Source organism: Streptomyces sp. NPDC051452 (genome assembly GCF_044454765.1).
Taxonomy (GTDB): domain Bacteria; phylum Actinomycetota; class Actinomycetes; order Streptomycetales; family Streptomycetaceae; genus Streptomyces.
The window spans coordinates 193,233-248,836 of the sequence record NZ_JBITEB010000008.1 but is presented as its reverse complement, the minus strand read 5'-3'; the positions used below and the strand labels follow the sequence as shown (position 1 = coordinate 248,836).

53 protein-coding genes and 5 tRNA genes (2 of these 58 cut by a window edge) are annotated in these 55,604 nt (G+C 72.7%); 37 read left to right on the top strand and 21 right to left on the bottom strand.

The annotated features are described in order from the left end of the window. Positions 1–1,186, top strand: partial view of a transcriptional regulator gene (locus ACIBA9_RS20960; protein ID WP_399364958.1) — the 3' portion only. Its footprint begins 155 nt before the window's first position; the window shows 1,186 of its 1,341 coding nt (coding positions 156–1,341); its start codon lies beyond the left edge, outside the window; it ends in the stop codon at positions 1,184–1,186. A gap of 66 nt (positions 1,187–1,252) precedes the next feature. After that, positions 1,253–1,789, top strand: coding sequence for an NUDIX hydrolase (locus ACIBA9_RS20955; RefSeq protein WP_399364956.1), 537 nt, complete (start codon positions 1,253–1,255; stop codon positions 1,787–1,789). On the opposite strand, the gene ACIBA9_RS20950 is transcribed toward ACIBA9_RS20955, so the two are convergent. Both ACIBA9_RS20950 and ACIBA9_RS20945 read right to left on the bottom strand, forming a co-directional pair. Beyond that, complete coding sequence (locus ACIBA9_RS20950; protein WP_362160100.1) at positions 1,786–2,046, bottom strand: hypothetical protein; 261 nt, start codon at positions 2,044–2,046, stop codon at positions 1,786–1,788. The genes ACIBA9_RS20955 and ACIBA9_RS20950 overlap by 4 nt on opposite strands. Positions 2,047–2,240: 194 nt before the next feature. Then, the gene (locus tag ACIBA9_RS20945) at positions 2,241–3,101 is read right to left on the bottom strand and encodes a 3-hydroxybutyryl-CoA dehydrogenase (protein WP_362160098.1); all 861 of its coding nucleotides are present in this window, start codon (positions 3,099–3,101) and stop codon (positions 2,241–2,243) included. A 180-nt stretch (positions 3,102–3,281) separates the two neighbouring features. On the opposite strand from ACIBA9_RS20945, the gene ACIBA9_RS20940 reads away from it, so the two are divergent. Further along, entirely contained in the window at positions 3,282–4,490 is a 1,209-nt protein-coding gene (locus ACIBA9_RS20940) for a glycoside hydrolase family 10 protein (protein ID WP_399364954.1), read from the top strand. Between the two features lie 36 nt (positions 4,491–4,526). Here the strand turns inward: ACIBA9_RS20940 and ACIBA9_RS20935 are convergent, their stop codons facing one another. Together ACIBA9_RS20935 and ACIBA9_RS20930 are read right to left on the bottom strand one after the other, a co-directional pair. Then, positions 4,527–4,727: a DUF1918 domain-containing protein gene (locus tag ACIBA9_RS20935; protein WP_362160093.1), complete on the bottom strand. Its 201-nt coding sequence runs from the start codon at positions 4,725–4,727 to the stop codon at positions 4,527–4,529. Positions 4,728–4,746: 19 nt separating this feature from the next. Beyond that, the gene (locus ACIBA9_RS20930) at positions 4,747–5,658 is read right to left on the bottom strand and encodes a DMT family transporter (protein ID WP_399364950.1); all 912 of its coding nucleotides are present in this window, start codon (positions 5,656–5,658) and stop codon (positions 4,747–4,749) included. Between ACIBA9_RS20930 and ACIBA9_RS20925 the strand changes: the two genes are divergently transcribed. From ACIBA9_RS20925 to ACIBA9_RS20915, 3 genes are all read left to right on the top strand, one after another. After that, positions 5,657–7,120, top strand: a complete 1,464-nt coding sequence (locus tag ACIBA9_RS20925; RefSeq protein WP_399364948.1) for a PLP-dependent aminotransferase family protein — start codon at positions 5,657–5,659, stop codon at positions 7,118–7,120. The two genes, ACIBA9_RS20930 and ACIBA9_RS20925, sit on opposite strands and share 2 nt — an antisense overlap. A 103-nt stretch (positions 7,121–7,223) precedes the next feature. Beyond that, a complete protein-coding gene (locus ACIBA9_RS20920) occupies positions 7,224–7,661 on the top strand; it encodes a GNAT family N-acetyltransferase (RefSeq protein ID WP_399364945.1) in 438 nt (145 codons plus the stop codon). Between the two features lie 73 nt (positions 7,662–7,734). Next, positions 7,735–8,328 carry a histidine phosphatase family protein gene (locus tag ACIBA9_RS20915; RefSeq protein ID WP_399364944.1) on the top strand — a complete coding sequence of 198 codons (594 nt, stop codon included), beginning with the start codon at positions 7,735–7,737 and terminating at the stop codon, positions 8,326–8,328. On the opposite strand, the gene ACIBA9_RS20910 is transcribed toward ACIBA9_RS20915, so the two are convergent. Next, the gene (locus ACIBA9_RS20910) at positions 8,310–8,774 is read right to left on the bottom strand and encodes a DUF6314 family protein (protein ID WP_399364941.1); all 465 of its coding nucleotides are present in this window, start codon (positions 8,772–8,774) and stop codon (positions 8,310–8,312) included. The two genes, ACIBA9_RS20915 and ACIBA9_RS20910, sit on opposite strands and share 19 nt — an antisense overlap. A 245-nt stretch (positions 8,775–9,019) precedes the next feature. Between ACIBA9_RS20910 and ACIBA9_RS20905 the strand changes: the two genes are divergently transcribed. The 10 genes from ACIBA9_RS20905 (at position 9,020) to ACIBA9_RS20860 (ending at position 19,371) form a co-directional block, all read left to right on the top strand. Then, entirely contained in the window at positions 9,020–11,590 is a 2,571-nt protein-coding gene (locus ACIBA9_RS20905) for a YfhO family protein (RefSeq protein WP_399364939.1), read from the top strand. 21 nt (positions 11,591–11,611) lie between these two features. Further along, positions 11,612–12,562, top strand: a complete 951-nt coding sequence (locus ACIBA9_RS20900) for a glycosyltransferase family 2 protein (protein WP_399364937.1) — start codon at positions 11,612–11,614, stop codon at positions 12,560–12,562. Then, positions 12,562–12,981 carry a GtrA family protein gene (locus tag ACIBA9_RS20895; RefSeq protein ID WP_399364934.1) on the top strand — a complete coding sequence of 140 codons (420 nt, stop codon included), beginning with the start codon at positions 12,562–12,564 and terminating at the stop codon, positions 12,979–12,981. Before ACIBA9_RS20900 ends, ACIBA9_RS20895 begins: the two co-directional genes overlap by 1 nt. Before the next feature lie 65 nt (positions 12,982–13,046). Further along, positions 13,047–14,075, top strand: a complete 1,029-nt coding sequence (argC, locus tag ACIBA9_RS20890; RefSeq protein WP_362160069.1) for an N-acetyl-gamma-glutamyl-phosphate reductase — start codon at positions 13,047–13,049, stop codon at positions 14,073–14,075. After that, the gene (argJ, locus tag ACIBA9_RS20885; RefSeq protein ID WP_399364932.1) at positions 14,072–15,223 is read left to right on the top strand and encodes a bifunctional glutamate N-acetyltransferase/amino-acid acetyltransferase ArgJ; all 1,152 of its coding nucleotides are present in this window, start codon (positions 14,072–14,074) and stop codon (positions 15,221–15,223) included. Before argC ends, argJ begins: the two co-directional genes overlap by 4 nt. Then, positions 15,220–16,146 (top strand): acetylglutamate kinase, encoded by a 927-nt coding sequence (argB, locus tag ACIBA9_RS20880; protein ID WP_399364930.1) that lies wholly within the window; start codon positions 15,220–15,222, stop codon positions 16,144–16,146. Before argJ ends, argB begins: the two co-directional genes overlap by 4 nt. Further along, positions 16,143–17,360, top strand: coding sequence for an acetylornithine transaminase (locus tag ACIBA9_RS20875; RefSeq protein ID WP_399364928.1), 1,218 nt, complete (start codon positions 16,143–16,145; stop codon positions 17,358–17,360). The genes argB and ACIBA9_RS20875 overlap by 4 nt, the downstream gene beginning before the upstream one ends. A gap of 7 nt (positions 17,361–17,367) precedes the next feature. Continuing rightward, complete coding sequence (locus ACIBA9_RS20870) at positions 17,368–17,910, top strand: arginine repressor (RefSeq protein ID WP_362160057.1); 543 nt, start codon at positions 17,368–17,370, stop codon at positions 17,908–17,910. A gap of 110 nt (positions 17,911–18,020) precedes the next feature. Further along, the gene (locus ACIBA9_RS20865; protein WP_399364925.1) at positions 18,021–18,608 is read left to right on the top strand and encodes an RNA polymerase sigma factor; all 588 of its coding nucleotides are present in this window, start codon (positions 18,021–18,023) and stop codon (positions 18,606–18,608) included. Next, entirely contained in the window at positions 18,598–19,371 is a 774-nt protein-coding gene (locus ACIBA9_RS20860; protein WP_399364923.1) for a hypothetical protein, read from the top strand. The genes ACIBA9_RS20865 and ACIBA9_RS20860 overlap by 11 nt, the downstream gene beginning before the upstream one ends. A gap of 31 nt (positions 19,372–19,402) precedes the next feature. On the opposite strand, the gene ACIBA9_RS20855 is transcribed toward ACIBA9_RS20860, so the two are convergent. From ACIBA9_RS20855 to ACIBA9_RS20830, 6 genes are all read right to left on the bottom strand, one after another. Then, a complete protein-coding gene (locus ACIBA9_RS20855; RefSeq protein WP_399364921.1) occupies positions 19,403–21,217 on the bottom strand; it encodes an ABC transporter ATP-binding protein in 1,815 nt (604 codons plus the stop codon). Between the two features lie 75 nt (positions 21,218–21,292). After that, a complete protein-coding gene (locus ACIBA9_RS20850; RefSeq protein ID WP_399364919.1) occupies positions 21,293–21,472 on the bottom strand; it encodes a hypothetical protein in 180 nt (59 codons plus the stop codon). A 94-nt stretch (positions 21,473–21,566) separates the two neighbouring features. Beyond that, positions 21,567–22,358, bottom strand: coding sequence for an FAD:protein FMN transferase (locus ACIBA9_RS20845; RefSeq protein WP_362160045.1), 792 nt, complete (start codon positions 22,356–22,358; stop codon positions 21,567–21,569). Beyond that, positions 22,351–23,109, bottom strand: a complete 759-nt coding sequence (locus ACIBA9_RS20840; protein ID WP_399364917.1) for an FMN-binding protein — start codon at positions 23,107–23,109, stop codon at positions 22,351–22,353. Before ACIBA9_RS20840 ends, ACIBA9_RS20845 begins: the two co-directional genes overlap by 8 nt. A gap of 36 nt (positions 23,110–23,145) precedes the next feature. Next, on the bottom strand, positions 23,146–24,528 hold the full coding sequence (locus ACIBA9_RS20835; RefSeq protein WP_399364915.1) for a ferric reductase-like transmembrane domain-containing protein: 1,383 nt from the start codon (positions 24,526–24,528) through the stop codon (positions 23,146–23,148). A gap of 67 nt (positions 24,529–24,595) precedes the next feature. Further along, complete coding sequence (locus ACIBA9_RS20830) at positions 24,596–25,300, bottom strand: L,D-transpeptidase (protein WP_399364913.1); 705 nt, start codon at positions 25,298–25,300, stop codon at positions 24,596–24,598. Positions 25,301–25,434: 134 nt separating this feature from the next. Between ACIBA9_RS20830 and ACIBA9_RS20825 the strand changes: the two genes are divergently transcribed. From ACIBA9_RS20825 to ACIBA9_RS20805, 5 genes are all read left to right on the top strand, one after another. Further along, on the top strand, positions 25,435–26,631 hold the full coding sequence (locus ACIBA9_RS20825; protein WP_362160034.1) for an argininosuccinate synthase: 1,197 nt from the start codon (positions 25,435–25,437) through the stop codon (positions 26,629–26,631). A 121-nt stretch (positions 26,632–26,752) separates the two neighbouring features. After that, on the top strand, positions 26,753–28,186 hold the full coding sequence (argH, locus tag ACIBA9_RS20820) for an argininosuccinate lyase (RefSeq protein WP_399364910.1): 1,434 nt from the start codon (positions 26,753–26,755) through the stop codon (positions 28,184–28,186). 89 nt (positions 28,187–28,275) lie between these two features. Next, positions 28,276–29,247 carry an aldo/keto reductase gene (locus ACIBA9_RS20815; RefSeq protein ID WP_399364908.1) on the top strand — a complete coding sequence of 324 codons (972 nt, stop codon included), beginning with the start codon at positions 28,276–28,278 and terminating at the stop codon, positions 29,245–29,247. An 83-nt stretch (positions 29,248–29,330) separates the two neighbouring features. Next, the gene (locus ACIBA9_RS20810) at positions 29,331–29,879 is read left to right on the top strand and encodes a TetR/AcrR family transcriptional regulator (RefSeq protein ID WP_399364906.1); all 549 of its coding nucleotides are present in this window, start codon (positions 29,331–29,333) and stop codon (positions 29,877–29,879) included. A gap of 49 nt (positions 29,880–29,928) precedes the next feature. Then, on the top strand, positions 29,929–31,452 hold the full coding sequence (locus ACIBA9_RS20805; protein ID WP_399364904.1) for an MFS transporter: 1,524 nt from the start codon (positions 29,929–29,931) through the stop codon (positions 31,450–31,452). A 32-nt stretch (positions 31,453–31,484) separates the two neighbouring features. Here the strand turns inward: ACIBA9_RS20805 and ACIBA9_RS20800 are convergent, their stop codons facing one another. After that, positions 31,485–33,125: a multicopper oxidase family protein gene (locus tag ACIBA9_RS20800; protein WP_399364902.1), complete on the bottom strand. Its 1,641-nt coding sequence runs from the start codon at positions 33,123–33,125 to the stop codon at positions 31,485–31,487. Positions 33,126–33,254: 129 nt separating this feature from the next. After that, positions 33,255–33,926 (bottom strand): lysophospholipid acyltransferase family protein, encoded by a 672-nt coding sequence (locus ACIBA9_RS20795; protein WP_362160019.1) that lies wholly within the window; start codon positions 33,924–33,926, stop codon positions 33,255–33,257. Positions 33,927–34,318: 392 nt separating this feature from the next. Between ACIBA9_RS20795 and ACIBA9_RS20790 the strand changes: the two genes are divergently transcribed. From ACIBA9_RS20790 to ACIBA9_RS20780, 3 genes are all read left to right on the top strand, one after another. Further along, positions 34,319–35,497, top strand: a complete 1,179-nt coding sequence (locus tag ACIBA9_RS20790) for a glycerophosphodiester phosphodiesterase (protein ID WP_399364900.1) — start codon at positions 34,319–34,321, stop codon at positions 35,495–35,497. Positions 35,498–35,623: 126 nt separating this feature from the next. Continuing rightward, entirely contained in the window at positions 35,624–36,130 is a 507-nt protein-coding gene (locus ACIBA9_RS20785) for a sigma-70 family RNA polymerase sigma factor (RefSeq protein ID WP_399364898.1), read from the top strand. 45 nt (positions 36,131–36,175) lie between these two features. Continuing rightward, positions 36,176–36,673: a GNAT family N-acetyltransferase gene (locus tag ACIBA9_RS20780; RefSeq protein WP_362160255.1), complete on the top strand. Its 498-nt coding sequence runs from the start codon at positions 36,176–36,178 to the stop codon at positions 36,671–36,673. Here ACIBA9_RS20780 and ACIBA9_RS20775 read toward each other — a convergent pair. Further along, the gene (locus ACIBA9_RS20775; RefSeq protein ID WP_362160012.1) at positions 36,663–37,082 is read right to left on the bottom strand and encodes a hypothetical protein; all 420 of its coding nucleotides are present in this window, start codon (positions 37,080–37,082) and stop codon (positions 36,663–36,665) included. The two genes, ACIBA9_RS20780 and ACIBA9_RS20775, sit on opposite strands and share 11 nt — an antisense overlap. 1 nt (position 37,083) lies before the next feature. Further along, positions 37,084–37,443, bottom strand: coding sequence for a hypothetical protein (locus ACIBA9_RS20770; RefSeq protein WP_362160009.1), 360 nt, complete (start codon positions 37,441–37,443; stop codon positions 37,084–37,086). A 69-nt stretch (positions 37,444–37,512) separates the two neighbouring features. On the opposite strand from ACIBA9_RS20770, the gene ACIBA9_RS20765 reads away from it, so the two are divergent. The 9 genes from ACIBA9_RS20765 (at position 37,513) to ACIBA9_RS20725 (ending at position 50,012) form a co-directional block, all read left to right on the top strand. Beyond that, complete coding sequence (locus ACIBA9_RS20765) at positions 37,513–38,160, top strand: HAD family hydrolase (RefSeq protein WP_399364895.1); 648 nt, start codon at positions 37,513–37,515, stop codon at positions 38,158–38,160. A 382-nt stretch (positions 38,161–38,542) separates the two neighbouring features. Beyond that, the gene (locus ACIBA9_RS20760) at positions 38,543–39,586 is read left to right on the top strand and encodes a methionine ABC transporter ATP-binding protein (RefSeq protein ID WP_399364893.1); all 1,044 of its coding nucleotides are present in this window, start codon (positions 38,543–38,545) and stop codon (positions 39,584–39,586) included. Then, on the top strand, positions 39,583–40,320 hold the full coding sequence (locus ACIBA9_RS20755) for a methionine ABC transporter permease (protein ID WP_399364891.1): 738 nt from the start codon (positions 39,583–39,585) through the stop codon (positions 40,318–40,320). Before ACIBA9_RS20760 ends, ACIBA9_RS20755 begins: the two co-directional genes overlap by 4 nt. 75 nt (positions 40,321–40,395) lie before the next feature. After that, on the top strand, positions 40,396–41,226 hold the full coding sequence (locus tag ACIBA9_RS20750; RefSeq protein WP_362159998.1) for a MetQ/NlpA family ABC transporter substrate-binding protein: 831 nt from the start codon (positions 40,396–40,398) through the stop codon (positions 41,224–41,226). 161 nt (positions 41,227–41,387) lie between these two features. Beyond that, on the top strand, positions 41,388–42,026 hold the full coding sequence (locus tag ACIBA9_RS20745; RefSeq protein ID WP_399364888.1) for a GNAT family N-acetyltransferase: 639 nt from the start codon (positions 41,388–41,390) through the stop codon (positions 42,024–42,026). 121 nt (positions 42,027–42,147) lie between these two features. Then, complete coding sequence (gene cbiE / locus ACIBA9_RS20740; RefSeq protein WP_393899001.1) at positions 42,148–43,359, top strand: precorrin-6y C5,15-methyltransferase (decarboxylating) subunit CbiE; 1,212 nt, start codon at positions 42,148–42,150, stop codon at positions 43,357–43,359. Between the two features lie 345 nt (positions 43,360–43,704). Further along, positions 43,705–47,730, top strand: coding sequence for a nicotinate-nucleotide--dimethylbenzimidazole phosphoribosyltransferase (cobT, locus tag ACIBA9_RS20735; RefSeq protein ID WP_399364886.1), 4,026 nt, complete (start codon positions 43,705–43,707; stop codon positions 47,728–47,730). A 139-nt stretch (positions 47,731–47,869) separates the two neighbouring features. Beyond that, positions 47,870–49,102, top strand: a complete 1,233-nt coding sequence (gene cobA / locus ACIBA9_RS20730) for a uroporphyrinogen-III C-methyltransferase (RefSeq protein WP_399364884.1) — start codon at positions 47,870–47,872, stop codon at positions 49,100–49,102. A 91-nt stretch (positions 49,103–49,193) separates the two neighbouring features. Continuing rightward, positions 49,194–50,012 carry an RNA methyltransferase gene (locus ACIBA9_RS20725; protein WP_362159985.1) on the top strand — a complete coding sequence of 273 codons (819 nt, stop codon included), beginning with the start codon at positions 49,194–49,196 and terminating at the stop codon, positions 50,010–50,012. A 16-nt stretch (positions 50,013–50,028) separates the two neighbouring features. On the opposite strand, the gene ACIBA9_RS20720 is transcribed toward ACIBA9_RS20725, so the two are convergent. Further along, positions 50,029–51,435 carry a protein kinase gene (locus ACIBA9_RS20720; RefSeq protein WP_399364881.1) on the bottom strand — a complete coding sequence of 469 codons (1,407 nt, stop codon included), beginning with the start codon at positions 51,433–51,435 and terminating at the stop codon, positions 50,029–50,031. A 604-nt stretch (positions 51,436–52,039) separates the two neighbouring features. Here ACIBA9_RS20720 and ACIBA9_RS20715 point away from each other — a divergent pair. From ACIBA9_RS20715 to ACIBA9_RS20705, 3 genes are all read left to right on the top strand, one after another. Then, positions 52,040–52,216, top strand: coding sequence for a hypothetical protein (locus ACIBA9_RS20715; protein WP_399364879.1), 177 nt, complete (start codon positions 52,040–52,042; stop codon positions 52,214–52,216). Positions 52,217–52,510: 294 nt separating this feature from the next. Continuing rightward, positions 52,511–53,548 (top strand): phosphotransferase family protein, encoded by a 1,038-nt coding sequence (locus ACIBA9_RS20710; RefSeq protein ID WP_399364877.1) that lies wholly within the window; start codon positions 52,511–52,513, stop codon positions 53,546–53,548. 80 nt (positions 53,549–53,628) lie between these two features. Further along, a complete protein-coding gene (locus ACIBA9_RS20705) occupies positions 53,629–53,925 on the top strand; it encodes a zf-TFIIB domain-containing protein (protein WP_399364875.1) in 297 nt (98 codons plus the stop codon). 57 nt (positions 53,926–53,982) lie between these two features. On the opposite strand, the gene ACIBA9_RS20700 is transcribed toward ACIBA9_RS20705, so the two are convergent. The 5 genes from ACIBA9_RS20700 to ACIBA9_RS20680 form a co-directional block, all read right to left on the bottom strand. After that, positions 53,983–54,054: transfer RNA gene (locus ACIBA9_RS20700), tRNA-Val, on the bottom strand. A gap of 29 nt (positions 54,055–54,083) precedes the next feature. Continuing rightward, positions 54,084–54,155: transfer RNA gene (locus tag ACIBA9_RS20695), tRNA-Val, on the bottom strand. Positions 54,156–54,202: 47 nt separating this feature from the next. After that, a tRNA-Val gene (locus ACIBA9_RS20690) sits at positions 54,203–54,274 on the bottom strand. 1 nt (position 54,275) lies between these two features. Continuing rightward, positions 54,276–54,349: transfer RNA gene (locus ACIBA9_RS20685), tRNA-Cys, on the bottom strand. A gap of 38 nt (positions 54,350–54,387) precedes the next feature. Continuing rightward, a tRNA-Gly gene (locus ACIBA9_RS20680) sits at positions 54,388–54,460 on the bottom strand. A gap of 178 nt (positions 54,461–54,638) precedes the next feature. Between ACIBA9_RS20680 and ACIBA9_RS20675 the strand changes: the two genes are divergently transcribed. Next, positions 54,639–55,604: the 5' portion of a chorismate-binding protein gene (locus tag ACIBA9_RS20675; RefSeq protein WP_399364873.1), read on the top strand. It continues 99 nt past the right edge of the window; 966 of the gene's 1,065 nt are visible here — the first part of the coding sequence; it begins with the start codon at positions 54,639–54,641; its stop codon lies beyond the right edge, outside the window.

Below are 55,604 nucleotides of genomic sequence, written 5' to 3'. Positions count from 1 at the left end.
GCGCGGCCAGGTGCCCGACCTGATCTGCGAGGTGCTGGCCGGGCGGCTGCACCGGCCGGTGACCCTGGACGACATCGGTCTCGGGGTGCCGGGCGAGCCGAGCACCGCGCACGCCGGCTCCCTGGGCGGATTCGTGGAGCGGGCCACCGCCCTGTGGCGCTCCGACGAACAGCAGCGGCCCCATGTGCTCGGGGCCCCGGCCGTCACCGGGACACCCGCCGTCATGCCCGTGTGGGAGTGGGAGAACCCACCGGAGGACGTCGACGTCTCACGGGGCGGCCGGCACCAGGTCACCGCCGCCGACGTCGAGATGCTGCGCGCCGCCCGGGCGCACTACGAGCAGATGTACCGCAAGGCCGGTGGCATCGCGACCCGGACGCGGATCATCGGATTCCTCAACGCCGAGGCCGCGCCGCTGCTGCGCGGCAGCTACGCCGACGCCACCGGCCGCCAACTGCACCGGGCCACCGGCGGGTTGGTGGCCGTCGCGGGCATCTGCGCGTACGACTCCGACGCCCACGGCCTCGCCCAGCGCTACTTCCACCAGGCGCTGCGGCTGGCGAAGGCGAGCGGCGACCGGGGGCTCGGGGCGTATGTGATAGCGCTGCTGGTCAACCAGGCGCTGTTCATGCGGGAGTACCGGCAGGCCGTGGCCTTCGCCGAGGCCGCGCTGCGCGCCGCCGGCCGGCACATCACCCCGGCGCTCGCCTCCGACCTGTACGCGATGCAGGCCAAGGCGTACGCGCATCTCGGCGACGCGAGCAGTGCCCTGTCCTGCATCCGGCGCGCGGAGACGGCCGCCGACCGCATCCGGCGCGGGCACGAGCCCGACGAGACCGGTTACGTCCAGCCGGGGCTGGTCAATGTGCAGGTGGCGGAGGCGCTGCTCAGCCTCGGGGAGCTGGCGGCCGCCCGGGAGCACGCGGCGGCGGCCGTGGACAACCCGGCGCACGACCGGGGGCGGGTGCACCGGCTCGCCATGCTCAGCACCGTCGAACTACGCCAGGGCAATGCCGACAAGGCGGTGGTCACCGCCGTGCGGATGGCCGAGCAGGCGCGCGGGATGGAGTCCCAGCGGCTGCGCGACAGGCTGCGCGCGGTACGCGAACATCTGGTGCGCTGCGGCTCGGCCGGGACCGCCGAGGCCGCCGAACTCATCGACGGCGCGCTGCGCGTACCGCTGTAGGCCCACTGTAGGTCGCACCGTTTCTGCTGCCATATTGCCACTTACTCGGCGGAAGGTGGCAGAACCGTGCAGTGGACGAAACAGAACGAACAAACTGTGTATGCAAACCGCTGGTTCAGCGTCAATCTCGCAGATGTCGAGCTGCCGAACGGCCGGCACCTCGACCACTTCCTCATCCGGCTGCGGCCCGTCGCCATCGCCACGGTCGTCAACGAGGCCAACGAGGTGCTGCTCCTGTGGCGCCACCGCTTCATCACCGACAGCTGGGGATGGGAGCTGGCGGCGGGCGTCGTCGAGGACGGCGAGGACATCGCGAGCGCGGCCGCCAGGGAACTGGAGGAGGAGACCGGCTGGCGGCCGGGGCCCCTGCACCACCTCATGAGCGTGGAGCCGTCCAACGGCCTCACCGACGCCCGGCACCACGTCTACTGGTCCGACCGGGGCGAGTACACCGGACACCCCGTGGACGACTTCGAGTCCGACCGCCGGGAATGGGTCCCGCTCAAACTCGTCCCCGACCTGATCGCCCGCGGGGAGGTCCCGGCCGCCAACATGGCGGCCGCGTTACTCCTGTTGCACCACCTCAGGCTCGCGGAAGGCTAACGGGCCGACAGCGCCTGCCAGACCGTCACGACGAGCGCGCCCAGCGCCGTGAGCGCGGCGAGCGAGGGCAGCGGCCAGCGGCTGTGTTCCAGCGAGACCATGCGAGTGTGCAGCTCGTCCAGTTCCTTCGCGGTCTCCTCGGTGCGGTGACTGAGCAGGGCCAGCCCTCCCTCGACCCGGGCGTAGGCCACGTCGAGGCGGCGCCGTAACTCTGCGAGTTCTCCATGGATCACGGGATGCTCCGGTTCGGCGGTCACGGGTCCGTTCCTTTCGGTAGTCGGTATGGATGGTTCCGCATCCCTTGCATGCGCATGATGAGTCAACTCGCCTGGTGGGCGCGCGGGGAGCGTGTGTGTGGGGCATATGCGTGCCCGGCGCGCACACGGTGTGTGAAACAGATGGGCCCGGCACCGAATGCGGTGCCGGGCCCATGCGAGGTCGCTCTGGGTAGTCAGCCGTAGGTGTAGAACCCCGAGCCGGTCTTCCGGCCCAGCCGGCCGGCCTCCACCATGCGCTGGAGCAGCGGGGGAGCGGCGTACAGCGGCTCCTTGTACTCGCCGTACATGGAGTTGGCGATGGAGACGATGGTGTCCAGACCGATCAGGTCGGAGAGCCGCAGCGGGCCCATCGGGTGGGCGCAGCCCATCTCCATGCCGTTGTCGATGTCCTCACGGCTCGCGATGCCCGACTCGAACATCCGGATCGCCGACAGCAGGTAGGGCACGAGCAGCGCATTGACGACGAACCCGGAGCGGTCCTGGGCGCGGATGGCGTGCTTGCCGAGCACCTTCTCGGCGAAGACCTGGGCGCGGCTGAGGGTGCCCTCGGAGGTGGTGAGCGCCGGGATCAGCTCCACCAGCTGCTGCACCGGGGCCGGGTTGAAGAAGTGGATGCCGACGACGTGGTCGGGGCGGGAGGTGGTGACGGCAAGCTTCACCAGCGGGATCGAGGAGGTGTTGGAGGCCAGGATCGCGTCCGGGCGGGTCACCACCTGGTCGAGGACCTGGAAGATCTCCGTCTTGACCTGCTCGTTCTCCACGACGGCCTCGATCACGAGGTCCCGGTCGGCGAACTCGCCGAGGTCGGTGGTGAAGCTCAGGCGCGCCTGGGTGGCGTCCCGCTCCTCCTCGGTGATCTTGCCGCGCTCGGCGGCCTTGGCCAGGGAGCTGAACAGCCGGGTACGGCCGAACTCCAGGGCCTCGCCGGTGGTCTCGGCGACCTTCACGTCCAGTCCCGCGCGGGCGCACACCTCGGCGATGCCCGCGCCCATCTGGCCGCAGCCCACGACTCCGACGCGCTCGATGTCGGTCACATCGTTCCCTTCGCTGGATTCTCCGGCTCGCTGGCAGACCTCCGGATGCGGCGCCTGCTCCGATCGTGCACGTTACCGCCAAGTATCGATGATCGATCGCGCGGGTCGAGGCATCCTGGGGCGCGAAACGATCCGTGACGGAGCGGGTCCACAGCGTACGGGGGTGTGCGGATGGTGCCCATGTCACGGCGGGCCTTCACGCTGGCGGCGCTGTCGACGCCGGCCGGGGCCGCCCTCGGGGGCCGGCGGGTGCCGCGCACGGGCGCCGAGATGCGCGGGGTGTGGCTCTCCACCGTCCTCAACCGGGACTGGCCCTCGCGGCCGGGTCTCCCGGCGGCCGCCCAGCGCGCGGAGCTGATCGCCCACCTCGACAAGGCGGTCCGCGAGCGGCTGAACACCGTGATCCTCCAGGTCCGCCCCTGCGCCGACGCCCTGTGGCCCTCGCCGTACGAGCCCTGGTCCGCCTATCTCACCGGCACCCAGGGCAGGGATCCGGGCTGGGACCCGCTCGGCACCGCCGTGCGCGAGGCCCACGCCCGGGGTCTGGCCCTGCACGCCTGGTTCAACCCCTACCGCGTCGCCGTCCACGCCGACCCCGGCCGGCTGACCGCCTCCCACCCGGCGCGCAAGCACCCCGGCTGGGTGGTGCCCTACGGCGGCAGGCTCTACTACAACCCGGGCCTGCCCGAGGTCCGGGCCTTCATCCAGCGGGCGATGCTCGACGCGGTGGCCCGCTATCCGGTCGACGCCGTCCACTTCGACGACTACTTCTACCCCTATCCGGTCGCCGGGCAGATCTTCGACGACGAGGACGCCTACGACCGCCACGGTGGCGCGTTCACCAGCCGGGCCGCCTGGCGGCGGGACAACGTGGACAGGCTGGTGCGGGAGACGGCCGCCGGCATCGCCCGGGTCAGGCCCGGAACCCGGTTCGGGATCAGCCCCTTCGGGGTGTGGCGCAACGCCTCCACCGACTCCCGCGGCTCCGAGACGCGGGCGGCCGTCCAGAGCTACGACGACCTGCACGCGGACAGCCGCGGCTGGGTCGCGAAAGGCTGGATCGACTACGTCGTCCCACAGCTGTACTGGCACATCGGCTTCGGCGCCGCCGACTACGCGGAGCTGGTCGCCTGGTGGGCGCGGGTCGCCCAGGGCGGCCGGACCCGGCTCTACCTCGGCGAGGCCCTGTACAAGGCGGGCGCCGCAGGGCAGCCCTCCGCCTGGCAGGACCCCGTCGAGCTGTCCCGGCACCTCACCCTCGCCGCCCGCTACCCGCAGGTGCGTGGTCATGTCTTCTTCGCCGCCCAGGAGGTCGCGGCGGACCCGATCGGGGCGATGGCCCGCGTGGTCTCCGACCACTACCGGCAGCCGGCGCGACCTCCGCGCTGAACCGTCCCCATCAAGCCCGCCGAGCCGCGCCCGGCGCTACCCGGGTGTCTGCTCCTGGCCGTGCCGGACCTCGCAGTCGGGGCCCGGGGACATCACTGCTTCGCGTCCGTCCTCGAAGCGGACCCGGTAGGGCGGATTGCCCTCCTGGCCCATCACCTCGACGACTTCCGTGACCTGGTCGTGCTGGCCAACCACCCTGCCGTGCTGGACAAGACGGTCGCCCTTGGCTGCGTGCATCTGCCGGCCCTCCTCACGATCACGACCGCTGGGTGACGGCGATGCACACGAGCACGGCGACGGCCGTCACGGGAGCGGCCGCCGTGAAGTGCTCGCCCAGCAGCAGCGCCGACCACACCAGTGTGAGCAGGGGTTGAGCCAACTGCAACTGGCTGGCGCGGGGGATGCCGATGGCCGCCATCCCCCGGTACCAGACGACCAGTCCGAGGAACTGCGAGCCCACCGCCACCCACAGCAGGCCCACGACGCCGTGCCCGGTGAGCCGGACGGGCTCGTGGGCCAGCGCCACCACGGCGGCGGGCACGCCGACCGGCAGGCACAGCACCAGCGCCCAGGCGATGACCTGCCAGCCCGGCATCCGACGGGCCAGCCGGCCGCCCTCGGTGTAGCCGGCCGCGCACACCAGCAGGGCCGCGAAAAGATAGCCGTCGGCGGCGGTGAGCGCGCCGCCGCTCTGGCCGATCGTGAAGGCGAGCACGGCCGCGGCGCCCGCCACGGCGGCCAGCCAGAACCGGCGCGAGGGCCGGTGGCCGGTGCGCAGCGCCGAGCACACGGCGGTGGTCAGCGGCAGCAGCCCCACCACCACGGCGGCGTGCGCGGTGGTGGAGGTCCGCAGGGCCAGCGTGGTCAGCATCGGGAAGCCGAGCACCACGCCGAGGCCGACGACGGCCAGAGCGGGCAGATGGCGCCGCTCGGGCAGCCGTACCCGGAGGGCCAGCAGACAGCCTCCCGCCACGAGCGCGGCCACGACGCTGCGCACGGCCACCAGGGACCAGGCGCCGAAGCTCTCCAGGCCCCAGGCGGTGGCCGGGAAGGTCAGGGAGAAGGAGGCGACGCCGAGGGCGGCCATCCCGGTGCCGAGGGCCCGCTGGTCGCGCTGGGCGATGACCGCTATCGGAGCCGAGCCAGTAGCGCTACTCTGTGTTCTCATGCATGAGCGTAGCAGCGTCGATGAACTGGCAGAACAGCTCCGGCGCGAGCTCGACCGCTACTCACCTGGTGGAAAGCTGCCGTCCAGTCGAGCCCTGGTGGAGCGGTTCCGGGTGAGCCCCGTGACCGTGTCGCGGGCCCTCGCCCAGCTCTCGGCGCAGGGGCTGGTGGTCACCCGGCCCGGCGCCGGCGCCTTCCGGGCCCACCCGCGCGCGAGCGAGAGCCCGGCCGGGGACACCTCCTGGCAGGAGGTCGCGCTGAGCGCCGACGGCACCGCCGACCTCGTACCGCGCACGGTGGACGCCTCGGGGGTCACGGTGTCGCTGGCCGCGCCGCCGCCCGGGGTGCTGGAGTTCAACGGCGGCTACCCGCACCCCTCCCTCCAGCCCGAGCGGGCCATGGCGGCCGCGCTGGCCCGGGCCGGCCGGCGGCCGGGTGCCTGGGGGAGGCCGCCGCTGGACGGGCTGACGGAACTGCGGGAGTGGTTCGCGCGCGGGATCGGCGGAACCGTCACGGCGGCCGACGTGCTGATCGCGGCGGGCGGACAGGCCGCGCTGGCCACCGCCCTGCGCGCGCTCGCCCCGCCCGGCGCCCCGGTCCTCGTCGAGTCGCCGACCTACCCGGGCATGCTGGCCCTCGCCCGCGCCGCCGGCCTGCGCCCCGTCCCCGTCCCCGTGGACCCCGACGGAGTGCGTCCCGACCTGCTCGCCGACGCGTTCCGGGCCAGCGGCGCCCGGGTGTTCGTGTGCCAGCCGCTGTTCCAGAACCCGACGGGCGCCGTGCTGGCCCCCGGGCGGCGGGCCGAGGTGCTGCGCATCGCCCGGGAGGCCGGCGCGTTCGTCGTCGAGGACGACTTCGTCCGGCGCCTGGCGCACGCCGACGCCGGCCCGCTGCCCCGCCCGCTGGCCGCCGACGACCCGGACGGCGTCGTCGTCCACGTCGGCTCGCTCACCAAGGCGACCTCGCCCAGCTTCCGGGTGGCCGCCCTGGCCGCGCACGGCCCGGTGCTGGAACGGCTGCGCGCCATCCAGGTCGTGGACAGCTTCTTCGTCCCCCGGCCGCTGCAGGAGGCCGCCCTCGAACTCGTCGGCTCCCCGGCCTGGCCGCGCCATCTGCACGCCCTCGCCGCCGAGCTGAAGGCCCGCCGCGACGTCATGACGAGCGCGCTCGCCCGGCAGCTGCCCGAACTGTCCCTGCCCCACGTCCCGTCCGGCGGCTACCACCTCTGGCTGCGCCTGCCCGACGGCGCCGGGGACACCTCCCGGGCCCTCGGCCCCGGCGGAGAGGCCGCGCTGACCGCCGCCGCCCTGCGCGCGGGCGTCGCCCTCACCCCCGGCCGCCCCTACTTCAGCGCCGAACCCCCGGCCGGGCACCTCCGGCTGAGCTTCGCTGCGGTCGCCGGGACCGCGGAGATCACGCAGGGGATACGACGGTTGCGGGCGGCCTGCGACGAGGTGCTGTAGCGGCCCGGCGTGGCACACGCCGCCGTGGAAGACCGGGGAAGACCAGGGGAGACCGGGGCATATCCGGTGGCCGGGGCCGCACCTGGCCTGCGATCATCGCGCGATGAACGACATACCCGGCCTGCCCGACGGCTACGAGTTCTCCGCCGATACCGCCCGCGTCGACGTCGACCGCGTCCACGGCTGGCTGGCGAGCGACACCTACTGGGCGCGGGACCGCCCGCGCGACCGGCACGAGCGCGCGATGGCGTCCTCGATGAACTTCGGCGTGTACGCCACGGCGACCGGGGAGCAGGTGGCGTACGCGCGCGTGGTCACCGACCGGGCGCTGTTCGCCTGGCTCGCCGATGTGTACGTCGACCCCTCGGTGCGCGGCAAGGGCGTGGGCACGGCCTTCCTCGGGCGCGTCCGCGACCACCTCGAACCGTACGGGCTGTCCCGTGTCGTGCTCGCCACGCGGGACGCGCACGGCGTCTACGAGAAGCTCGGCTTCCGGCCTCTGGACCGCCCCGAGCAGTGGATGATCCACACCTCCGCGTAAGCGTACGCACACCCTGCGTGACGCGGCGGTGGTGGCCCTTGACCGGCGCGTCTTCGCGGCTCACCATCACCGCATGCCACTGAGGGTGACGTTCGTCGCCGCCGCGCGCAGCTCCCCCCTGCTCGCGGAGCGCTTCGAGGACGACCGGCCGCTGGATCCGGACGGCTGGGAAGAGGTGCGACGCGTCACCGGGGATCTGCTGCCGCTCGCCGCCGCCGAGCTGCGCTACTGCTCCCCGACCCCGCGCAGCCGGTCCACCGGGGACGCGCTGGGGTACGCCCCGCTGGTGCAGGTCGCCCTGCGGGACTGCGACATGGGCCGCTGGCGGGGGCTGACGCTGGGCGAGGCGATGGCCCGGGAACCGGACGCGGTGGACGCCTGGCTCGCCGACCCGCGCGCCACACCGCACGGCGGCGAGTCCCTGCTGGCCTTCATCTCCCGGGTGGGTGGCTGGCTCGACACCCGGCCCGTGGAGGACGGCTGCCGGATCGTGGCGGTCGCCGAGCCGTCGGTCATCCGAGCCGCCCTGGTCTACACCCTGAACGCGCCGCCCACGAGCTACTGGAACATCGATGTCCGCCCGCTGTCCACGACCACCGTCTCCGGCCGCTCGGGCCGCTGGAACCTTCGGCTCGACGGCGTCCGCCCTCAGCCCTCGACCCGCTGACCGGCGCCGTCGCGCACGTATTCGGTGGCGAGGACGAGGTCCTTCGCGGGGCCGGCGACCCGCCAGAGCGTGTGCCAGTGGTCGGCGTCCCGGACGGTGAACTCGCCCCGGTAGAGGTCGGCGGCGCACGGGTGGTCGGCGACGTACCGGCCCGATGTCAGATCCAGCTCGTGGAAGGGCCGCCCGTCGGCGAACCGCACGTCCGCCGTGCCGGGTACGCGCCCCGGCAGGAACCGCAGGGTCCGGGTCGCCGGACGCGCCACGCCCTGCCAGGTGAAGGTGCCGGACTCCTCGTGCAGCAGTCCGCCGCCCGGCAGCGCGCCGAAGACGGTGATCCCCTCGAACCGGCCCTCGTCCCCGCCCGCCAGGTCCCGCACGTCGCGGCGCACCCGCCAGCGCCCGGCCAGATGGGCCAGCACATCGGCCACGGGCCACACGGCGTCCATGGGGCCGAGCTTACGGCGTCCCGCTGCCCGGCCTCGTCAGGGGGGGCACGAGCCGCAAAGTGAATTCACCTTGCCATCACCTTCCCGAAAACTCTGGTTTCCCGCCCGACCCGGAAATTCATAATTCGTTTACCGGATTCGCGAGAGGGGGCTTCCGATTTTCCTGAGCGGGCAACCAATCGGAATGCTGTCCCGTCTGACTCGGCGAAATCGATGAAGTGAATTCGCTGGGGGCCTGCCGATCAATGGAACGTCCGACCTCACCCGGCGGCCCCCGCTCACCCGCGCGCGCCGCCGCCCTGCTCGCCGCGGCCGTCACGATCACGGCGTTCTGCGCCGCCGACGTCCTCGCGCGCAGCTACCCCTTCGGCCCCCGCACCCGCAGCGTCAACGACCTGGGCAACCAGTTCGTGCCCTTCCACGCGCACCTGTGGGACCTGCTGCACGGCCGCGCCGACGGCGGACTGCTCGTCAACTGGCAGTCCGGCTACGGCTCCAGCTTCCTGCCCGACCTCGGCACCTACCTCGCCAGCCCCTTCGCCCTGCTCGTCGGCCTCTTCCCGCGGGACGAGATCGACCTCGCGGTCTACGTCGTCACCGCCCTGAAGACCGCGTCGGCCGCCGCCGCGATGGCCTGCCTCCTGCTCGCCCTGCGCCCCGGCCGCTGGTGGGCGGCGGCGCTGCTCAGCTGCTCCTACGCGCTGTGCGGCTGGAGCGTCGCCGACGCCTCCTACAACCCGATGTGGCTCGACGGCCTGGTCGCCCTGCCGCTGCTCTGCCTGGTCGGCGAGTGGGCGCTCGCCGAGCGCCGGCGCGTGCCCGGCGTCCTGATCGTCGCCCTCGCCTGGACCGCCAACTTCTACACCGCCTACATGGCCACCCTGGGCGCCGGCCTCGTCCTGCTGCTGCGCCTGGCGCTGGCCCGGCCGCCGCTGCGGCAGGCGCTCGCCACGGCCGGCCGCGCCTGCCTCACCGTGGCCCTCGGCGTGGGGCTTGCCGCCCCGCTCGTGACGGTCGTCTACTTCGGCACCCGGCACGCCTACCCGGGCCGCGTACGGCAGTTCGCGCCGGTGCCGAGCGAGGACGTGGCCGCCCGGCTGCTGCCCGCGACGTACGGCTTCGGCTCCCCGGCGCTCTACGTCGGCGTCACCGCGCTGCTGCTCGCGCTCGCCCTGCCCTTCCACCGGGGGGTCCCGGGAAGGGTGCGCGCGGGCTGGACGGTGCTGGTGCTCGCGGTGGTCCTCTCCTTGCAGTGGGCGCCCACCCATCTGGTCTGGCACGCCTTCGCCACCCCGCAGGGCAGCCCCTACCGGCAGGCGTTCGTGGTGTGCGGACTACTGGTCATCGCCGCCTGGCACGCCCTCGCCTACGGGCCGCCCGACCGGCGCGCCCTCGGCGCCGCGACCGTCCTGCTCGCCCTGATCACCGCCGCCGCGAGCCGCAGCGAGCTGGTACGGCCGTACACCTGGGCGGTGCTGGCGCTCGCCCTCGCCGGGGCACTGGCCGGACTCGCCCTGCTGGGCCGCACCGGACGGCGCGGCCCGCTGGCCGGACTGGCCGTCGCCCTCCTGCTGGGCGCGCAGTTCGGCGAGAGCGCCGCCACCTCGGCCGTGGCCATCCGGCTGCGGCTGGGCCACCTCGACGACTACGAGCCCTGGGGGCAGCGCCAGGAACGGCAGACGGCGGCGATCGCCGGGGCCGACGACTGGCCCCGCTACCGCACCGACCCCGGCCGGGAACAGACCGTCGGCAACGATCCGATGCTGGTCGGCGGCGAGGGCGCCCAGTACTACAGCAGCCTCACCTCGGACGTCCTCAGCCGCACCCTGACCGCCCTCGGCGGCGGCTGGACCTCGCGCGGCCGCAGCGTGCAGAGCCTGGACAACGCCGTCACCGACGTGGTGTTCTCCGTCGGCGCCCGGGTGCACTCCCCGCCGGACCCGCACCAGAAGTACCTGGCGCCCGGCGGCGGTCCCGTCACCGTGACCCGCAGGGACGTCCCGCCCCTGGTGACGGTCCGGCCCGCCGCCCGCACCGCGCCCTTCGGCCCCTCGCCGTACCGCAACCAGGAACTCCTGCTCGGCAGCCGCGTCTACACCGTGCCCCGGCTCGCCGTGCACGACGACGACGGGCGGCCGGTGCCGGCGGGCCGGGTGGGGGTCGGCGACGCGATGGCCGCGCCGACGATCACGGCGACCTGCCCGGCCGGGACGCGGGTGCACCTGTGGGCCCCGCACTTCTCCGGCACCGCACGGCTCACCGGCACCACCACGCTCGCCCGGTTCCGGTTCGAGTACCCGCGCAACCGCGCCGCCATGGAACCGCTCGGCCCGGCCCCGGCCTCCGGGCGGGTGCGCGTCGAGCTGACCCCGGACCGCCCCGGCAGCATCCCGGCCGGTGCCATCGGCTGCCTGGACACCGGCCGGCTGCACACCGCCGCCGCCCGGCTGAAGGCCACCGGCGCCACCCGGGTGAGCGTCTCCGACGGCACCGTGCGGGCCCGGCTGCCCGCCGGGAGCAAGGGGATCGCGGTCCTCGCCGCGCCCCGCATCGCGGGCTGGCGGTGCGCCACGGGCGACGGCCCCGCCCGGCCCGCCGGGGACTACCACGGCCTCGTCGCCGCCCCCCTCGACGCCGGATCCACCGAGGTGACCTGCTCCTTCCATCCACCCGGTCTGCGACTGGGCAGCGCCGTCGGGGCCGCCTCGCTCGGCGTCCTGACGCTGCTCACCGTCCTCGCCGCCGTCCGCCGCCGGCGGGCCCCGGCGCCACCCACGACCACCACACCGCGCGAGCGCGTGAGCGCCGCTTCCTGACCGTGCCCTGGGGGACCCGCCATGCTGATATCGATCGTCGCGCCCTGCTACAACGAGGAAGCCGTCGTCGCGCGCTTCCACGAAGAGGTGCAGAAGGTCGCCGAGGAGATGCTGCCGCTCGGCCACGACATGGAGTTCGTGTACGTGGACGACGGCAGCCGCGACCGCACCCTCACCGTCCTCACCCGGCTCGCCGACCTCGACGCGCGGGTGCGGTACGTCTCCTTCAGCCGCAACTTCGGCAAGGAGGCGGCCCTCCTCGCCGGCCTCCGGCACGCCTCGGGCGACGCCGTGATCGTGATGGACGCCGACCTCCAGCACCCGCCGGCGCTCATCAAGCGCATGGTGGAGCTGCGGGAGCGGGGGCACGACCAGGTCATCGCCAAGCGCAGCCGCACCGGCGACCGCCTCACCCGAACGCTCACCGCCCGCCTGTACTACCGGGTCGTCAACCGTCTGATCGACGTCGAACTCGTCGACGGCGCCGGCGACTTCCGTCTGCTGTCCCGCCGGGTGGTGGACGCGGTCGTGGACCTCACCGAGTACAACCGCTTCTCCAAGGGCCTGTTCGCCTGGGTGGGCTTCCCGAGCACCACCTTCGAGTACGAGAACGTCACCCGTGAGGCCGGCCGCAGCTCCTGGACCCTGCGCAGCCTGCTGAACTACGGCCTCGACGGGCTGCTGTCCTTCAACAACCGCCCGCTGCGCGCCGCACTCTGGCTCGGTGTGAGCCTGCTGCTGTGTGCCGGGCTCTACACGGCCTGGATCGTGGGCGCGGCGCTCGCGCACGGGGTCCAGACGCCCGGCTACGTGACGATCATCACCGCGGTCACCGCCCTCGCGGGCGTCCAGATGGTCATGCTGGGAGTCATCGGCGAGTACACCGGCCGCATCTACTACGAGGTGAAGGGGCGCCCGCACTTCCTGGTGAAGGCGACCAACGTGGACCGGACGAAGGACCTCATCCCCTGATGTCCGGACAGACACCGCGGCAGACGGCCAGGCAGATCCTCACCTTCGCCGTGGTCGGCGCCGTCAACACGGCCACCTACTACGTTCTCTATCTGCTGTTCCTGACCCGGCTGCCCTATCTCGCGGCGCATGTGCTGGCCTTTTCCCTCAGCATGGTCGGGTCCTTTTTCCTCAACGCGCGTTTCACCTATCGCACCCGGCCGACCTGGCGGAAATTCCTGCTGTTCCCTTTGACGAACGCCACCAATTTCGTGATCACCACCCTGGGTGTGTACGTGATCGTCGACGTCCTCGGCGCAGGCAGCCGGTTCGCCCCGCTGCTCGCCTCGGCGGCGGCGATCCCGGTGACCTTCGTGGTCTCCCGCCGGGTCCTGCTGCCCGGGGCGGACACCGTCCCGGAGGCGGCGACACCGCGGTGAGCGCTCCGCCCATTGCATAAACGTGCAGCGAAACGTATAGTCATGCCATCCAGAGGAGGGTGGACATGGCGGTACGTGCGGCGGTGGCCGGAGCGAGCGGATACGCGGGCGGAGAGGTCCTGCGCCTGCTCCTCGCGCACCCCGAGATCGAGATCGGTGCCCTGACCGGCAACTCCAACGCCGGACAGCGGCTCGGCGCGCTCCAGCCCCATCTGCTTCCGCTGGCCGACCGCGTCCTGGCCGAGACCACGCCCGAGACCCTCGCCGGACACGACGTGGTCTTCCTGGCGCTGCCCCACGGCCAGTCCGCCGCCGTCGCCGAGCGGCTCGGACCCGACGTCCTCGTGGTCGACATGGGCGCCGACTTCCGACTGAGGGACCCGGCCGACTGGAAGGCGTTCTACGGCTCCGAGCACGCCGGCACCTGGCCCTACGGCCTCCCCGAACTTCCGGGTGCCCGCGCCGCGCTGGAGGGGTCCAAGCGCATCGCGGTGCCCGGTTGCTACCCCACCGCCGTCTCCCTCGCCCTGTTCCCGGCCTACGCGGCCGGACTCGCCGAGCCCGAGGCGGTGATCGTCGCCGCGTCCGGCACCTCCGGCGCCGGCAAGACGCCCAAGCCGCATCTGCTGGGCAGCGAGGTCATGGGCTCGATGACGCCGTACGGCATCGGCGGCGGCCACCGGCACACCCCCGAGATGATCCAGAACCTCAGCGCGGTGGCGGGGGAGCGGATCTCCGTGTCCTTCAGCCCCACCCTCGCGCCGATGCCCCGCGGCATCCTCGCCACGTGCAGCGCCAAGGCCGCCGGCGAGGTGACGGGCGAGTCGCTGCGCGCCGCCTACGCCAAGGCGTACGCCGACGAGCCGTTCGTCCACCTGCTGCCCGAGGGCCGCTGGCCGGCCACGGCGTCCGTGCACGGTTCCAACGCCGTTCAGGTGCAGGTCGCGTACGACGCGGCCGCGGGACGCGTCATCGCGATCAGCGCCATCGACAACCTGACCAAGGGCACCGCCGGCGGTGCCGTCCAGAGCATGAACATCGCCCTGGGTCTCGACGAGACCACGGGACTTTCCACGATCGGAGTCGCACCGTGAGCGTCACGGCAGCCAAGGGATTCACGGCGGCGGGCATCGCCGCCGGGATCAAGGAGAACGGCAACCCCGACCTGGCCCTCGTGGTCAACCACGGGCCCCGCCGTGCCGCCGCGGGCGTCTTCACCTCCAACCGGGTCAAGGCCGCACCGGTGCTCTGGTCGGAGCAGGTCCTCAAGAGCGGCCAGGTCTCGGCCGTCGTCCTGAACTCCGGCGGCGCCAACGCCTGTACCGGCCCGCAGGGCTTCCAGGACACCCACGCCACCGCCGAGAAGGCGGCCGAGGTGCTCGGCCGTGGCGCCATCGAGGTCGCCGTCTGCTCCACCGGTCTCATCGGTGTCCTGCTCCCGATGGACAAGCTGCTCAAGGGGGTCGAGACGGCCGCCGCCCAGCTGTCCGAGCACGGCGGTGAGAAGGCGGCCATCGCCATCAAGACCACCGACACCGTCCACAAGACGTCCGTGGTCACCGGGGACGGCTGGACGGTCGGCGGCATGGCCAAGGGTGCGGGCATGCTCGCGCCGGGCCTCGCCACCATGCTGGTCGTCCTCACCACGGACGCGGACGTCGACGACCAGGTGCTGGACCGGGCCCTGCGGGCCGCCACCAAGGTCACCTTCGACCGGGTCGACTCCGACGGCTGCATGTCCACCAACGACACCGTGCTGCTGCTCGCCTCCGGCGCCAGCGGCGTCACCCCCGCCTACCCGGAGTTCGCCGACGCCGTCCGGCGCGTCTGCGACGACCTCGCCCGGCAGCTGATCGGCGACGCCGAGGGCGCCGCCAAGGAGATCAAGGTCGAGGTGGTCAACGCCGCGAGCGAGGAGGACGCCGTGGAGGTGGGCCGCTCCATCGCCCGCAACAACCTCCTCAAGTGCGCGATCCACGGCGAGGACCCCAACTGGGGCCGGGTGCTGTCCGCGATCGGCACCACCCGGGCCGCCTTCGAGCCGGACCGGCTGGGCGTCGCCATCAACGGCGTGTGGGTGTGCAAGAACGGCTCCGTCGGCGAGGACCGCGACCGGGTCGACATGCGCTACCGCGAGGTGCACATCGTCGCCGACCTCGCCGCCGGCGAGGAGACCGCCACCATCTGGACCAACGACCTGACCGCCGACTACGTCCACGAGAACAGCGCCTACTCCTCATGAGCGACTCCGGCACCAGCGGTACGACACGCAAACACACGGCCCTGCCCAAGGCGCGGATCCTCATCGAGGCACTGCCCTGGCTGACCCGGCACCACGGAAAGATCGTCGTCATCAAGTTCGGCGGCAACGCCATGGTGAACGAGGAGCTGAAGGCCGCCTTCGCCCAGGACGTCGTCTTCCTGCGGCACGCCGGTCTCAAGCCGGTCGTGGTGCACGGCGGCGGCCCGCAGATCAGCGCGGCCCTGGACCGGCACGGCATCGTCAGCGAGTTCAAGGCGGGCCTGCGCGTCACCACCGAGGACGCCATGGACGTCGTACGGATGGTGCTCGCCGGGCAGGTGCAGCGCGAGCTGGTCGGCCTGCTCAACCAGCACGGCCCGTTCGCCGTCGGTCTGACCGGCGAGGACGCGCACACCATGACCGCCGTCAAGCACCAGCCCGAGATCGACGGCGCGCTCGTCGACATCGGGCGGGTCGGCGAGATCACCGCGATCGACACGGGCGCGATCGAGGCTCTGCTCGCCGACGGCCGCATCCCGGTCGTCTCCTCCATCGCCCGGGGTCAGGACGACGGACATGTCTACAACATCAATGCTGATACGGCGGCTGCGGCACTCGCTGCGGCACTGGGCGCCGAAACCCTCATGGTCCTCACCGACGTCGAGGGCCTCTACGAGGACTGGCCGAACTCCGACGAGGTGATCAGCCGGCTCACCGCGTCCCAGCTGGAGAAGCTGCTGCCGGAACTGAGCTCCGGCATGGTGCCGAAGATGGAGGGCTGTCTGCACGCCGTCCGGGGCGGTGTGACCACCGCCCGGGTCATCGACGGCCGGGTGCAGCACTCGATCCTGCTGGAGATCTTCACCGACGAGGGCATCGGCACCATGGTCGTGCCCGACCCAGCCGAGGGGGAGCAGTCATGACGGATACCGCGACCAACGCAGAGCTGACCGCGCGGTGGCAGGGCGCGCTCATGAACAACTACGGCACCCCGCGCCTGCCCCTGGTGCGGGGCGAGGGCACCACGGTGTGGGACGCCGAGGGCCGCGCGTACCTCGACTTCGTCGGCGGTATCGCCACCAACGCCCTCGGCCACGCCCACCCGGCGATCGTCGAGGCCGTCGGCCGGCAGATCGCCTGCCTCGGCCACATCTCCAACTTCTTCATGGCCGAACCCACCGTCGCCCTCGCCGAACGGCTCCTGGAGCTGTTCGGGCGCGAGGGCAGGGTCTTCTTCTGCAACTCCGGAGCCGAGGCCAACGAGGCGGCCTTCAAGATCGGCCGGCTGACCGGGCGCACGCACATGGTCGCCACCGACGGCGGCTTCCACGGCCGCACCATGGGCGCCCTGGCGCTCACCGGCCAGCCCGCCAAGCAGACCCCCTTCCGGCCGCTGCCCGGCGACGTCACCCACGTCCCCTACGGAGACGCCCAGGCGCTGGCCGCCGCGGTGACCGAGGAGACGGCCCTGGTGATCATCGAGCCGGTCCAGGGCGAGAACGGCGTCGTCGTGCCCCCGGCCGGCTACCTCAAGGCGGCCCGCGCGATCACCGCCGCCACCGGCGCCCTGCTGGTCCTCGACGAGGTGCAGACCGGCATCGGCCGCACCGGCGACTGGTTCGCCTACCAGGCCCACGAGGGCGTGCTGCCCGATGTCGTCACCCTCGCCAAGCAGCTCGGCGGCGGACTGCCCCTCGGCGCCACCGTCGCCTTCGGCCGCGCCGCCGAACTGCTCCGGCCCGGCCAGCACGGCACCACGTTCGGCGGCAACCCGGTCGCGTGCGCCGCCGGACTCGCCGTCCTGGACACCATCGCCGGTGAAGGACTGCTGGAGAACGTCAAGCGGCAGAACGCCGCGCTGCGCGAGGGAATCGACGCCCTGGGCCACCCGTTGATCGACCACGTCCGGGGTGCGGGCCTGCTCCTGGGTATCGTGCTCACCGGGCCGCACGCACCGCGGGTGCAGCAGGCGGCCCAGGAGGCCGGGTTCCTGGTGAACACGCCCGCCGACGACGTCGTACGGCTCATGCCACCGCTGAACCTGCGCGACGACGAGACGGGCGCGCTGCTCCAGGCACTGCCCGGCATCCTCGACGCGGCCAGCCCGGCGAACGGGGACGGACCATCCGGGAAATGAGACGACGATGAGCCAGGCGCAGGAACACGAGCAGGTCGCGGGCGGCCCCGCCGTGCCGCAGACCCGTACCGCGCGCCACCGCCGGATCGTGGACATCCTCAACCGGCAGCCGGTGCGGTCGCAGAGCCAGCTGGCGAAGCTGCTCGCCGACGACGGACTGAACGTCACCCAGGCGACGCTCTCCCGGGACCTCGACGAGCTGAACGCGGTGAAGATCCGCAACGCCGACGGCGACCTGATCTACGCGGTACCGAGCGAGGGCGGCTTCCGCACCCCGCGCGCCCCGCTGGGCGGGTCGGCGAAGGAGGAGCGGATGCGGCGCCTGTCCCAGGAGCTGCTGATCTCCGCGGAGGCGTCGGCGAACCTGGTGGTCCTGCGCACCCCGCCGGGCGCGGCCCAGTTCCTGGCCTCGGCCATCGACCAGGCCGAGCTGCACGACATCCTCGGCACCATCGCCGGCGACGACACCCTGCTGCTGATCAGCCGGGAACCCACCGGCGGACAGGCCCTGGCGGACCATCTGCTGCGGCTGGCGCAGAACGGCCACTGACCCGCGGTGCGGCGCCCCGCCCGGCGACGCAGAATGGGCATGTGATCTTCCGCGGCGAGCGGACGGGCGGGCGGGCAATCCCTCGGCGGACGCCGAACGTACACGGAGGTGTGTCGGGATTTCGGTTCCCCGTCGGTCGCCTCCCGGACGAGGCTCTGCTGTCCGGGCTGGCCACCGGCGACCCGGAACTCGCCGTGATCTTCGTACGGAGGTTCCAGCACCGGGTCTTCGGTGTCGCCGTGGCCGTCACCGGGGACCGGCAACTCGCCGAGGACGTCTCCCAGCAGACGTTCGAGCGTGCCTGGCGGCACGCGCAGATCTACGACTCGCGCCGCGGCTCGGTCACGACCTGGCTGACGACCATCGCGCACAACCTCGCCATCGACGCCGTCCGGGCCCGGCGGACGGAGCCGATGGCACCCGAGGACCTGGAGGATCTCCTCGGCGCCGTCACCGCGACCCCCGAGCAGTACGCGCTGGCCGACGAGGCCTCCTCCCAGCTGCGGGCCGCCCTGGCAGGTCTGCCGCTGGAGCAGGCCCGGGCGCTGATGATGGCCGGCATCTACGGCATGACGGCCCAGCAGGTCGCCGACGCGGAGCGGATCCCACTCGGCACCGCCAAGACGCGGATCCGGACGGCCATGGCGAAACTGCGCACCACAGTCGCGTCTCGGAAGCGAGGCGACCATGTCGAGTGAGGCGAACTGCGAGAAGCTGCGGGAGATCGGCGCCGAGCTGGCGCTGGGCGTGCTGCCCGGCCGGGAACGGGCCGAGGCGGTCGCCCATCTGGACCGGTGCGCGGACTGCCGCGAGTACGTCCGGCAACTGACCCTCGTCGGTGACCGGCTGGCCGGTCTGCTGCCGGACAGCGAGCCGCCGCCCGGCTTCGAGACCCGGGTGGCGCGCCGCCTGGCCCAGCGGGCGTCGGCGCCCGAGGGCCACCGGCCCGCCCGCGCCGTCGCCCGCGCGCGTCGGACCGTGCGCGGCGGTGCCCGGCGGGCCCGGCCGCGGATCGCGGCGCTCGGCGCCGCCGTCGCCCTCGCCATCGGCTTCACCGGATGGGCGGTCGGCACCGCGGTCCAGGACGTCACCGCGTCACCGCCGGCCGCGGTCGAGTCCGAGCCCGTGCTGGTCGGCGACATGATCGCGGCCGGTCATGACGGACAGTCCGCCGGAGAGGTCTACGCCCACCCCGGCAACCCCGGCTGGATCTTCGTGACCGTCGCCCTCACCGGCCACGGCACCCGGTACACCGGCAGGGTCGGCTGTCTGCTGGAGCGCGCCGACGGAACGACCGTCCGCCTCGGCGACTTCGCCCTGCGCGACGGTCGCGGCAGCTGGGCGGTGGCGACCCCCGTCGACCTCACCCACTCCTCCGGCGCCCGCCTGACCACGCCCGACGGCACCGTCCTCGCCACCGCCCGGCTGCACGAGGGCCAGGTCGTGACGCGGGAGCAGTGAACCGGCCCGCCCCGCCGACCGGCGGCGCCGCTCAGGACGGCAGGGCTCCCACGCCGAACCGGTGCAGGCGGGCGTAGGTGCCGTCGTGCGCGAGCAGGTCCTCGTGCGGGCCGTGCTCGACGACCCGGCCGTGGTCGAGTACCACGATGTGTGTGGCGTCGCGGACCGTCAGCAGGTTGTGGGAGATGACGATGGTCGTGCGCCCGGCCATCAGCCGGCGCAGCGGGTCCATGACCCGCCGGACCGACCGCGCGTCGAGTCCGGTGGTCGGCTCGTCGAGCAGGAGCACGGGCGCGTCCCTGATCATCGCGCGGGCGATCGCCAGGCGCTGGCCCTGCCCGCCGGAGAGGGTGCGCCCGCGCTGGCCGACCGGAGTGTCGTAGCCCTCCGGGAGCAGCTCGATGAAGTCGTGCGCGTCCGCCGCGCGCGCCGCCGCGACGATGTCCGCCTCCGTGGCCCCGGGCCGGCCGTAGGCGATGTTCTCCCGCACGGTGCCGTGGAAGACGAGGGTTTCCTGCAACACCACCGCGACGCTCTCCCGCAGGTCCGCCAGGGCGAGTTCGCGCAGGTCGGTCCCGTCGAGGCGGACCGCTCCCCGCTCGGGGTCGTAGAAGCGCAGCTGGAGCTTGGCGAGCGTCGACTTGCCCGCCCCGCTGGCCCCGACCAGCGCCAGCGTCTCCCCGGGCGCCGCGTGGAAGGTCACGTCCGACAGCGCCCAGGACGTGCTGCCCGGATAGCGGAACCACACCCCGTCGAACTCCACCTCGCCGCGCGCGCGGCCGATCCGCCGGGCGCCCGCCGCCTCGGTGACCTGCGGCCGCTGGTCCAGCAGCTCGATGATCCGTTCCGCCGAGGCGGCGGCCGCGTAGAAGGTGGTGGCGAGACCGGACAGGGCACGGACCGGGCTGTACAGCTTGCCGATCAGCGCGAGGAACACCAACAGCCCGCCGAGCGTGAGCTGGCCCTGCGCCAGCTTCCAGGTGCCCAGGCCCATCACCGCGAGGCCACCCGTCACCTCGATGACCTCGACGACGGGCGCGTACACGGCACGGATGCGGGCCGAGGCCATCGCCGCCCGGAATCTGCCGAGGCTCTCCCGGTCGAACCGGTGCTCCTCCCATGCCTGTCGGTTGTACGCCTGCACCAGGACGACGTTGCCCAGCGACTCCTCGGCGATGGCGCTGAGCGATCCGCCGCGGCGCCTGCGCTCGCGCGAGGCGTCCTTGACCAGTCGTGAGAAGTGCCGGGCGGCCGCCCAGAACAGCGGCACGATGAGCAGGGCCAGCAGGGTCAGGTCCCAGCGCAGGTAGAACAGCAGGCCGAGGAAGACGGCCAGCCGGATCACGTAGTAGAGGGCGTCGGCGACGCCCGAGAGCAGGAACGTCTCCACCGCGTCGACATCGCCGGTGACCCTGGACAGCACGTCGCCGAGCCGCCGTCGCTCGAAGAAGCCGAGCGACAGCCCCTGGACGTGCCGGAACACATCGGAGCGCAGCGCCAGCAGGAAGCGTTCACCGACCCAGGTGGACGTCACGTCGTCGGCGAAGCCCAGCACACCGGAGAGGAGGACGAGGCCGACATAGGCCGGCGCCACCCACAGGAACGGTCTCAGGTCCCGGGGGACGAGCACGTCGTCCACGACGATCTTGAACAGCCAGAGCTCCGCCGCGTCGACGGCGGGGGCGGTCAGGCTGAACAGGACGACCGGGAGAAGCCAGCGCCGCCCGCCGCGGGTGTAGGGCCAGAACCGCCGGAAGACCTCTCGCGGGGACACCGGGGGCGCCGCCGCGACCACGTCGTCGGTGGTCTCGCCCATCGAGAGCAGACGCCGCAGCACATGCGCCATGGCTCGGGTCCTCGGGGATCGGCGGAGCGGACCGGGACCGTGAGGTCTCCGGCCCGCTCCGCACCGCGTGGGTGATCAGTAGTTGTCGTGGCCGTGACGGTCGCCGTGGTCGTGGCCGTGGTCGTGACCGTGGTGGTCGTCGTGGTCGTGGCCGTGGTCGTGGCGGTGTCCGTGCCGCGAGTCGTCGTGCCGCGAGTCGTCGTCCCACTCGTCGTCCGGGTGCCCCGTCGGCAGCAGGGAAGTGAAGATGGCCATGGCGTTCCTCCTGGAAGTTGCCTTGACGGGGGTACGGTCCAGGGCGGAGACCGGATGGCGGTCGGCGGAAAAAGTTGGGCAAAAGGCGCTTTCCTCAGCCCAGTCGGGCCGCCAGCCCGCCGGTGCAGCGCACCTCGTCGCCCGCCGTGATCAGCAGGGCCTCCACCTCCGGCAGGGACTCCAGCCAGGCCAGGCCCGCCCGCGACCCCATCGCGAAGGCCGCCGTGGCCCAGCAGTCCACCCAGGTCAGCCGGGGCCCCACCACGGTGACCGCCACCAGATCCGTCACCGCCGGCCGGCCGGTGCCGGGGTCCACGATGTGCGCCCCGCGCTCCACCGTCCCGGACGTCGCCACGGACAGCTCGGCCACGCCGGCCGCCGAGACCACCGCCGCGAGACCGCCGGGCCGCAGCGGATCGGTCACGCCCACCCGCCACGGCCGCCGCGGCTGCGGCACGCCGAGCAGCTGGACGTCCCCGCCGCCGTTGACACTGACCCCGCACACCCCGTCGACCTCCGCCAGCCGCCGCGCCGCCCGCTCGGCCGCCCAGCCCTTGACGATGCCGGTGGGATCCAGCGAGCCGTGGTACCGGACGCTGAACCAGCCCTCGCTCACCCGCTCGGCCTCGGCCGCCAGCTCCAGCACCTCGGCGACCTCGGGGGCGCATCCCGCCACGGTGAGTTCGCCCCGGGCCAGTCGTGAGACGTCGCTGTCCTCGCGATAGGTGCTGAACACCGCGTCCGTCCGGTGCAGCCCGGCGACGGCCTCGGCGAGCGCCGCCCGCACCGCGCCGGGATCGCCGCCGCGCACGTCGAAGGAGAAGACGGTCCCCATGACCTCCTCCGCGTGCCGCACCGCGGCGGGAGCCTCGGCCGGCTCAGCCACCGGCCTGGTCCAGCGCGGACTGGAGGGATTGTTTGTAGCCGGTGCTGGTGTAGGTGGCGCCGGAGACGGTGTCGATGTCGGCGGTGGCGGCGGCCATGGCTTCCTGGTTGAGGCGGGGGATGGCGAGTTGGGTCTTCTGGTCGCTCAGTCCGCCCTTGGGTGCCTGGACGGCCTCGGCCTTGGTGATCTTCCCGCCGTTGACGGTGATCCGTACCTGGACGGGGCCGTACTGGGTCTGCGCGGTCTTTCCGGTGACCGTGCGGGGGGCGGCGCCGGGTGCCGGGGTCGCCGCTGCGGCGGTCTTCACCTGGTCCAGCGCGGACTGGAGGGATTGTTTGTAGCCGGTGCTGGTGTAGGTGGCGCCGGAGACGGTGTCGATGTCGGCGGTGGCGGCGGCCATGGCTTCCTGGTTGAGGCGGGGGATGGCGAGTTGGGTCTTCTGGTCGCTCAGTCCGCCCTTGGGTGCCTGGACGGCCTCGGCCTTGGTGATCTTCCCGCCGTTGACGGTGATCCGTACCTGGACGGGGCCGTACTGCGTCTGCGCGGTCTTTCCGGTGACCGTGCCGGAGCCGGCGGGGCCCCGCGCGCCGCCCTGCGGGGACTCCTGCCCGGACACCGGCTGCCGCTGGGCCGCGCCGGCCGCCGACGCCGCCGGGTCGGAGGCGGGCTTCAGCGACAGCAGCAGCACGACACCGGAGACGGTGGCGGCGGTGGCCAGCACGACCCGCCGAAGGGGGTGGCTCTTCCTCATCTGTACCTGGGCTCCCGATCTCTGTGTGGCTCCCGCTCACATCTCGAACGACTCGTGATGGATACGCCGGGCGGGCACGCCCGCGCCGCGCAGTGCCTCGTACACCGACTGCGCGAACCCGGGCGGCCCGCACATGAACACGTCGTGGTCGTCGATGTCCGGGATCTTCCGCTGGAGATTCTCCGCGGAGATGTCCGGCCGCTCGCCCTCCGGGCTGTTGACCGCGTACATCAGCCGGGCGCCCCGCTCCTTGGCGATCGCCGCCAGTTCGCCCCACAGGGCCAAATCCTGGGTGGTGTTGGCCCGGTAGAGCAGCGTGATGTCACCCGCCGCGCCGGGCAGCGTCTCGAACAGGGCCCGCATCGGCGTGATGCCGACCCCGCCCGCGACCAGCAGGACCTTGCCCCGGCTGCGGCGCTGCGCGGTGAGCGCCCCGTACGGCCCCTCGGCCCACACCTTGGTGCCGGGCGTCAACTCGCGCAGCCGGCCACTGTGGTCGCCGATCGACTTCACCGTGATCCGCAGCATGCCGGGCCGCGGCGCCGCCGAGAGCGAGTACGGGTGCGAGCTGAAGCGCATGCCGGGTGCGAGGAAGCGCCAGCGGAAGAACTGGCCCGCCTCCGCCCCCATCCGGTGCAGCTTGCGCCCGCCGATCAGCACCGACACGATGCCCGGGGCCTCCTCGATGACCGCCTCCACGCGCATCCGGTGCCTGAGGTTCAGCCGGACGGGGGTGAACACCCGGTACCAGAGCACCAGCGCCGTGACCGTGCCGTACAGCGCGTACCAGAAGGTCTTGGCGGTGGGCTCGACGGCGAAGTCGTTGCCGGTGGTGATCTGGTGCCAGAACGTCAGGAACACCGCCGCGTAGGTGAGCAGGTGGACGTGGTACCAGGTGTCGTACGGCAGCCGGCGGCGGATGCCGCCCACCGACGTCAGCCCGATGAGCACGAACAGGCCGGTGCCGACGGCGGCCTTGCCCATGTCGGGCAGCTGCTCGACGGAGTCGACGGTCTGCCCGACGATGTCGCCGAGGCTCTTGCCCGCCTGCAGCGCGTAGCCCCACATGGTGAGGAAGACGTGCGCGACGATCAGACAGAGCGTGTACCGGCCGCTCATCGCGTGCCAGCGGGCCACCCGGTCGGAGCCCACCCGCCGTTCCAGCGCCGGGACGCGCGCCATCTGGAGCACCACCAGCGCCATCAGATAGCCGGCCAGCAGACCGGTGATGCGGCCCGCGTTCAGGATCTTGCCGTTGTCGTCGGCGATCGAGGGCGTGTTGTGCCACCAGAGCCACAGCACGGCCGCCGCGCCCGCCCAGACCGCCAGCAGCAGCGGAACGGCCGGGGAGCGGCGCGGGCGTATGCGGCGCATCGTCTGGCGGCGGGCGGCACGTCCGCCTGCGAGCGTGGTGGTCACGGTTCCTCCGTGGGACTTGACCGTTGGCCCACAGATACGGCCCGCGCGCGCCGAGTGTTCAGCGCCCTCAGTACCGGCTGACCGCCGTGGCCCCGTCCGTCGTCCCGACCGCGATGTGCGGCCGCTGCCCCGGCCGTACCCAGCGCAGGATCCGCAGCATCGCGTCCTGCGGCACCGACACGCATCCGGCGGTCGCCCCCTTCCCGTTGACGTGCAGGAAGATGCCGGCGCCGCGCCCGGTGACCGGACGGTCGTAGTTGAAGCCGATGACGAGGGCGTACGCGTACTGCGTCCCGTAGTCGATCAGGTGCTCCGCCTCGGCGGCCGCGCAGTCGGCCGGCAGCGGTTCGACCCAGCGGTTGTAGGAGCGGGAGCCGTTGTCCTGGCACCACCAGGAACGGTCCAGCACGGGCCGGTACTCGACGGCGGTGCCCTCCGGCGCCGGCTGGATGCCGAAGCCGAACGGGAGGTCGTACAGCCCGGTCGGGGTCGTGTTGGTGCCCTGCTTGCGCGAGCCGCCCTCCACGAGCCCGCCCGAGCCGAAGCGGGCCGGCGCGGACCCGGCCTGGGTCCACTGCCCGTCTCGCAGGTCCCACCAGGTGAGCGTGCCCGAGGTGGAGCCGGTCGAGGGGGCCTCGGCGGTGATCAGCTGGCCGCCGCCGCCCGTGTCCGCCATCCGCGCGGGCAGCGGAAGGGGGTCGGGGCCGGTCCCGGGGCCGGTGAGGGCGAGGCAGGAGGCGGAGACGAGGGCGAGGACGACACCTGGGCGCATGGCTCGGACGTTAGACGGGTGTGGCGGGCACGGCAGCCCGGGTGGTCCGTCCAGGTCCCGGCGGGTCGATTGACGAATCATGCGGACTCCTGCATACTCATGCATGTCAGCGAATGCACTGTGAGGAGAAAACCGTGACCGAGCGCGTCGTACTCGCCTACTCAGGCGGTCTGGACACCTCCGTCGCCATCGGCTGGATCGCCGAGGAGACGGGCGCCGAGGTCATCGCCGTCGCGGTCGATGTCGGCCAGGGCGGCGAGGACCTGGACGTCATCCGCAAGCGCGCCCTCGCGTGCGGCGCGGTGGAGGCCGAGGTCGCCGACGCCAAGGACGAGTTCGCCGACGAGTACTGCCTCCCGGCGATCAAGGCCAACGCCCTCTACATGGACCGCTATCCGCTGGTGTCCGCCCTCTCCCGGCCGACGATCGTCAAGCACCTCGTCGCCGCCGCCCAGAAGCACGGCGCCACCACGGTCGCCCACGGCTGCACCGGCAAGGGCAACGACCAGGTCCGCTTCGAGGCCGGCATCGTCGCCCTCGCCCCCGATCTGAAGTGCATCGCCCCGGTGCGCGACTACGCGATGACCCGGGACAAGGCGATCGCCTTCTGCGAGGCCAAGCAGCTCCCGATCGCCACCTCCAAGAAGTCCCCGTACTCCATCGACCAGAACGTCTTCGGGCGCGCCGTCGAGACGGGCTTCCTGGAGGACATCTGGAACGCCCCGATCGAGGACATCTACGAGTACACCTCCAACCCGGCCACCGCCCGCGAGGCCGACGAGGTGGTCATCTCCTTCAAGGCGGGCGTCCCGGTCGCCCTCGACGGCAAGCCCGTCACCGTCCTGCAGGCCATCCAGCAGCTCAACGAGCGCGCCGGCGCCCAGGGCATCGGCCGGATCGACATGGTCGAGGACCGCCTCGTCGGCATCAAGTCCCGCGAGGTCTACGAGGCCCCGGGCGCGATCGCGCTGATCACGGCCCACCAGGAGCTGGAGAACGTCACCGTCGAGCGTGAACTGGCCCGCTACAAGCGGCAGGTCGAGCAGCGCTGGGGCGAGCTGGTCTACGACGGCCAGTGGTTCTCCCCGCTCAAGCGCGCCCTGGACGGCTTCATCGACGAGGCCAGCCAGCACGTCACCGGCGACATCCGGATGATCCTTCAGGGCGGCCGCGCGGTCGTCACCGGCCGGCGCTCGGAGTCGTCGCTGTACGACTTCAATCTCGCCACCTACGACACCGGCGACACCTTCGACCAGGCGGCGGCCAAGGGCTTCATCGACATCTACAGCCTGTCGTCGAAGATCGCCGCACGGCGTGATCTGCAGGCGTAGCCGGGCGCGCACCTTCGCGTAAGGCCTTCGGGTCACCTCGCACCCATCAGCTGACAGCCGCCTCCTCGCCTGCAAGGGTGGGGAGGCGGTGGCACAGAGACATCTTCCGAGGAGCAACGCAGTGAGCAGCAACAGCGGTGACGTACGGCTCTGGGGCGGCCGTTTCGCCGACGGCCCCGCCGAGGCCCTGGCGAAGCTGTCCGCGTCCGTCCACTTCGACTGGCGGCTCGCGCCCTACGACATCGCCGGTTCACGGGCCCACGCGCGCGTGCTGCACAAGGCGGGGCTCCTCACCGAGGAGGAGCTGCGGGACATGACCGCCGGTCTTGACCGGCTGGAGGCGGACGTCGCCGACGGCTCCTTCACCGGCACCATCGCCGACGAGGACGTCCACACCGCCCTGGAGCGCGGCCTGCTGGAGCGCCTCGGCCCCGACCTCGGCGGCAAGCTGCGCGCCGGCCGGTCCCGCAACGACCAGGTGGCCACCCTCTTCCGGATGTACCTGCGCGACCACGCCCGGATCATCGGCGGTCTGATCGCCGACCTCCAGGACGCGTTGATCGCTCTGGCCGAGGCCCACCCGGACGTGGCGATGCCCGGCCGCACCCACCTCCAGCACGCCCAGCCGGTGCTCTTCGCCCACCATGTCCTCGCCCATGCGCAGTCCCTGTCCCGGGACGCGGAGCGGCTGCGCCAGTGGGACACGCGGACGGCCGTGTCGCCGTACGGCTCCGGCGCCCTGGCGGGTTCCTCCCTGGGCCTGGACCCGGAGGCGGTCGCGGCGGACCTCGGGTTCGAGCACGGCAGCGTCGGCAACTCGATCGACGGCACCGCCTCCCGTGACTTCGCCGCCGAGTTCGCCTTCATCACCGCGATGATCGGGGTCGACCTCTCCCGCATCGCGGAGGAGATCATCATCTGGAACACGAAGGAGTTCTCCTTCGTGACGCTGCACGACGCCTTCTCCACGGGCTCGTCGATCATGCCGCAGAAGAAGAACCCGGACATCGCGGAGCTGGCGCGCGGCAAGTCCGGCCGGCTGATCGGCAACCTGACCGGTCTCCTCGCGACCCTCAAGGCCCTGCCCCTGGCCTACAACCGGGACCTCCAGGAGGACAAGGAGCCGGTCTTCGACTCCTGCGACCAGCTGGAGGTGCTGCTCCCCGCCTTCACGGGCATGATCGCCACCCTCACGGTCAACCGCGAGCGCATGGAGGAGTTGGCCCCGGCCGGCTTCTCTCTCGCCACCGACATCGCCGAGTGGCTGGTCAAGCAGGGCGTGCCGTTCCGGGTGGCGCACGAGCTCGCGGGGGAGTGCGTGAAGGCGGCCGAGGCCGAGGGCAAGGAGCTGGACGAGCTGACGGACGAGCAGTTCGCGAAGATCTCCGCGCACCTCACCCCCGAGGTCCGCACGGTGCTCGACGTCCCCGGCGCCCTCGCCTCCCGCGACGGTCGCGGTGGTACGGCGCCCAGTGCGGTAGCCGTGCAGCTCGCCGAGGTGAAGGCGGACGTGGCGGCCCAGCACGCCTGGGCGGACGCGAAGAAACAGGGCTGACCGCGGCGCTCGGCGAAAGCAGGGGGGCGAAGGTCGTCGCGGGTTACGTTGGTCGGGAGCCGCACCGGACCGACCGAACGGAGCCCGCGATGCCCTTCGCCCGTCTCGCGACAGCGACCACGCCCACCTGGCACATCGGGCTGGGCCTGGCCGCCGTCGGCCGTCCCGGCTACATCAATCTCGGCCGGGACCGCGACCTCGGCGAGGACCGCAGCGTCGAGGCGCTGCGCGGGCGCACCCACGAACTCCTCGACGCCGCCTACGCCCAGGGCGTCCGCTACTTCGACGCGGCCCGTTCCTACGGCCGCTCCGAGGAGTTCCTGGCCGACTGGCTGACCGCCCGGCCCGACGTGGACGACGTGGTCGTCGGCAGCAAGTGGGGTTACACCTACACCGCCGACTGGTCGACGGACGCCGCACGGCACGAGGTCAAGGACCACGGCCCCGCCACCTACGACCGCCAGCGCGCCGAGACCGACGCCCTGCTCGGCGCCCGGCTCGACCTCTACCAGATCCACTCGGTGACCCCGGACAGCCCGGCCCTCACCGACAAGGACCTCCACGCCAGGCTGGCGGAAGCCGCCGCCGGCGGCCTGACCGTGGGCTTCTCCACCAGCGGCCCCGCCCAGGCCGACGCGATCCGCGCCGCCCTCGCGGTCACGGTCGACGGTGCGCCCCTGTTCCGTACCGTCCAGTCGACGTACAACGTCCTGGAGACCTCGGCCGGCCCCGCCCTCGCCGAGGCGCACGACGCCGGACTCACGGTGATCGTCAAGGAGGGCATGGCGAACGGCCGGCTGGCCGGCGCCCACGCCCCGGACGCGCTGAAGACGGTGGCCGAGCAGACCTCCCTCGGCTGCGACGCCGTGGCCCTCGCGTGGATCCTGCGCCACCCCTGGGCCGGTGTCGTCCTCTCCGGCGCCGCCACCGTCCCGCAGCTCCTGTCGAACCTGCACGCCCCCGCCGTCGACCTCGACGTGGACCAGCTCACCCGCCTCGCCACGCTGCGGGAGGACCCGCGCGCCTACTGGGAGCGGCGGGGGCAGCTGGCCTGGCACTGAGCCATACCCGCTCCGACCAGCGGCGGTGAGTCACGCATGGCATTTTTGAGACATGAATGTCTCACATGGGTTACCCTTGTCTCATGGCTTTGGATCGTGACCATGTGCTGCGCAGTGCGGCCGCCCTGCTGACCCGCAAGTCCACCGCGACCATGGACGAGGTCGCCAGGGCCGCGGGCATCAGCCGGGCCACCCTGCACCGGCACTTCGCCGGCCGGGACGCGCTCGTCCGGGCGCTGGAGGGACTCGGCATCGCCGAGTGCGAGGCGGTGCTCGACCGGGCCCGGCTGGACGAGGGAGCGGCGGGCGAGGCCGTCCACCGCCTGGTCCATGCCATAGAGCCCTCCGCCGCGCTGCTGGCCTTCCTCTACACCGAGAACCAGCTCTTCGAGGGCGAGCAGCAGAACCAGGGCTGGGCCCGTATCGACGAGCGGCTCACCGCCCTGTTCCGGCGCGGCCAGGAGAGCGGCGAGTTCCGGATCGACCTCACCCCGGCCTGGCTCACCGAGGCGCTGTACGGCCTGCTGGCCTCCGGCGCCTGGGCCGTGAGCGAGGGCCGCGTGGCCGCCAAGGACTTCACTTACATGATCGTCGAGCTGCTGCTCGGCGGCGTACGGCGTACGCACGCGTGACGACCCGTCCACGCGACGACGAAGAGACGCAGAGACGAAGAGAGGAATCATGACCAGCACCCTGCAGCCGGCTCGTGCGGCGGAGACGGAGAAGCGTCCGGGCCGCTGGCTCGCGCTCTGCGTTCTCGTCCTCGCCGTGCTGCTGGTGGCCGTGGACGCCACCGTCCTCGGCCTGGCCACCCCCTATATCAGCGAGGACCTCGACCCTTCCGGCACCCAGCTGCTGTGGATCGGGGACGTCTACTCCTTCGTCATCGCCGGTCTGCTGGTCTCCATGGGCAGCCTCGGCGACCGCATCGGCCGCAAGCGGATCCTGCTCTGCGGCGCGACGGCGTTCGGTGCGATCTCCGTGCTCAACGCCTACGCGTCGACCCCCGAGCTGATGATCCTGGCGCGGGCCCTGCTCGGCGTCGCCGGCGCGACCCTGATGCCGGCCACCCTCGCCCTGATCCGCAACCTCTTCCACGACCCCCGCGAGCGCAGCCTCGCCGTCGGCATCTGGGGCGCGACCGCCTCCGCCGGCACGGCCGTCGGGCCGATCGTGGGCGGATTCCTCCTCGAACACTTCTGGTGGGGCTCGGTCTTCCTGATCAACCTGCCGGTGATGGCGGTGCTGGTACTCGTCGGCATCCGCACGCTGCCCGAGTCCCGCAACCCCAACCCGGGCCCCTGGGACATGCTCAGCGTCGTCCTGTCGCTCGTCGGCATGATCGCCGTCGTCTACGCGGTCAAGGAGGCCGCCACCCACGGGCTCACCCCGACCACGCTCGCCGCTGGACTGCTCGGCGCCGCCGCCCTCTGGGGCTTCGTCCACCGTCAGCTCACCATGCCGGCCCCGCTGCTGGACATGCGGCTCTTCCGGCGTCGGGGCTTCAGCGGAGCGGTCCTCGCCGATCTGCTGACCGTCCTCGGCATGTCCGGGCTGGTCTTCTTCCTCTCCCAGTACCTGCAACTGGTCCAGGGCAGGCGTCCCTTCGAGGCGGGCCTGGCCGAACTCCCGGCGGCCGTCGGCGCGGTGGTGGCCGGTCTGATCGCGGGCCACGCGGCCCGGCGCCTGTCGGTGCGCGTGGTCGTCTCGGGCGGACTCGCGGCCGTCGGAGTGGCCCTGGCCGTACTGACGACGATCGGCCGGTCCACCGGCTACCCGGTACTCGGCGCGGCCCTGCTGGTGGTGGGCGTCGGCGCCGGCTTCTCCTTCACCGTGACCGCCGACGTGATCCTCTCCAGCGTGCCCCGGGACCAGGCGGGCGCCGCCTCGGCGGTCTCCGAGACGGCGTACGAACTGGGCGCGGCGCTCGGTATCGCCCTGCTGGGCTCCATCGTGACCGGTGTCTACCGCGGCTTCGCGGGCCCGGCCGGCACCCCGGCCGGGGCCCATGAGTCACTGGGCGCCGCGGTGGAGGCGTCGCAGCGCATGGCGCCGCACCGCGCCGAGGCCCTGCTCGACGCGGCCCGCGACTCCTTCGTCCACGGCCTCCATCTGGCCTCGGGCGCGGGAGCGGCGGTCCTGCTGGGCACGGCGGTGGTGGCCTGGTTCCTCCTGAAGGGCCAGGAACTGGAGAGTGACGGATGAGGTGAGGCGCCCGCCGCGGCGCCTGCCGCCTCTCACTTCTTGTAGCCGAGCACCGTCATCATCCCGCTCTCCGAGTGGTACTGGTTGTGGCAGTGGAGCATCCACAGCCCCGGGTTGTCGGCGTCGAAGTCGATCACCAGCTTGCGATGCGGCAGCACCAGCGCGGTGTCCTTGCGGGCGCCCACGCCGTCCAGCCCGCGCACCGCGAAGGTGTGCCCGTGCAGATGCATCGGATGCCACATGTCCGTGGCGTTGATGAGGGTGAGCCGCACCCGTTCGCCGGCGCGGATCGGGTGGCGCTGCTGCACGGAGTAGGGCCGGTGGTCGAAGCCCCAGTCGTACTTCTTCATCCCGCCCGTGATCCTGATGCGCATCTCCCGGTCGGGGTGGCGTTCGCGCAGGGCCACGGAGTCGTCGGGCAGCAGCCGGCGCGCGGGGACGGTCTCCCCGTCGAGCTCGTCCGGGCGGACGTCCGGGGCGGGCAGGTTCTTCCCCTTGTCGGTCCGCAGCACGGCCAGTGCCCGGCCCTTCTTGCCCTCGGGCAGCGCGACCAGCGGGAAGAACCCGTCCTTCGCGGTGATCAGCACGTCGTAGCGCTCCGCCATGCCGACGAGGAGGGCGTCGGTCGCCTTGTGCTTCACGGGGTAGCCGTCGGTGTGCGTGATGGTCATCCGGTGGCCGCCCAGCGCGACCCGGAAGGCGGTCTCGGAACCGGCGTTGACGATGCGCAGCCGGATCCGTTCACCGGGCCGGCAACGGAACACCGAGGGGCTGGTGGGCAGCCGCCCGTTGATGAGGTAGTGCGGGTAGGCGACGCTGCCGCCCATCCCGTGCAGGATGCGACTGTGGGAATCTTCCAGCACCCGGGACGGGCCCGCGGACTTCTTCGAGGACTTCGGGCGCGCGCCGGTCGAGGGACCGGGGGAGTGGCTGCCGTGGGAGGGCCCCATGCCCATGCTTCCCATGCCCATGCCGCCCATGTCCATGGCACCGCCGGGCTTGAGCTGCTCCAGGACCCCCTCGGGCGTCGACCCCTCCACGCCGTCGAGCCAGTCGTCCAGGACCAGGATCCACTCCTTGTCGTAGGCGAGGCGCTCCCTGGGGTCGTCGACGACGAGCGGCGCGTACAGGGCTCGGTCGGGCTGCATGCCGACGTGGGAATGCAGCAGATAGGTTCCCGGATGCTTCAGGGTGAAGCGGTAGCGGAAGTCGGACCCCGGGTGGATGGCCCGCTGGGTCAGGTCCGGGACGCCGTCCATGTCGCAGCGCAGCCGCACCCCGTGGGAGTGCAGCGTGGTGTTGGCGGGAAGCCGGTTGGAGAGCGTCAGATCGAGCACGTCGCCGGCGGTGACCCGCACCAGCGGACCGGGCACGCCCCCGTTGTAGGCCCAGGTCCGCACGGATCGGCCACCCAGGTCCAGGGTGGTCTCGGCGGCCGTGACGCGGTACGTGCGCACGGGCCCGGACCCGCGTCTGCGCTCGGCGGCCAGCACCTCCGGATCCGACGGGTTGACGTACCCCCGGGGCCCGGCCGGGACGAACCTGCCTGCGCCGATCGCGGGTTGGGGGCCGGAGCTGGGCTCGGAGCCGGAACCGGAGCAGGCTGCGAGGAATCCTGCGCCGGCGGCGGCGATCGGGGTACGGAGCAGGGTACGCCGAGTAGGTCTGAACATGCCTAAATCAGACATGTTGTGTGGTCATATAGCCGGGTAATACGGCCGAATGCCCGATGTGTCGGGGGCAGATTCCACCGGCAGGCGGACGGACGCGGGTCGGCGCGGCCGCCGCGCGGCGGCAGACTGCTAGGCGGCCTTGGCCTTCGTGGCGTACATGTCCACGTACTCCTGGCCCGACAACCGCATGACCTCGGCCATGACCGAGTCGGTGACGGCCCGCAGCACATAGCGGTCCCGGTCCATGCCCTCGTACCGCGAGAACTCCATCGCCTCGCCGAACCGGACGGTGACCCGGCCGGGCCGGGGGAAACCGCGCCCGCCCGGCTGGAGCTTGTCCGTGCCGATCATCGCGAAGGGTACGACCGGCGCTCCGGTCATCAGCGTCAGCCGCGCGATACCGGTGCGCCCCCGGTACAGCCGCCCGTCGGGTGAGCGTGTGCCCTCGGGGTAGATGCCGAAGACCTTGCCCTCCTCCAGGATCCGACGCCCGGTCATCAGCGCGGCGACGCCGCCGTTCGCCCCGTCCCGGTCCACCGGGATCATGCCGACGCCGGTGAAGAACCAGGCCATCAGCCGGCCCTTGAAACCCTTGCCGGTGACGTACTCGTCCTTGCCGATGAAGCACACCTGCCGCTTGGTGACGACCGGCAGCACGATCGAGTCGATGAACGTGAGGTGGTTACCGGCCAGAATGACCGGACCCTCCCCCGGAATGTGCTCCGCGCCCTCCACCTGTGGGCGGAACATCAGGCGCATGATCGGTCCGAGCACTGCCTTGATGAGCGCGAAGCGGGACAACGGGTCCTCCGATGTCGAGGGAGCGATATGAGTCTGTGCAGGTGAGGACATTACTCGCGGCGCCCGGGCGAACGCACATCGGGGACGCCCGGTTCACCGAGGTCTTACGAAGTGTTGACGCGGGTTTACCTGCGGTGGCGTGCGGCGAACGGTCCGTCACCCGGCGACCGGGGTGTGACGGACATCGCGCGGCGCCCTCGTCCGCCGGGTACCCGGACCGCGCCCATCGATGCCGACGGGCCGTCAGAACTCGCCTCCCACGCGACACACGGCATCACCCGGGTGTTCGAACCTAGGTCTCCCCCGCGTCATGTACGCGCCCCTAGGATCGGCGCGCACCGAAGGCGCGCGGCGCCACACACGGACGCAGGGCGAGCGGCAGGAGGGCGCTGATGGACGGCGACCAGGCGAACGGGCGGACACAGGGCGGCACCGGACGGCGGGCGCTCCTCGGCGCCGCGGTGCTCGGCGCGGGCGGAGCGGTCCTCGGACTGCCCGGCGCGGCACGGGCGGCCGAGGCCCGGACGGCGGGGCACGGGGGGCGCGGGCTGAAGAGCCTGCCGGTGCCGACGATCATCGGCCACCGGGGGACCAGCGGCTACCGCCCCGAACACACCTTCGGCTCGTACGACCTAGCGCTGGACCTCGGCGCCGACGTCGTCGAGGCCGGTGACCTGGTCCCCACCAAGGACGGGCATCTGGTGTGCCGGCACGAGCCGGAGATCGGCGGCACCACGGACGTGGCGGACCACCCCGAGTTCGCGGGCCGCAGGACCACCAAGGTCCTCGACGGCGTCCCCACCACCGGCTGGTTCACCGAGGACTTCACGCTCGCCGAGCTGAAGACCCTGCGCGCGATCGAGCGCATCCCGGCCAACCGTCCGCACAACACCCTCTACAACGGCCGCTGGGAGATCCCCACGTTCGAAGAGGTCCTCGGATGGCAGGACGAGCAGACCCGCAAGCGCGGCAAGCAGGTCTGGATCTATCCGGAGACCAAGCACCCCACCTACTTCCGGGGGCTCGGCCTCGGCCTGGAGGAGCGGGTCGCCAAGCTGCTGCGCAAGTACGGCAAGGACGGCCGGAACTCGCCGGTCATCCTGCAGTCCTTCGAGCCCACCAGCATCCAGCGGCTGAACCGACTGGTGGACAACCCGCTCGTCGTGCTGCTGTCCGCGGCCGACAGCCGTCCCTACGACTTCGTGGCGACGGGTGACCCGCGCACGGTCGCCGACCTGATCACCCCCAGGGGCCTGCGGGAGATCGCCGGCTACGCGCAGGGGATCGGCCCGACCCTGGACCTCGTCATCCCCCGGAAGCCGGACGGCACCCTGGCCGAGCCGACCACTCTGGTCGCCGACGCGCACAAGGTGGGGCTGGTCCTGCACCCCTACACCATGCGCAACGAGAACCCCTTCCTGCCGGCCGAGTACCGCAAGGGCGGCGCGGCGGACGCCTACGGAGACGCCTTCGGTGCCTTCCGGACGTACTTCGCCACCGGTATCGACGGCGTCTTCACCGACAACGCCGACACCGGCCGGCTCGCCCGCGCCGACTTCCTGAACGGCTGAGCGCGCCACCGACTGTGGCCGGTTGACGGCCGGACCCGTCAACCGGCAGCAGCCGGTGGCACCCCGTTCGGGGTGACTCCGGGCCGCCCCGGCAACCCATCGCCGGGGCGGCACGTCGTTGTGCGTATGACGTACGACCTGGTAGCCGCGCTGCAGCCCCTGCTCACCGCCGAGGCCTGCGCGGAGGCCCATGCGTCCGGGAGCGAGCCGGGCGACATCGAGCAGGCGGTCTGGGTCCGCCTGCTGGAGCGGATGGCGAGCGACGGGCCACCGCCGGACCCACGCGGCTGGCTGCGCGAGGCCGTGCGTACCGAGGGCCGCCGCACCCGCCGTACCGCCCGCTTCGAACGCCCGTACGGCGCCGAGCCGTCCGACGACCACGGTCCCGGCCCCGAGCAACTCGCCCTCACCACCGCCCGGTACCGCGCCCTGCGTGACGCGGTGCGCCGGCTGCCCGGCCGCTGCCCCCGGCTGCTGGAGGCGCTGCTCTCCCCGAGAGACCTGACATACCGGGAGATCGCGGGGGAGTTGGGTATCTCACAGGGCAGCCTCGGCCCGGAACGCTCCAGATGTCTGGGATGTCTGCGACGTTTGCTCGGCCCGGAGGTTGCTTCCCCCGACGGGCGGGGATAGGAGTGAAGGACGACAGGTGATCAGGTGAGCGGGAGGCATGCGCACATGGGCATGAGCGTGACCATCTCGGTGGCGACCGGGCAGGACGCGGAGCAGATCTTCAGGCTCCAGTACCTGTGCTTCCAGAGCGAGGCGGCGCTGTACGGCAACTACCGCATCGACCCCCTCGTCCAGACCCTGGACTCCGTCCGTCAGGAGGTCGACTCCGACTGCGTCTTCGTCGCCCGGCTCGGCGACGAGGTGGTGGGCTCCGTGCGCGGCAAGGTCACCGAGGACGGCGCCGCGGCCATCGGCAAGCTCTGCGTCCACCCGCGCCTGCAGGGCCACGGCATCGGCGCGCGGCTGCTGCGCGCGGCCGAGGCGGCGCTGGCCGGGGAGCGCGGCGCCAAGAGGTTCCGCCTGCACACCGGCCACCGCAGCGAGGGCAACCTGCGCCTGTACCGCCGCTCCGGCTACGAGACGGTGGGCCGCTCCACCGGCGCCGACGGCGTGGAGCTGATCGTCCTGGAGAAGCAGGCCGGGACGTACGCGGCTACGGCCTGACGGTCCCGCGCGCCCGGCGCAGCCAGTACAGGGCGGAGAGCGGCAGCAGCACCGGGATGAAGACGTACCCCATGCCGTAGTCCGACCACACGGTCGCGTCGGGGAACGCGGACGGCTCGACCAGCGTCCACGTGCCCACGATCAGCACCCCGGCCAGCTCGGCGGCGCAGCACACCAGCGCCGCCCGCCGGGCCGTCTCACCGCCGCGGACCAGCGTGTAGGTGATGAACCCGTACACCACACCGGCCACGGCCGACAGGGAGTACGCGAGCGGCGCCCGGTCGAAGTCCGTCGCGATCTGGTACACCGACCGCGACACCGCGCCGACCACCATCACGCCGTAGAACCACACGAGCAGCATGCCCGGCCCACTGATCAGCCGGGTCGGCTTCTCCTGGGTCGCCGTCATCTCAGCCTCCCCAGATGTCGTAGAGCCGCACTTCCAGCACGGCCAGCACCACGCCGCCCGCCGCGGCCGTCACCGAGCCCCAGCGGGTCCGCTCGGCCAGCGACATGAACGCCGTCGCCGGGACGCACGCGAACGCGCCCACGAGATACGCCACGAAGATCGCCGTACCCTGCTCCGGCTTCTCGCCCCGCGCCAGTTGCACGATCCCGACCACCAGCTGGACCGCGGCCAGCAGCGACACCACGGCCATGCCGATGAAGTGCCAGTCCTTGGTCGGCTGGTCCCGATAGCCGGCCCAGCCGCACCAGGCGGCGAGCAGCAGCGCGGCGACGCCGGTCACCAGCGTCAGGGCATTGAGCATGCCGTGACCTTAATACGCCGGAAAAGGCCCCCCGCCGCCGACCCCGGCCTACGCCGTAGGGTCGAAGCCATGATGTTCCACGCCCACGCCCTTCTGTTCGACAACGACGGCACCCTCGTCTCCTCGCTCGACTCGGTCGACCGCTGCTGGACCCGCTGGGCCCGGGAGTACGGCATCACGGCCGAGGAGTTCGCCCGCGTGGAACTGCACGGACGCACCGCGGTGGAGATCGTCGGCGATCTGCTGCCCGCCCGGCTGGTACCCGAGGCGGTCGCCCGGGTCGAGCAATTGGAGGTCGAGGACGTGCCCGGCGGGGTGCGCCTGCTGCCCGGCACCCGGGACTTCCTCGACTCGCTGCCCGCCGACCGCTGGGCCGTCGTCACCTCCGCCACCCGCCGGCTCGCCGAGGCCCGTCTGGAGGCCGTCGGAATCCGCCCCAAGACGCTGGTCTGCGCCGACGACGTCACCCGCGGCAAGCCCGACCCCGAGCCCTATCTGCTCGCCGCCCGGCAGCTCGGCGTGGACCCGGCCCGCTGCGTCGTCTTCGAGGACGCCCCCGCCGGGCTCCGCGCGGGCCGCGCCGCCGGCATGACCACCGTGGCGTTGGCCACAACCCACCGGCCCGAGGAGCTGGACGCCGACCTCGTGGTGAGGGACCTGTCGGCCTTGTCCGCGCTGGCCGCGCACGACGCGGTGCGGATCTCCGTACGGGACTGAACCCGTCCGCCGCTGTCCAGTATGCGGACAGCGGCCACCGGTCAGCAGCGACCTTCTGCTTTACTGATCGCATGACCACCACGAGCAGCCGCACCCTTGCGACCGAGGCGACCCTTACGCCCGGTGCTCGTTGTATGTGTCCGTGCCGAATGTGCGCCTTCTAGAGGGCCCCCGCACCATCTGAGCCTCGCGCCCCGAAGCGAGAGCCGTGGCCCGTCCGGCGCCGGCGTTCCGGCGTACGCGACCCGAGCCGCTCGCGCCCACGACGTTCTCCCGGTCCACCGCCACCCGAGAACCGTGCCGCGTCCCTCGTACACCGCACGTATTGCACCCGTGCCCGGGCACACCCACGCCCGCGCACTCGACAGTGACGGAAACCCACGTGATCACCACCTCGGGCCTGACCAAGGTCTACCGCTCCCGCGGCCGTGAGGTCACCGCCCTCGACGGCGTCGATCTCCACGTCCGCGAAGGCGAGGTCTACGGCGTCATCGGCCAGTCCGGCGCCGGCAAGTCCTCGCTCATCCGGTGCGTCAACCTCCTGGAGCGCCCCACCTCCGGCACCGTGACCGTCGCCGGGCGGGACCTCACCGCGCTGGCCGGCCGCGGCCCGCGCGCCGGGAAGGAACTGCGCCGGGCGCGCAGCCACATCGGCATGGTCTTCCAGCACTTCAACCTGCTGTCCTCGCGGACCGTGCAGGACAACGTCGAGCTGCCCCTGGAGATCCTCGGCAAGTCCGGCAAGGACCGCTCCCGCAAGGCCCTGGAGCTGCTGGACCTGGTCGGCCTCGCCGACAAGGCCAAGGCCTACCCCGCCCAGCTGTCCGGCGGCCAGAAGCAGCGGGTCGGCATCGCCCGCGCCCTCGCCGGCGACCCCGCGGTACTCCTCTCCGACGAGGCCACCAGCGCCCTCGACCCCGAGACCACCCGCTCCATCCTCCAGCTGCTGCGCGACCTGAACCGGCAACTGGGCCTGACCGTCCTGCTCATCACCCACGAGATGGACGTCGTGAAGTCGATCTGCGACTCCGCCGCCCTGATGGAGCGGGGCCGGATCGTGGAGTCCGGCACGGTCAGCGAACTGCTGGCCACCCCGGGCTCCGAGCTGGCCGCCGCGCTGTTCCCGGTGGGCGGCGAGGCCTCCGGCACCGACCGGACCGTCCTCGACGTCACCTTCCACGGCGAGGCCGCCACCCAGCCGGTCATCTCCCAGCTCTCGCGCACCTACAACATCGACATCTCGATCCTCGGCGCCGCCATCGACACCGTCGGCGGCCTGCAGATCGGCCGCATGCGCATCGAACTGCCCGGCCGCTACGAGGACAACGTGGTGCCCGTCGGCTTCCTGCGCGAACAGGGCCTGCAGATCGATGTCGTCGACCAGGCGGGCGAGGAGCCCCTGCTGGTCAAGGAGGGTGCGAAGTGACCTGGTCCGAGATGCAGCCGCTGCTGTCGCAAGCGTGTTCCGAGACGTTCACGATGGTGCTCTGGTCCACCCTGATCGCCGTCGCCGCCGGCCTTCCGCTCGGCATCCTCCTGGTCCTCACCGACCGGGGCGGGCTGCTGCAGAACGTCGTCGCCAACAAGGTGACCGGGCAGATCGTGAACGTCGGCCGCTCGATGCCGTTCATCATCCTCATGGTCGCGCTGATGAACTTCACCCGCTGGGTCACCGGCACGACGATCGGCACCACCGCCGCGATCGTGCCGCTGGCCATCGGCGGCATCCCCTTCTTCGCCCGCCTGGTCGAGACGGCCGTCCGCGAGGTGGACCACGGGCTCGTCGAGGCCGTGCAGTCCATGGGCGGCAACAACTGGACGATCGTCCGCAAGGTCCTCGTCCCCGAGGCCCTGCCCTCGCTGATCGCCAGCACCACCACCACGCTGATCGCCCTCATCGGCTACTCCGCCATGGCCGGCACCGTCGGCGGCGGCGGCCTCGGCGACCTCGCCGTCCGCTACGGCTACCAGCGCTGGGAGACCGAGCTGATGTGGATCACCGTCGCGATCCTCGCCGTCGTCATCTCCCTCATCCAGTTCGCCGGCGACTTCGCGGCCCGCTCCCTGCACAGCCGCGGCGGCCGTTCCGGCCCGGCGCCCAAGCTCCGCCTGCTGAAGGCGAAGGAGCCCGCGTCGGCCGACATCGGCAAGGTCGCCTGAGCGTCCGGCGCCACCCCCACGAACTCCCCGTCCACCCGACACGGGGTCGCACCACCATCAGGAAAGGCACTTTTCGTGCGTAACACCGCCAAGATCACCACCGCCGTCCTCGCCGCCGGAGCCCTCACCTTCGGGCTGACCGCCTGCGGCTCCGGCAAGGACTCCGGCTCCGCCGACACCAGCGGCCCGCTGATCGTCGCCGCGAGCCCCACCCCGCACGCCGAGATCCTCGACTTCGTCAAGAAGAACCTGGCGAAGAAGGCGGGCCTCGACCTCGAGGTGAAGGAGTTCACCGACTACATCACGCCGAACACGGCGACCGAGGACGGCTCCGTCGGTGCCAACTACTTCCAGAACCAGCCGTACCTGGACGACTTCAACAAGAAGCGCGGCACCCACATCGTGCCCGTCGTCACGGTGCACCTGGAGCCGCTCGGCCTCTACTCCCACAAGGTGAAGAAGGCCGACGCCCTGAAGAGCGGTGCGACCATCGCCGTCCCGAACGACGCCGTCAACGAGGCCCGCGCCCTGAAGCTGCTCGCCGCCAACGGGCTCATCACCCTCAAGGACGGCGTCGGCAACGAGGCCACCCCGCGCGACATCACCAAGAACCCCAGGAAGCTGGAGTTCAAGGAGGTCGAGGCGGCCCAGACCCCGCGCTCCCTGGACGACGTGGACGCGGCCGTGGTGAACGGCAACTACGCCATCTCCGCCGGTCTCAAGCCCGCCAAGGACGCCCTCGTCCTCGAGTCGGCGAAGAACAACCCGTACGGCAACTTCCTCGCCGTGAAGAAGGGCGACGAGAACGACCCGCGGGTCAAGAAGCTCGCCAAGCTCCTCACCTCGCCCGAGGTCAAGAAGTTCATCGAGGACAAGTACCAGGGCTCCGTCATCCCGTCGTTCTGATCCGGGACGGCTTCGCGCACGCACGGGGTCCACTCCCTCACAAGGAGTGGACCCCGACCGGCGGTTCGGTGGTTTCATGCTGCATGCTGGGCAGTTCAGCGGGGCCGGCCCGGTCGGACCTGATGGCCCATCAACGTTCTTCGAAGGTTACGGAGCGGCGCATGACTAGCACCTTCCCCAACATCTCCATCAGCACGGAGCGGTTGGTGCTGCGTCCCCTGGACGAGGACGACGTCCCCGCCCTGGCCGAGATGATGAACGACGAGCAGATCGCCGCCTGGACCGACGTCCCCCAGCCGTTCACCGAGGACAGCGCCCGGCATCTGGTCTCCGCCTACGCCCCCGCCGAGCGCACCGCCGGCCACGGCCTGGACCTCGCCGTCACCGAGTTCCTCACCCATCGCCTGGTCGGCGTCATCCGGCTGGCCAAGACCGACTGGACCGTCCGCTCCACCGAACTTTCCTACATCATCGCCCCCTGGGCCCGAGGGGAGGGCTACGCCTCCGAGGCCGCCCTCGCCACCGCCCAGTGGCTCTTCGGTGAGCAGAGGTTCGAGCGCATCGAGATCCGTACCGCCGCCGACAACACCGCCTCCCAGCAGGTCGCCCAGAAGATCGGCTGTATCAGCGAGGGCGTGCTGCGCAACGCCTGCATAGTCCACGTCCGCACCGAGGACGGCACCTGGACCGATCTGCGGACGGACTTCATCGTGTGGAGCCTGCTCCCGGAGGACCTCGAGGACACCGACGAGCAGCTCGCCGACACCAGCGGTTACGCCACGTACTCCGACTGGAACTGACACCCGCCGGACAGCGGGCCCGGCCCCCTCGCGCGTCGGGCCGCCCCACCGGGTAGTCTCACGGAGCCCCCTTGGGCCCTCCTCCCCCTCACGACCCGCGGAAACCTGGAGACACACGACGATGGCCGACCGGGTCACGGTGATCGGCTGGGACGGTTCGCCGCTGACCGGCGCGGCACGCTCCGCCCTCGGCGCCGCCACGCTCGTCGCGGGCGCGGCCCACCACCTGGCGCTGCCCGAGGTCCCGCCCGCCGCCGAACGCGTCCGCCTCGGCAGCGTCGCCCTGGCCGCCCGCCGGATCGCCGCCCACCGCGGCACCGCGGTGGTGTTCGCCGACGGCGACCCCGGCTTCTTCGGTGTCGTACGCGCCCTGCGCGCACCGGAGTTCGGGCTGGAGGTCGAGGTCGTGCCCGCCGTCTCCGCCGTCGCCGCCGCCTTCGCCCGCGCCGGCATGCCCTGGGACGACGCCCAGGTGGTCGCCGCCCATCCACGCACCCTGCGCCGCGCCGTGAACGTCTGCCGCGCCCACGCCAAGGTCGCCGTCCTCACCGCGCCGGGAGCCGGCCCCGCCGAACTCGGCCTCCTCATGGAGGGGGTCCACCGCACCTTCGTCATCTGCGAGGAACTGGGCACCGAGCGCGAGCAGGTCACGGTCGTCACCTCCGACAAGGCCGCCGACCACAGCTGGCGCGATCCCAACGTCGTCATCGTCATCGGCGGCCCGATGGGCGCCGCCGAGAGCGGTGGCTGGATCGCCGGGCGCGACCCCGGCACCGGGCCGCGCGGCTGGGTGCAGCCCGCCGAGGCCTACGGCGGCGACCTGGGCGAGGGCGAGACGGAACTGCTCCGCGCCGCCCAACTCGCCCGGCTCGGCCCCCGCGTCGGCGACCTGGTGTGGGACATCGGCTGCGGCAGCGGCGCGTTCGCCGTCGAGGCCGCCCGCGCCGGAGCGGCCGTGATCGCCGTCGACCGCGACCCGCGCGCCTGCGCCCGGACCGAGAGCGCCGCCCGCCGGTTCGGGGTACAGCTGGACGTCGTGGCGGGCACCGCCCCGCACGTCCTGGAGAACCTTCCCGAACCGGACGTCGTACGGATCGGCGGTGGGGGAGCGGCCCTCGTCTCCGCGGTCGCCGACCGGCGCCCGCAGCGCATCGTGACCCACGCCGCGACCCGCGACACGGCCGAACGCGTCGGCCGCGACCTCACCGAACACGGATACCGGGTCGAGTGCGCCCTGCTCCAGTCCGTCGAACTCGACACCAGGGCCTGGACGGAGACCGAGCGGAGCGTCGCGTTCCTGCTCAGCGGGGTGCTCCCGGATCGCGCCCCGTGATCCGGTTGTCGTACCGCGCGCGGTAGGCTGGCCGATCGTTGTACCGCACCGGCGGCCCGAACTTCGTTCGCCAATGTCCGGAACGCACACCCCTTTTCGGGTGGGTGTGGTACGGCACAGCCGACAGGACGCGCAACGTGGCGCAGTCCACAGCGGGCTGTCGCGGATCATGCTGTCGCGATGACGGAACGGCCGGGACAATGCCACTGAATGGCTTTGTCGTCTTTTTCGGGCGGGTCGCTCGTGCCGCTGGGCACGGACGCTCGTTCTTCACTGCGGGGCGGTCGGTGCGCCGTTCCGGGTGAGCTGGTCGTGGAAGCACTAACCGATGGGCGAGGGGTACGCATGACGGACACCGGCCAGGTCCCGGGCGAGGGACAGCCGGAGAGCGCGGGCATGGTGGAACAGCCGGGCGTCGACGCGCACGGTGCGTACACCTACCTCTCCGAGGCGCACGCCGAGGACGAAGACCTGCTGCTGCCGGGTGCCCAGGGCGCATGGGGCAACGAAGTGCCGCCCCCCGCCCCGGAACCGGTGGTCGAGGCCGTCCACGAGCCCGGCCCGCACGAGACGGCCGGCCGGGACAGCGGCTCGGTCGACCTCAGGGGCGTCCGCCTGCCCGGCGCGACGCCGCCGTCGGTACCGGCGTCGCCCATCCTCTCGGCCCCCCACGACCCGGCGGCGGCCCAGCAGTCGCCCCGCCGTCCGCTGCATCTCGGCCCGCCGATCCCTGACGCCTCCGCCAGCCCGGTCCGCTCCCTGGCCGACCGCGGCCCCGCCGGGGCACCGGTGCGCCAGCCCGGTCCGCAGGCCGGCGCCCCCGAGTACCTCGACGGGCAGCCCTTGCGTGACATGGCCCCGCAGAGCGCGAGCCCCTGGGGCGCGGCACCGGCTGCCGAAACGGTTGACCCCTCCACGGCTCCGGTGACGGAGGCCCCCGGAGTCCCCGCGGTCGCCGCCGACCCGGTCGATCCGTCCGGCGCCGCCCAGGCCACCCTCGCCCGGCTGGCGACGCAGGCGGTCGCGCCGGACCCGGACCAGGTCGTCCACGCTCACGACGGTGTGCAGCCGGCGCACGACCACGACGGCGTGCCCGCGGCCGCGGCCACCGCCGGTCACGATCAGGCGGTGGAGGAGCCGGGTACGGCTCCCGCTCCCGTTCCCGTCCCCGCTCAGGAGCCGGTGGACGCGGTCGAGCCGGGTGCCACCCCGGAGCACGCGAGCGCGGAGGCCGCCGAAGGGGTGCCGGTGCCCGCACCCGCCGAGCAGGCGGCCATGGACCAGGACACCGCCGGGGCCGAGGCCACCGTGCCCGCCACCCCCCAGGTCGCCGAGGACACCGCCCACGAGGGCGTGGCCGAGGCCGGCGTCGCGGCTCCCCCGCAGGCCGCGCCCGAGGCCGACGCCGCCGTTCATCCGCAGGCCGCCCCCGAGGCCGACGTCGCGGTTCCCCCGCAGGCCGTGCCCGAGCCCGTGCCCGCGTCCCACGTCGACGCCGGGGCGCCTCCGGCCGTGCACGCCGACAGCGGCGCGGATGCCCAGCCCGCGCCCGCGCCCGCCGAGCACGAGGCGGCGGCCCCCTCGGCCCTCGCCGAAGCGGCACCCGCTGCCCCGGCCCAGGCCGTCGTCGCCGACCGGGGACCCGGTGCCGAGGCCCACGCCGTTCCCGCCCAGGTCGCGCCCGCCGTCGAAGCGCGGCCCGTCGAGGCCCAGGTCGTGGCCGCCGAGCCCATGCCGGCCCCCGCGCCCGCCGCCGAGGCGGAGCAGACGCCCGAGCCGGTCCAGGCGCCCGCGGTCACCGAGGCACCCGTGCCCGCCGAGGCACCCGTGCCCGCCGAGGCGTTCGAGACGGCCGAGGGCTTCGAGCCCGCCGAGCTACCCGAGCCCGTCGAACCGCCCATGGCGGCCGAGCTGCCCGTGCCGGCCGAGCTGCCCGCGCACGTCGAACTGCCCATGCCCGCCGAACTGTCCATGGCCGCCGGGCACCCCGCGCCCGGCGCCGTGCCTCAGACGCCACACGTCCCGCACACCCCCGAAGTTCACCCCGACACGGACCACGTCGCCGTACAAGCGCCGTCCCCCGGGAACGACGGCGACGACAACGGCAGCGGCACGGCCGAGGTCGCGTCCGGTACGCCGGAGCCCCAGGCGCCGGCCCACCCGGAGCCGGAGGCGGAGGTCCTGCCCGAGCCGTCGTACGAGGACGAGCCCCGGCAGGTGACCGGCGAGGCCGCCACGCCCGCCGCTCCGCCGGCCGACGACGTTCCGGCGCAGTCGCGACCACACCACCCGGAGCAGCCGCTCGGGCAGTTCGTGCCGGTGGAGGGCCAGGTACCCACCACCCCGCACCTCGCCCCGACCCCGCCGCACCCCCTGGTCCTGCCCGCGCAGGACGCGACGGCGCCCCAGGTGCCCCAGGTGCCCCAGGCACCGCAGGGGCCCCAGGGCGCCCCGGAGCAGCCGGAGCCCGTGGTCGTCGTGCCCGCGCCACGCGAGGGCGAACCGGCAGACGTACCCCGGACGGCGGTCGACGCGGGACCCCACCACGAAGTCGTACAGCACGCGGAGGACCTGCGTACCAGGGCCGCCGACCAGGAAGAGAGCACGGCCGACGTGGCAGAGGCACGACAGTCCACCGGTCCGGCCGCGCCCGGCTACGCCGACGCCGAACGCGAGGCCGTCCTGAAGGTCATGCGCGAGCGCCGCGACATCCGCAACGGCTTCCGCAGCGACCCGATCCCGCACGAGGTGCTGCTGCGCGTCCTGGAGGCGGCCCACACGGCGCCCTCCGTGGGTCACTCGCAGCCCTGGGACTTCGTCGTCATCCGGTCCGCCGAGACCCGGCGCACCATGCACGAGCTGGCCATGCGCCAGCGGGAGGCGTACGCCAAGTCGCTGCCCAAGGGCCGGGCGAAGCAGTTCAAGGAACTGAAGATCGAGGCGATCCTCGACACTCCGGTCAACATCGTCGTCACCGCCGACCCCACCCGCGGCGGCCGCCATACCCTCGGCCGTCACACCCAGCCGCAGATGGCGCCCTACTCCTCGGCGCTCGCGGTGGAGAACCTGTGGCTCGCCGCCCGCGCCGAAGGCCTCGGCGTCGGCTGGGTCAGCTTCTTCGACGAGCGGGAGATGGTCCGCGAGCTCGGTCTGCCCGAGCACCTGGAAGTCGTCGCCTACCTGTGTGTCGGGTACGTCGACGAGTTCCCGGACGAGCCCGAGCTGATGCAGGCCGGCTGGTCCAAGCGGCGCCCCCTGTCCTGGGTGGTGCACGAGGAGACGTACGGCCGCCGCGCCCTGCCCGGAGAGGACCCCCACGACCTGCTTGCCGAGACCGTCGCACAGATCCGCCCGCTCGACGCCAAGGCGCTCGGCGAGGCCTGGGAGCGCCAGAAGCGCATGACCAAGCCGGCCGGTGCGCTCGGCATGCTGGAGATCATCTCCGCGCAGCTGTCCGGGCTGTCCCGGCAGTGTCCGCCGCCGATCCCGGAACCCGCCGCCGTCGCCATCTTCGCGGGTGACCACGGCGTGCACGCCCAGGGCGTCACCCCGTGGCCGCAGGAGGTCACCGCCCAGATGGTGGCCAACTTCCTGGGCGGCGGCGCGGTCTGCAACGCGTTCGCCACCCAGGTCGGCGCCGAGGTGTGCGTCGTGGACGTCGGTGTCGCCGCCGACCTGCCGGCCACGCCCGGACTGCTGCCGCGCAAGATCCGGGGTGGCACGTCCGACATGACCACCGGACCCGCCATGACCCGCGAGGAGGCCCAGGCGGCCATCGAGGTCGGCATCGAGACCGCCCGCGACCTGGTGGCGGCCGGCAACAAGGCACTGCTCACCGGCGAGATGGGCATCGCCAACACCACCGCGTCCGCCGCGCTGATCTCCGTCTTCACCGGTGCCGACCCGGCGGAGGTGACCGGTCGCGGCACCGGCATCAACGACGAGACCCTGGCCCGCAAGACGGACGTGGTCCGCCGCGCGCTGGAATTCCACCAGCCGGACCCGGCCGACCCCGTCGGTGTCCTCGCGGCCATCGGCGGCTTCGAGCACGCGGCCATCGTCGGCCTGCTCCTGGGCGGCGCCTCGCTGCGTACGCCGGTCATCCTGGACGGCGTCAGCGCCGGTGCCGCGGCCCTGGTCGCCCGCGCGATCGCCCCCGAGGTCCTCGCGGCCTGCATCGCGGGCCACCGCAGCGCCGAGCCCGGCCACGTCGCAGCGCTCAACAAGCTGGGTCTGCGCCCCCTGGTCGACCTCGACCTCCGCCTCGGCGAGGGCACGGGCGCCCTGCTGGCGCTGCCGTTGGTGCAGAGCACGGCGCGGGCCATGCACGAGGTGGCCACCTTCGACTCGGCGGGAGTCACCGAGAAGTAGACGCAGGAGAGCGGGTGGTCCCGGCCCACGTACCGGACCACCCGTGCGGGCCGGCCCGCCCACAGCATAAAATCCGCACGTCAGGGCCGCTCCGAAGCCGCGGCGCGCCCACCTCACAGCTGCGCGAGGAGCCGCACCCATGGCCGAACACCCCGCCTACCCCGTAGGCCTCCGCCTCTCCGGCCGCCGCGTGGTCGTTCTCGGCGGCGGACAGGTGGCCCAGCGGCGGCTGCCGGCGCTCATCGCCGCGGGGGCGGACATCGTGCTCGTCTCCCCGGAGGCGACCCCCTCCGTGGAAGCCATGGCGGACGGCGGCGAGATCCGCTGGGAGCGGCGCGGGTACGCCGAGGGCGACCTCGCCGGGAGCTGGTACGCGCTCGTCGCCACCAGCGACCCCGAGGCCAACGCGCGCGCCTCCGCCGAGGCCGAGCGGCGCCGCGTGTGGTGCGTGCGCTCCGACGACGCCGACGAGGCGACCGCCTGGACCCCGGCGACCGGCCACGGCGAGGGCGTCACCGTCGCGGTGCTCAGCAGGGAGGCGCGCGACCGCGACCCCCGCCACACCGCCGCCGTCCGGGACGCGGTCGTCGAGGGCCTGCGGGACGGCACCCTCGTCGCCCCGCAGCATCGCGGCCGGGCGACCGGCGTCGCCCTGGTCGGCGGTGGACCCGGCGACCCGGACCTGATCACCGTTCGCGGCCGTCGGCTGCTCGCCGAGGCGGACGTCGTCATCGCCGACCGGCTCGGACCGCGCGATCTGCTCGCCGAACTCCCGCCGCACGTCGAGGTCATCGACGCGGCGAAGATCCCCTACGGGCGTTTCATGGCCCAGGAGGCCATCAACAACGCGCTGATCGAGCACGCCAAGCAGGGCAAGTCGGTCGTCCGGCTCAAGGGCGGCGACCCGTACGTCTTCGGCCGCGGCATGGAGGAGGTCCAGGCGCTCGCCGAGGCCGGGATCCCATGCACCGTGGTCCCCGGCATCTCCAGCTCGATCTCGGTGCCGGGCGCGGCCGGCATACCGGTCACCCACCGCGGTGTGGCCCATGAGTTCACCGTGATCAGCGGCCATGTCGCCCCCGACGACGAGCGTTCCCTGGTCGACTGGCCGGCGCTGGCAAGGCTCACCGGCACGCTCGTGATCCTGATGGGCGTCGACAAGATCGGGAAGATCGCCGAGACGCTCGTCGCGCACGGCAGGGCCCCCGAGACGCCCGTCGCCCTGGTCCAGGAGGGCACCACGGCCGCGCAGCGCCGGGTGGACGCCACCCTCGCCACGGTCGGGGAGACCGTACGCGCCGAAGGCGTGAAGCCCCCGGCCGTCATCGTCGTCGGCGAGGTGGTGAACGTCGGCCCGGAGCCTCTCGCCTGATCACACGTAACCACCTGATCACACGTAACCATGGGTAACGCACCCGCTCCCAGCCGTTGGCACCACACCCAGGACAAGGCAGTATCACCCTGTGGCCGATCTCATCACCGTCGAGGACCCCGACGACCCCCGCCTCCGCGACTACACGGGCCTGACCGACGTGGACCTGCGCCGCAAACGCGAACCCGCCGAGGGTCTGTTCATCGCCGAGGGCGAGAAGGTCATCCGCCGGGCCAAGGAGGCGGGCTACGAGATGCGCTCGATGCTCCTGTCGGCCAAGTGGATCGACGTCATGCGGGACGTCATCGACGAGCTTCCCGCCCCGGTGTACGCCGTCAGCCCGGAACTCGCCGAACGGGTCACCGGCTACCACGTCCACCGCGGCGCCCTCGCCTCCATGCAGCGCAAACCGCTGCCGACGGACGCCGAACTGCTGCGCTCCGCCCGCCGGGTCGTGGTCATGGAGTCGGTCAACGACCACACCAACATCGGGGCGATCTTCCGCTCGGCCGCCGCCCTCGGCATGGACGCGGTCCTGCTCTCCCCGGACTGCGCCGACCCCCTGTACCGCCGCAGCGTCAAGGTCTCCATGGGCGCGGTCTTCTCGGTGCCCTACGCCCGGCTCGACACCTGGCCCAAGGGCCTGGACTCGGTCCGCGAGGCCGGCTTCACCCTGCTCGCGCTCACCCCGGACGACAAGGCCCGCACCCTCGACGAGGCGGCCCCGCACAAGATGGACCGGGTGGCGCTCATGCTCGGCGCCGAGGGCGACGGACTGTCCACGCAGGCTCTGGTGGCCGCCGACGAATGGGTCCGCATCCCGATGTCCCACGGCGTCGACTCGCTGAACGTGGGAGCGGCGGCCGCGGTGGCCTTCTACGCCGTCGCCACCGGCCGCCCGGCGTCCTGAGCGCCGGGTCCGGCGCTCACTTCCCGAAGTCCCCGCTCACCCGCGCCTCCGGCCCGGCGGACGCGTCCCCGCTCCCGTCCGGCGGTGTGAGGCTCGGCTGGGCCTGCCGCTGCCGGACACCGTCGTCGCCGCCGAGCCCGCGCGCCGGGCCCTGACAGCCCTGCGCCACGGCGATGCCGAGTGCCACGAGCAGCGTCACCACCACGAACACGAACAGGCGCTGCCGCAGCAGCCGTGGATTGGCCGGGCGCCGTCCGGATCCCGCCGTACGCTGCCCCGGCCGCCGGGGCCCACCGCGCTGAGCGGGCCGGCTCCCGCTGCCGGAGCGCGGGGCGCCGACGCGCGGCGCGGGGGTCGGGCGGGCCGCCCCCGGCCGGGAGGCGCCCCCGCCGCGTGCGCCGCTGCCGCCACGCGAGGGGACCCCGCCGCGCGCCGGAGTGCCCCCACGGACCGGGGCGGACCCGCGCGGCAGCGGGGTGCCGGGGGAGGTGCGCCGCTGGGTGCGCTGCTGCTCGGGATAGGTCTCGACGAGCCGTCCGGTGGGCCGGTCCGCCTCGGCGGCACGCGGCGCCGGCGGCCGTACGTCGGCCAGCCCCTGTGCCTCGCGGGCGGCGATCTCCTTCAGCCGCAGCGACAGCTGCAGCGTGCTGGGCCGGTCCTCGGGGTCCTTGGCCAGACAGGCCCGCACCAGCGGGGCGAGCGCGTCGGGCACACCGTGCAGGTGCGGCTCCTCGTGCACCACCCGGTAGAGCATCACCTCGGAACTGCCCTGCCCGAAGGGGGAGTCGCCGGTCGAGGCGTAGGCCAGGGTCGCGCCCAGCGAGAACACGTCCGTGGCCGGGGTGACCGCCGCGCCGCGCACCTGCTCGGGGGCGAGGAAGCCGGGGGAGCCGACCGCGGTGCCCACATGGGTGAGGGTGGAGGCGCCGGTCGCCCAGGCGATGCCGAAGTCGATGATCCGCGGCCCCTTCGGGGACAGCAGGATGTTGGAGGGCTTCAGGTCCCGGTGGACGACACCGGCCTCGTGCACGGCGACGAGCCCCTCGGACAGGGCCGCGCCGACCGCGGCAGTGTCCGCCGCGCAGAGCGGCCCCTCGTCGGCGACCTTGTCGTGCAGCGAGGGCCCGGGCACGTACTGGGTGGCGAACCAGGGCCGCTCCGCCTCCAGGTCGGCGGCGACCAGCCGGGCCGTGCAGCCGCCCCTGATGCGCCGGGCCGCCGAGACCTCGCGCGCGAACCGGGAACGGAACTCCTGGTCCTCGGCGAGGTCGGGCCGGATCACCTTGAGCGCGACCCGCTGACCCTTCTTGTCCGAGCCGAGATAGACGACGCCCATCCCGCCCGCGCCGAGCCGTCGGTGAAGCCTGAACGAGCCGACGACACGCGGGTCCTCGCGCCTCAGGCGCATCATCGCCATGTTCATCCCCGCTGCCCGGTCCTTGTGACGTGGCACAGCTTACGTTTCCACGGCCGCCCGCGCGCAGAGGCCGCGCCCTCCGGCCCGAACGGATTGCGCGGGCCACCCGTAGGGGGTGAGAGAAGGTCAGGAACCCATGAGGCACGCCACTCTTGACCGCTCGCCAGTTCCAACCGAGCTTTCGCGAAAGGGGGTTGGCCTCGTCGAGGGTGTGGGCGCCGGGTGCGACGCGTCCGCCGCGGCGCCGTCACGGACCACCCGCGAGGCCGGACGCCGGGCGGATCACCGCCCACGTATCCCGCCCTCCCGACCACCGGTCGGAGTGATCGAAGTCACTCCGCCGGACTCATCGGGCGCTTCCGAAATGACCGGACAGAGCGGGCGACCCCTCCGGGAAGACCCCGAGACCTGAAACCGCGTCTCCACCCAGGGGAGTACTCCGCAGGTCGTGGCTCATCCTCCGGGAGGCCCGCCAATCGGTACGAAGGCATGACGACCGCGGGCGGCCCCGAGCCTAGATTTGAGGTCAAGCGGCGGGTGAAAGCACTCGTCCCCCGAGGCCAGACACCCGCCGCTGCCAACGACAACACAGACGGTCAGGAGAGGGACCATGGCCCACCCGGCACCGCGGCGCACGACGCTCGCTTCCCGCCGGACGGGCCGTCGCCACCCCTTGGTGGCGACGCTCATGGCCCTTCCCCTGGCGGCCCTGCTCCTGCTCGTCTTCGACGGCTGGGAGACGGTGGCCACACAGGCGTCGTCCGTGGGTGTGATGCTGGGGCGCTGAGCGGCGACCCCAGGCCCGGAAGAGCGGTCCGGGTGGGACATCCATCCATGAAACCCCGTGGGGACGGGGGTGCGGCGGACGGCACAAATGCCGGCGCAGCTGGGGAGCTGCGCCGGCATTAGGCCGTTGCCCCCGCCGTCGCCCCTCCGACACCGGGGAGGACGTCGACGACCTACGGGACCGGCGCACGGCGGACGCGCCCCGAGAACCACCCGAGCCAGGCCGGGGCACCGATGCCGCCCGAGGCGTACCGGCGTACCCTCACTGCGCACACCCCGACCTCAAAAGGCCCCCGTGAACCTCCTTGCCGCGCTCACCGCGAAGGCCAGAGCCGCCGCCCACCCGCGAGCCGGCGAGGGCACCTGCGAGTGCGGCGCCCCCGACCTGCTGGCCGACCGGCCCGATGCCACCGTCGTACGCCATGCCGGCACCGTCGCGAAGGCACACGCCCCCGGTACCGACTCCGCCGAGCTGAGCCTGCGGCTGGCCACGGCCGCGCACTGCCCCGACATCCTCCTCGCCCCGCTCGGGCCGGTCCCCGTCCCGCTGCACGACCGCCTGGTGTCCCTGTGGCCCTACGGCGCCCCCGTGGACCCCGACGACCCGGACGCCGCTCCCTGGGAGGCCGTCGCCACACTGCTGGCCCGCCTCCACGACACGACACCGCCCGCCACGCTGCCACCCATGCGCGGCCCCGCCAAGTCCGCCCAGGCAATAGCCCGCCTCCGCACGGCCCTGCGCACCACCCCCGAGACGGCCCCGGTCCCCAAGGCGTCCCCGCACCCCGCCCCGCACCCCGTCCCTTACGCATCCCCGAGCCCGATACCCCCGCTGACCGAGCCGCGTGCCGCCGCGCGGATCGTTCTCCGTGCCTGGGGCGGGCTGCCCGCGTGGGCTCGGGCGGAGGAGGCGATGCCCGGGCCGGCGCTGCTGTGCCACGGGGATCTGCACCTGGGCCAGCTCGTCCGGCACCCCGCCCCCGGCGGCCCCTGGCGGCTGATCGACGTCGACGACCTCGGCGTCGGGGTTCCGGCCTGGGACCTCGCCCGCCCCGCCGCCTGGTACGCCTGCGGTCTACTCCCGCCCGACGAGTGGACCCGCTTCCTGAGCGCCTACCAGCGGGCCGGCGGCCCGGCCGTCCCACCGGACGCCGATCCCTGGGCCGCCCTGGACGTCCCGGCCCGCGCGCTCACCGTACAGACGGCCGCGCTGGCGATCACCAAGGCGCTCGCGGCCCACCGGCCACTTGACGAGGTGGAACAGGCCCTGATCGAGGCCTGCGCCCGAATGACCTCCGCCCCGCGTCAGTTGCCCCGCGGTTTCCCGGACTAGGCTGCAACCGCCCGGGGCCGCACGGAGTCTGTCCTGGGGAAACGCGAAGCAGGACCGACCGGCGAGGAGTTGAGCCGACCATGCAGTGTCCGAAGTGCCATGCGCCGATGCACACCTACAACCGCAACGGCATTCAGATCGAGCAGTGCAGTGGCTGCCGCGGCATCTTCCTCGACTACGGCGAGCTGGAGGCGCTGACCCGCCTGGAGTCCCAGTGGTCCCAGCCCGCGCCGCCCGCCCCGCAGGCTCCCCAGCCGTACCCGGCGCCGGCCGCTCCCGTCTGGGGCGCCCCGCACGGTGGCCACCACGGGGGCGGTCACGGTCACCACGGGCACCACCGGCACAAGAGCTTCGGACACATGCTGTTCTCCAGCTGAGCACGGGCACAAAGCAAGCCCCCGGCCGTGGAGACGGCCGGGGGCTTGCTTGTCGTGTGGACGATACTGGGATTGAACCAGTGACCTCTTCCGTGTCAGGGAAGCGCTCTCCCGCTGAGCTAATCGTCCGCGGGCTGTGACCCGGGGATCACAGTCGGTGCGCGATACTGGGATTGAACCAGTGACCTCTTCCGTGTCAGGGAAGCGCTCTCCCGCTGAGCTAATCGCGCGGGTTCGGATCTCGGACAAGATCCTCGGATCCTGCGAGAAGATCCAGTGGACGATACTGGGATTGAACCAGTGACCTCTTCCGTGTCAGGGAAGCGCTCTCCCGCTGAGCTAATCGTCCTTGGAGGTGGAGACGGGATTTGAACCCGTGTAGACGGCTTTGCAGGCCGTTGCCTCGCCTCTCGGCCACTCCACCAGGAGTGTAGGGGATCGGGAAGACCCCTTCTTCCTTCGAGCGGACGACGAGGCTCGAACTCGCGACCTCAACCTTGGCAAGGTTGCGCTCTACCAACTGAGCTACGTCCGCCTGTCTTTTCGGTGCGCTTGCGCGTCCCGGCGACGTGTTGAACTCTAGCGGATTCCCGGGCCAGCACAAAAACGCGTTTACCCAGCGTGCTGCGGTGTGCTCGGGGGAGCCGACGGCCGGGGCCCCCTCCGGGACATCCCAGGGCCACCCCCGCGCCACCCGTCCTAGACTCGTGCACGTGCTCCACGACCCACCCGGCGCCCCCGCTCCGGCGCCCCTGGCCCGCTTCGGCGACCGCGTCGCCACCGGCCTCCTCGACGTCACCAGCGACCCGGCCGCCCTGGACTCCACCGGCTTCTGGGCCGTCTGCGCGGACTTCGAGGGCCGGCTGACCTGCGCCCGGTTCGCGGACGTACGGGAGAAGCCGGTGCCCGCCCCGGTGCCCGGCGGCTGGCGGGCACCGGCGGTGGGGGAGTGGACCTCCTCCCTCGACCGCGCCGCGTACACGGCCGCCGTCCGCCGCATCCGCGACCACATAGCGGCCGGCGAGGTCTACCAGGCCAACCTCTGCCGGGTGCTCAGCACACCGGTGGCCCCCGACGCCGACGTGGACGCCCTGACCGCGCTGCTGGCCCGGGGCAACCCCGCGCCGTACGCAGGAACGATCCGCCTGCCGGAGCACGGCGTGGAGATCGCCACCGCCTCCCCCGAACTGTTCCTGCGCCGCGACGGCCGGATCGTGGAGTCGGGGCCGATCAAGGGCACCGGGCGCACCGAGGCGGACCTCCTGGAGAAGGACTACGCCGAGAACGTGATGATCGTGGACCTCGTCCGCAACGACATGGGGCGCGTCTGCACGACCGGCAGCGTGACCGTCCCCGACCTGTGCGCCGTGGAGAAACACCCCGGCCTGGTCCACCTCGTGTCGACGGTCCGGGGCGAGCTGGACCAGGGGGTGGGCTGGCCCGGACTGCTCGCCGCCGCCTTCCCGCCCGGCTCGGTGACCGGAGCGCCGAAGTCGAGTGCCCTGCGGATCATCGAGGCCCTGGAGCCGGTCCCGCGCGGACCGTACTGCGGCGGCATCGGCTGGGTCGACGCCGACCGGGGCACCGGCGAGCTGGCGGTGGGCATCCGCACCTTCTGGATCGACCGCGCCGAGGGCGTCCTGCGCTTCGGCACCGGCGCCGGCATCACCTGGGGATCC

Coding starts and splice junctions, on each gene's coding strand:
- ACIBA9_RS20765 (WP_399364895.1), top strand. CDS start 37,513: ATGATGTTCCACGCCCACGCCCTTCTGTTCGACAACGACGGCACCCTC.
- ACIBA9_RS20905 (WP_399364939.1), top strand. CDS start 9,020: ATGGAACGTCCGACCTCACCCGGCGGCCCCCGCTCACCCGCGCGCGCC.
- ACIBA9_RS20805 (WP_399364904.1), top strand. CDS start 29,929: ATGACCAGCACCCTGCAGCCGGCTCGTGCGGCGGAGACGGAGAAGCGT.
- ACIBA9_RS20895 (WP_399364934.1), top strand. CDS start 12,562: ATGTCCGGACAGACACCGCGGCAGACGGCCAGGCAGATCCTCACCTTC.
- cbiE (WP_393899001.1), top strand. CDS start 42,148: ATGGCCGACCGGGTCACGGTGATCGGCTGGGACGGTTCGCCGCTGACC.
- ACIBA9_RS20745 (WP_399364888.1), top strand. CDS start 41,388: ATGACTAGCACCTTCCCCAACATCTCCATCAGCACGGAGCGGTTGGTG.
- ACIBA9_RS20720 (WP_399364881.1), bottom strand. CDS start 51,435: ATGAACATGGCGATGATGCGCCTGAGGCGCGAGGACCCGCGTGTCGTC.
- ACIBA9_RS20850 (WP_399364919.1), bottom strand. CDS start 21,472: ATGGCCATCTTCACTTCCCTGCTGCCGACGGGGCACCCGGACGACGAG.
- ACIBA9_RS20830 (WP_399364913.1), bottom strand. CDS start 25,300: ATGCGCCCAGGTGTCGTCCTCGCCCTCGTCTCCGCCTCCTGCCTCGCC.
- ACIBA9_RS20705 (WP_399364875.1), top strand. CDS start 53,629: ATGCAGTGTCCGAAGTGCCATGCGCCGATGCACACCTACAACCGCAAC.
- ACIBA9_RS20775 (WP_362160012.1), bottom strand. CDS start 37,082: ATGACGGCGACCCAGGAGAAGCCGACCCGGCTGATCAGTGGGCCGGGC.
- ACIBA9_RS20785 (WP_399364898.1), top strand. CDS start 35,624: ATGACGTACGACCTGGTAGCCGCGCTGCAGCCCCTGCTCACCGCCGAG.
- ACIBA9_RS20780 (WP_362160255.1), top strand. CDS start 36,176: ATGGGCATGAGCGTGACCATCTCGGTGGCGACCGGGCAGGACGCGGAG.
- argB (WP_399364930.1), top strand. CDS start 15,220: ATGAGCGACTCCGGCACCAGCGGTACGACACGCAAACACACGGCCCTG.
- ACIBA9_RS20940 (WP_399364954.1), top strand. CDS start 3,282: ATGTCACGGCGGGCCTTCACGCTGGCGGCGCTGTCGACGCCGGCCGGG.
- ACIBA9_RS20925 (WP_399364948.1), top strand. CDS start 5,657: ATGCATGAGCGTAGCAGCGTCGATGAACTGGCAGAACAGCTCCGGCGC.
- ACIBA9_RS20790 (WP_399364900.1), top strand. CDS start 34,319: ATGGACGGCGACCAGGCGAACGGGCGGACACAGGGCGGCACCGGACGG.
- ACIBA9_RS20935 (WP_362160093.1), bottom strand. CDS start 4,727: ATGCACGCAGCCAAGGGCGACCGTCTTGTCCAGCACGGCAGGGTGGTT.
- ACIBA9_RS20910 (WP_399364941.1), bottom strand. CDS start 8,774: ATGGACGCCGTGTGGCCCGTGGCCGATGTGCTGGCCCATCTGGCCGGG.
- cobA (WP_399364884.1), top strand. CDS start 47,870: ATGGCCGAACACCCCGCCTACCCCGTAGGCCTCCGCCTCTCCGGCCGC.
- ACIBA9_RS20920 (WP_399364945.1), top strand. CDS start 7,224: ATGAACGACATACCCGGCCTGCCCGACGGCTACGAGTTCTCCGCCGAT.
- ACIBA9_RS20800 (WP_399364902.1), bottom strand. CDS start 33,125: ATGTTCAGACCTACTCGGCGTACCCTGCTCCGTACCCCGATCGCCGCC.
- ACIBA9_RS20855 (WP_399364921.1), bottom strand. CDS start 21,217: ATGGCGCATGTGCTGCGGCGTCTGCTCTCGATGGGCGAGACCACCGAC.
- ACIBA9_RS20715 (WP_399364879.1), top strand. CDS start 52,040: ATGGCCCACCCGGCACCGCGGCGCACGACGCTCGCTTCCCGCCGGACG.
- ACIBA9_RS20870 (WP_362160057.1), top strand. CDS start 17,368: ATGAGCCAGGCGCAGGAACACGAGCAGGTCGCGGGCGGCCCCGCCGTG.
- ACIBA9_RS20810 (WP_399364906.1), top strand. CDS start 29,331: ATGGCTTTGGATCGTGACCATGTGCTGCGCAGTGCGGCCGCCCTGCTG.
- ACIBA9_RS20770 (WP_362160009.1), bottom strand. CDS start 37,443: ATGCTCAATGCCCTGACGCTGGTGACCGGCGTCGCCGCGCTGCTGCTC.
- ACIBA9_RS20930 (WP_399364950.1), bottom strand. CDS start 5,658: ATGAGAACACAGAGTAGCGCTACTGGCTCGGCTCCGATAGCGGTCATC.
- argC (WP_362160069.1), top strand. CDS start 13,047: ATGGCGGTACGTGCGGCGGTGGCCGGAGCGAGCGGATACGCGGGCGGA.
- cobT (WP_399364886.1), top strand. CDS start 43,705: ATGACGGACACCGGCCAGGTCCCGGGCGAGGGACAGCCGGAGAGCGCG.
- ACIBA9_RS20900 (WP_399364937.1), top strand. CDS start 11,612: ATGCTGATATCGATCGTCGCGCCCTGCTACAACGAGGAAGCCGTCGTC.
- ACIBA9_RS20815 (WP_399364908.1), top strand. CDS start 28,276: ATGCCCTTCGCCCGTCTCGCGACAGCGACCACGCCCACCTGGCACATC.
- ACIBA9_RS20915 (WP_399364944.1), top strand. CDS start 7,735: ATGCCACTGAGGGTGACGTTCGTCGCCGCCGCGCGCAGCTCCCCCCTG.
- ACIBA9_RS20840 (WP_399364917.1), bottom strand. CDS start 23,109: ATGAGGAAGAGCCACCCCCTTCGGCGGGTCGTGCTGGCCACCGCCGCC.
- ACIBA9_RS20875 (WP_399364928.1), top strand. CDS start 16,143: ATGACGGATACCGCGACCAACGCAGAGCTGACCGCGCGGTGGCAGGGC.
- ACIBA9_RS20860 (WP_399364923.1), top strand. CDS start 18,598: ATGTCGAGTGAGGCGAACTGCGAGAAGCTGCGGGAGATCGGCGCCGAG.